Below are 57,671 nucleotides of genomic sequence, written 5' to 3'. Positions count from 1 at the left end.
AGACGATCTACGGACGAGGCCTGCATGGCTGCGGTATTCTCGGATCTCCCAGCAGCCGTCCATGAGGTCGCTGTCGCCTTCGAGGTTCGGTGAGATGAAGGCTGTCAGAAGCGTCGTCCCAGCGAGCGAAGCCGGGACGAACGGCATTACTGGTAGGTAGAATTGCCCCAGTTCGAGCATCGGTTCCCCGTGCTTGTCTGTCGGCGCCGTTTCGTCCGCCGCGTAGTGGGTTACCCGACCCAGCCATGACTCTTCGATGTCGTTCGTCGGGCGAAACCCACCCACGTCGAAGGCCGTGCAAGGGCGGCCTATCTGCCGGAGAAGCGTTGTAAGATCCATAGTCGGTGGACACATTGGACGGAGTGACTCGTCTATTTCGATCAGCAACTGGCAAGCAGTATCGTTGGCACTTGAACTACCCGCAACACTTCGCAAGTTACGACGGCCTCCTCACGGTGGGTGCATGGATCGCGAACTGCGCCGGGCCAACCGCCTCCAAGTACTCCGTCCCACTCACATCTTTTCGGTAGAAACCGGCCACCTGCTGTGGTGCAATGAGGGTTGCGCTGGGCGGTGTGCTAGGGATCAAAGACCAGCGGCTTCCGCCGATGGTTGCGGCGTGGATCGTTCTCTTGGGGAAGGAGCTTCGGATGAGTTTTGTCCCTATGGGGTCACAAGGTTGGACAAAAGTCGGGTCGTTTTGTCCCCGGTGCGGCGCCGTCGGCGCTGCTATAGCAGGGTGAAACGAAAACCGAGGGAGACAAAACCCTCCGACTTTTGTCCCTAAAACTCGATGCGCCAGAACGGGACAAAAGTCCCGCGGCGAAACTCTAGCGGCCACCGGGCCGTGGGGCCCAAAAAACATGGCGACGAAAAAAGCCCCGCAGAACGAACGGCTCGTTCCACGGGGCGGGGGGGGATGTCGCTTGGGTGGCGGCGGGCTTACAGGCCCAGGGCCAGGCGGGGCGCCTCGGGGGTGAGCTGCACCTCTTTGACCACTACCAGGCTGCCGTCGGCACGCAGGATCTTGAGCTTAGCGGGCAGGGCCAGGTCGAGGGCCATCTTGGGCATCTGCACCTCGACCGCGGCGGCGTTCCAGCTCAGCACTTCAACGTTCATCGTCAGCGGGCCGACCTTCATCATCACGCTGCCTTCGCCGCCGCCGAAGTTCTTGCCGTCGAGGTACAGGCGAGAGCCGCTCACGACCTGCGGCAGGGGAGGGGCGGGGAGCTGTTTGGGGGGCGCCGGCGGGGCGGGCTTCTTCACAATCACCTTCGGGGTCACCACCGGCCGCACCACGGGTCGGTAAATGGGGCGGGGCGTGTAGTGCCCGCCGCCGCCACCGCTGCATCCGCCGGCCTGGGCAGGAGCGGAAAGCGAAGCGGTCATCAGCAGAGCGAGCGACGAGCAGGTCAGGATCGAGCGGAACATGGTAAATCCCCCAGAATGAGATGGTTTTGATCGCCCCGGAGGCCGTTGTCGGCGTTGGGCTACACCCAGTACTGCCGGTTGCCCCGCACGACCCCGCGCGGCAGGGGAAAAACTTCCGAAAAAACCCCAAACCCCTAGAAATCCCGCTGCTGGCGAGCCGATGGGGCCCTGGGTAAGATCGGTGATTGGCCGCCCGCGGGGGTGGGCTGGCACAGGTTAGGGCGCGAGTTTGCTATCGGTTTCTGGCGGTTCGAACCAGGGGCTAACGCCCCGCGGCTAATTCAAGACACACGCCTAGGCGTTTATGGCTACCAGCGACCAGCTCTTGGAACTCGTCGACCAGTGGGCCGACGCCTACGACCGGGGCGAGGAGGTCACCCCCGAGGAGCTGTGCCGCGACTGCCCCGACCTGCTGCCCCAGCTGATCCAGCAGGTGGCGATGCTGCGGGCGATGGACGCCCGCGTCGACGGCGTGGCCGGCCCGGACCCGGACGACCCGCTGTACGGCAGCCTGAGCGCCGAGACGCAGCTCGACGAGCTGCGGTTGCTGGCCAAGGGCGGGCTGGGGATTGTGTTCGCGGCCGAGGACCAGCAGCTGGGCCGCCGCGTGGCGGTGAAGTTCCTGCAGGAGGACCACGCGCACGACCCGCTGTCGCGGCGGCAGTTCCTGCTCGAGGCCGAGGTCACCAGCAGGCTGGAGCACCCGGGCGTGGCGCCGGTGTACTGCGCCGGCGCAGTGGAAGACGGCCGGCCGTTCTACGCGATGCGGCTGATTGAGGGTCAGACGCTCGACCAGGCGATCGACGCGTTCCACCAAGCGCACCCCAACGGCATGTACGACGAGCAGAGCAGCGAGCTGCGGACGCTGCTGCAGCGGTTCATCACGGTTTGCAAGACCATCGCGTACGCGCACAACCGGGGCATCCTGCACCGCGACATCAAACCCTCGAACGTGATGCTGGGCCGCTACGGCGAGACGCTGGTCGTGGACTGGGGCCTGGCGATGGCCGTGGGGCGGGAGGCCGAGTTCAAGCTGGCCGACGAGCGGACGCTGCTGCCGCAGGTCACGAGCGACTCGGCCAGCAGCGACAGCATGGCCGGCACGCCCGCGTACATGAGCCCGGAGCAGATGTCCGGCGCCACGACGCTGCAGCCGGCGAGCGACATCTACTCGCTGGGCGCGACGCTCTACCGGCTGCTGACCGACCACCACCCGATCGAGGCCAGCGACCTGGCCGACCTGCGGCAGCGGGCGATCCGCGGCGACATCCCCAAGCCAACCAGGCACGCGCCGGCGCTTTCCAAGCCGCTCGAGGCAGTTTGTATGAAGGCGCTGGCCACCGAGCCCGCCGACCGCTACCGCACGGCGCTCCGCCTGGCCGAGGACCTGGAGCACCACCTGGCCGACGAGCCGGTGTCGGCCTACCGGGAGTCGTTCAGCTACGTGGCGGCCCGCTGGGTGAAGCGCCACCTGCGGGTGGTGCAGACCGCGGCCGCGGCATTGGTGACGCTGCTTCTGCTGACCACCCTGTTCTCGGCGTGGCAGTCGAGCACCGCGCAGCGGGCGAACGCCGCGCGGCGGGAGGGCCTGGTGTCGCGGGCGACGCTGGCCGCCGGCGCGCTGGCGTCGGAGCTAGACCGGCGGCTGCTGGTGCTGGAGGGCGCGGCGCGGGACCAGCGGCTGATCGACGCGGTCCGCGCCGCCCGCGCGGCGCCCGAGGACCGCGAGAAGTGGGCAGTGGTCAACACTTGGCTCATCAACCAGCGGGACTACTGGACCGAACAGCGGCGGCTGAAGTCGTACTGCTGGTTTGTCGCCCTGAACGACGGCCGAGGCACGCAGATCGCCCGGGCGCCGCAAATCGAAGCGTCGACCGGCGAGCCGTACAAGTCGCTGGGCCGGTCGTACGCGCGGCGCGAGTACTTCCACGGGCAGGGGCCGATCTACCAGGCCGACGAGACCGACGGCATCCAGCCGACTTCCAGACCGTTGATCACGGCCCCGTTCCAGGGAACCAACCTCGAGCCGGTGCTAGCGTTCTCCACCCCGATCCACGACCCCTCCTCGGCGGACGGAGAGCCCGCGGTGATCGGCGTACTGGGGATGGCGGTCGAGGTGTTCGACATCACCAACCTGGACGCCAAGCTTGGCGACGGCCAAGCGCTCACCATCGCGCACACCCGGCTGGACTTCTTTGACAAGGAGCAGACGCGGCGGGGTCTGGTAATGCAGCACAACTACTTCCACCGGGAAGACCACGCGTTTGCGCCGTACTGGCTCGGCGAAGAGGTTCTCGATCATATTGGGGCCACTAAAGGTGAACCGCTGCTGATGGCCGACTACCACGACTGCCTGGCCGCCGTGGACCCGGCGCTCACCGGCAGCTGGCTGGCCGCAGCAGGGCCGGTGCTGCTGCCGTCGCGCGACGACGCGACGCGGGACTCCGGCTGGTGCGTTATTGTTCAGGAGCGGCCGTAGCCGGCGCACCGCCCGCGGCGTGCTGCGCGCGGGTGAACAGCGCGTCCACGATCCCGGCCAGGCCGTGCTGCACGAGGGCGTAGCAGATGATCGGCAGAAAAACGGCCGACTCGCGCGGCAGCACCGTGTCGGCCAGCAGCAACGCGACCCCGTTGTTGTGCATGCCGACGCTGTACACCAGCGCGGCCGAGGTGGGCCCGGACGCCCGGGTGGACCGCGCCAGCAGCCAACCGGCCAAGAAAGCCGCCGCGCACAGCGCGCCGGCGAGCGAGAGCGCCGTGGCGAGGCGCTCGCCCGCGTGCCGGACCTCGACCAGCGACAACGCGGCCGCCGCGAACGCGTAGATCAACAGGAGCAGCAACCCGCTGCCCGCCAGCCGCAGGGCGGGGCGGACGCGGGCGATCCGGTCGGGGCCGAGCAGCACCCGCGCAGCCACGCCCAGCGCCGATGGCAGCAGCACCCACAGCAGAAAGTAACTGCCCAGCACGGCGCGGCTGATCCCGTGGGCGATGTTGGGGTCAGCGCCGGCCGCCTGGGCGAAGCCGGGCAGCCAGAACTGCGCGGCCCAGGGCCCCAGCAGCGTCGAGCCGACCACCACGCCGAGCGCAAGCGCCACATCGCCCGCGGAGGCCTGCGTCCACGCGGGGCAGCTCGCCGCGGCCGGCATCGCGGCGACGATCGCCAGGCCGAGCAGCATCTCGGCCGGCAGCCAGCCCGCCCAGAACGAAGCCAACCACGCGATCACCGACACCACAATGATCGGCAGCACCAGCTTGACCACCAGCGCGCCGCCCAGCGTCAGCGGGCGGAGCAGCGACTCGCGGACCCGCGTTGGGTCGATCCCGACGCCGGCGATCGCCAGCAGCCCAGCCAGCAGCACCTGCGACAACGACACCCCGCCCGCGGCGCCGCGGGCGCCAAGCTCCACGCTGCGGAGCCACGCGCCCGGGCCGGGCGCGAGCAGCGCCAGCGCGTAGCACGCGGCCAGCAGGCCGAGGAAGTAGTCGTGGACGACCTCGGCGGTGCGGGCCAGGGGGCCGGCGGCTGCGGGAGGAGCTTCGGTGGGCGGCACGTCACTCGCCGCGGGAGCGGAAGTAGGTTTCGCGTTCCATCCAGACCTGCTTGATCTTCGACACGCGGCGCTCGATGTGGCCGGTGGAGTAGTCGAGCATCTCGGCGATCTCGGCGTGCGTGTGGCCCTCGAACTTCAGCACAGCGATTTTGCGGTCGAGCTCGTCGAGCGATTTGAGCAGGTCCTCGCACTGGGCGAGCACCGCGTTCATCGACTCGCCCGACGCCTGCGGCGCGCCGCCCTCGAACCCGTCGAGCCCGGGCCCGCCGGCGTCGCGTTGCTGGGCGAACATCGACTCGCCGCGGAGCCCCGCGCCGCCGCGCTTCTGGGCCATCTGCTGACGCACGTGCCCCTGGGCGGTGCGGAACGCGATGCCGCAGAGGATCTTGCGGAGATCGTCGCGGGTTTCGACGTCGGTGAAACGCCCCTCGCGGATCCCCTGCCAGAAGATGTAGATCGCCTGGGCCGCGATGTCCTCCTCGTCGGCCACCTTGCGGAACTTGCCGATCTTGCGGCGGCTGTAGGCCTCGACGGAGGGGAGGAAGTTCTCGCAGAGCCAGGCGAGGGACTCCTCGTCGCCGTCGTAGAGGCCGCCGATGTGATTGACCGTGACGTCGCCCATGGGGCATTTTTCCCGGGGAAAAGAGGTAGGTCTGGCGTCCAAGCCTAGCCTAGCCCGGCCGCGGGGGCGTCGAAAGTCCGGGCGATCCGGAAAAACTCAAGATTCTTGGCGAAAAAGCAGCGGCGGGCGCGGGGATGCGGGCGGGGATGGGCAGTCAGGGGTGTAACCGACCCACGCCGAGCCCACTCGGCCCTCCCGCAAAACGAAGGACTAGAACGATGAAGACCTCCCTCACCGCAGCATTGTTGTTAGCACTCGCCCCCGCCCTGGCGTTGGCCCAATCGGCCGACTCCGGCGTCGACGTCGGCCCGGGCGGATCGGGCGCCTCGGCCGGCTACGTCGGCGACTGGGGCATCGCCAAGACCGAGAGCCGCGACGGCTTCGGCCGGGCGCTGGGCGTCGGCGTCACGAAGGACGGCGTCGCGATCTCCCACAGCATCGGCGCCTCGAACGGCTCGTCGGGCGTCGGGCACAACTTCAACATGGCCATTGGCCGCGACGGCGCCCATGTCAGCCAGGGCGGCGTGGTCACCGGCGGCGGCAACGGCCGCGTGGAGGCCGGCGGCAGCGCCTCGCAGCAGGGCGGCGGCAGCGAGGTCGTTGGCTGGGGCGACAACACCAAGGCCTGGACCGAGAGCCGCACCCGCCGGTGGGGATCAGGCTCGGGCTCGCAGTACGTGCCGTTCGGCGGCAAAAACAACAGCAATGGATCCCCCGTGCTGTTCAACAACGGCAACTCCGGATCCAGCAACAACTACCAGCCGGCCGTGATGCCCCGCAACTCGGGCGGCAACCGCGGCTTCAGCCTGCCCAGCGGCCGCAAGTTCCGTTTCGGCCGGTAACGCTCCCCGGCCAGCGACCCAGCGTCGCTGGCCGGTTTTCTTGAGTTCTTTTTGAGATTCCGCGCTGGGACCGGTCGGCCATTCGCCAGTCAGTCTTAGCGACTCCCCAATCCAACCGTTTACATTCAAGGAGACCCAGTCATGTCCCGTTCCGTGCTGCTGATTGTCGCCCTCGCCGCCACCCCCGTCCTGGCCCAGGGCCCCCGCATCACCACCTACGGCCCCGAGAGCCTCGAGCACCTGAAACGTTCGACCCTCAGCCAGCTGCTGCCGCCCTCGCTGCACGCCGCGGCGGGGATCGCCACGCCGGTCAACCGGGTTGAATTGAACTGGGGGCTCAAATTCGACGCGATGCCGGAGCTCTACCAGCGGCTGCCCGAGCTGCAGGACGGCGCCGGCCTGTACGTCAGCGAGGTCCGGGCCGGCAGCCCCGCCGAGGCGGCCGGCATCCGCGCCGGGCACGTGGTGCTGCAGGTAAACGGCCAGATTGCGACCGACCCGGCCAAGGTCGGGCCGCTCGACCGGCCCGCTGACCTGATCCTGCTGACCGGGGCCGGCCCGCACAAGGTCACGCTCCAGCCGCGGGTCGCGCTGCCGACCAGCAGCCGCGTCGGCGGCATGTGGCAGACGACCGGCCCGCGATCGGCCAGCGCTTCGTCGTCGGTGGGCCGCTCGCCTGTGACCGCCTTCGCGTCGAGCATGACGAACGGGCTGTACAAGATCGAAGCCGTGGTGCAGACGGCCGACGGCCCGCAGAAGGTGAACCTGGCGGGCGCCGCCGGCGAGGTGCAGAAGCAGCTCGACGCCCTGTCTCCCGAAGTCGCCGCCGCCCTCCGGGCCCAGATGTAGCCTAGCGTCTGAACTCCCTAGTATCCGAACCGGGCCGCTCCCTCGATGGGTGCGGCCCGGTTTGTTGCTGCGCATTCTCCAGAGTAGGTGTTGAAAACTTTTCAAGAATCGTGAGCCCATTGCGCGGGCTCAGCGGACTCAACCGGCAGGTAGGGGTGTCACCCTAACCCGCGAGCCAACAACCACTCGCAACCTACCAAGAAGGAGAACCAGTCATGTCCCGTTCACTCGCACTCGCCGCCATGATCGCCCTGACGCTGATGGTCGCCGACCAGGCCGCCGCCCAGGTCCGGGCCAGCAGCTTCTCGAACGGCGGCGTCGCCCGCGCGTCGGCCAGCGGCCGCGGCAACACCAACATCAGCGCCCACGCGGTGGCGACCAATGGCGGCTACGCCAACGCCCGCATGACCGGCGACGGCCGGTACGGCGGCTACGCGACCGGCACGGCGATCGCCGCCGCCGACGGCGGGACCGCGATCGCCCGCGGGAACAGTTCGGCCCGCGGCTGGGGCGCCCGCAGCGACTCGAACGCCATCGCCGCGACGCAGGGCGGCTACGCCGCCGCTTACGACAACGCCCGCGCCCGGGGCAACGCCTTCGCCGGCAGCACCAGCGCCGCGTTCTCGACCGGCGGCGTGGCGATCGCCCGCGGCGGCGCCAACGCGTCAGGCTACTTCGGCGGCTACGGCGAGGCGATCAACAGCTCCACGGCGGTTTCCAACGGCGGCTTCGCCGTGAGCCGCAGCCAGGCCAACGCGACCGGCGTGTTCGGCGGTCAGGCCTACAGCACCAGTGCCGGCGTGGCGATCGCCAACGGCAACTTTCGCTCGGCCGACGTGCAGTCCGACGCGGTCGCGATCTGGGGAGTCAGCGAGAGCGACGCTTCGCAGATCTCCTGGTGAGTTCTGAGGACTGCTGACAAGAACGCGCAACCCCGGTGGGCGTCCCCACCGGGGTTGTCTGCGTAGGGCGGCTGAGTTCAGCGGCGGCGCCGCAGGCAGGCCAGGCCGCCGGACGCCAGCAGCAGGACCGCCGCTGGCTCTGGGGCGTTCTCGGCAAGCCCGACCGTGGCCGCCGACTCCCCAAAGTTGGATCGCCAGAGGCCGTAGTCGGCTGAATCGACGAGCAGGTCGCCGTTGCCGTCCGCCGCCAGGCTCTGGCCCGACTGCCCGAGTGAGTCCCGCCACACGGTGTAGTCGGCGGCGTCGACCACCCCATCGCCGTTGTAGTCGCCGGCGAGCACCAGCAGCGGCGCCGCGGCCGACAGCCTCAGCTCGTAGAACTGCACGTTGTCGTCCCCCCCCATCACACGGGCGTAGTACTGGCCGGGCGAGTCGAGGGCGAAGCCGCTGAGCGACTCGACGCCGCCGGCGTCGGCCGCGTCGACAACGGCGATCGGCGTCATGCCGTTGGGCGCGAAGATCGCCAGCCGCAGGTCGTTTCGGGCGTTGGCGTCAAACGTGCTCTGCACGCCACCTTGGGCAGCCTGGTTGAACACCCCGCCCAGCGGCGTGAGCGTGGCGTCGAGCGTGGCGGGCGCGTCGACCGTGAACGAGAAGAAGTCTCGGTCGGAGTTGTTCGCGATGCTGACGAAGTCGGTCTCCAGCGGGTCAACCGACTGGTTGCCTGCCGCGTCGGATCCAACCGCCAGCTCGCCGCCGGGTACTAGTTTGCCGAGCGGCGTCGCCCGGGTGTAGGCGCCGTTGCCTTGGCCGTTGTAGGTCTTCTCGTAGGCGTCGCCGTACAGGGCGTGCAGCCCGCGGATGTCGTCTAGCTGCGGGCCGTCGAAGGTGGTGGTGATGTACGGCTCGAGGAGCAGGCGTGAGTCGTCGGATTCGACGTGCAGCAACCCCAACGCGTGCCCGACCTCGTGCATCACGGTGTTGCGGAACTGCCGGTAGTCGTTCGAGGGATTGGAGTAGAAGGCGGTCTCGCCGGTGTCGATCACCATGTCGCCGTTGTTTGGCAGCCACGTGTAGGCCAGCGTCCCGTTGGGCCCGTCGACGTGCTTGCCGCCGATGCGGATGTCGCCCCGCACGCCCAGGGCGCCGCTGCCCGAGCCCAGCTGCTGGCCGTCGTCGTGGGCTTCGTACTGAAAGGTCACGCCGCCCAACTCCGACCAGCGGTCAAACGACCGCTCGAAGAGCGTAAACCACGGCCGATCAGTGAGGTCGTCGGTCGGCGACTGAACGTTGAACTGGTCGTCGAGGTACGAGATCAGGTTCGACGACTCGCCATCGGAGATGCTGGCGCCGTCGTCGACGAAGCTCCAGGTGAGCGTGACCGGGTCGCCCTCGACGCCGGCCGGGCCCGACGCGGCGAACGACCACCGCTCGTCAGGCACGTACGCCCAGCCGTGCGTTGCCTGCAGCGCCGCGGCAGCCGCGATCAGCAGACGAGGTAGGTAGGAGGGAGGCGGCATCAACTCGGTTCCGGCAATCAATCGAAGCCCGTTCAGTATAGACGGGCGGCGAACATCCTGCGTCGGATTGGCCGCGGATGACCGCGACGCCACCGGCGAGCCGCAGTCGTTGCGGTGCTGCAAGCCGCCACGATCTCGAGTGGCGCCCGCAACGGCAGCGCGTACTAACTACGGCATGGGCCGCAGGCCCTCGTGACGCACGCGCCAGGCGCCGTCGTCTGGGAAGCCGGGCGCGGCGCGGAGCGGGGTCGGGCTGTCCCAACCGGCCGCCATCATGCCAACCGCGGTCAGCAGGCCGCCGTTGGCCGGCAGGTAGATGGGCAGCCGGTCCGTCTGGCGGCAGTGCCCGTTCTGCAGGTAGTTGTTCTTGGGGGCGTCCATCAGCAGGCAGTCGACCGCGTCGGCGCCGCGGTCGAGCCGCGCGGCGGTCATGGCCATCATCGGGTAGTCCCATCCCCAGGTCTCGGCCCAGTCCCAATCGCCGCGGACGTCGTCGAGCGTGTGGGACATGGTCCCACGGTCGACGAGGCCGACCTCCGGCATCACCCCCAGCGCGCCCAGCATCGACGGGTGGTCGCGGCGGCGGGTGAACGGCGCGTTCTCGATTGCCGTGTACACGCCGTCGCGCACCGGCAGCGGCGCGATCTTCTCGGCGACCGCCGCCCACTCCTCGTTGGCGGGGCGCCCCTGCCGCTCGCGCCACTCGTTGGCCGTACGCAACGCCCACCGCCAGTAGGCCAGCTCGAAGGTGGGGTTCAGCACGCCCGGCTTGCCGCGGCCGTCGTAGCACTCTTGGGCAGGGATCAGCACGGGCCCCAAGACGTACCGCCCTTCGCCGGCGTTCGACTCGCTCGAATCCCACTCGGCGTAGTCGGCCATGAACTCGGCCGTCTGCTCCACGATCTCATGGAACCGATCGAGCGTTGCGGCGCTCGGGTCAGAACGGTAGGCCAGCTCGGCGAAGTAGATCGGGTGGGGCTGTTGCCAGATGAGCAGCTCGCCCACTTCGCTGGGGCTGCTGACGCCGTGCGGACCGGTCATCTTTGGCCACCGCACGCCGGCGTAGCCCTGCCGCTCGGCGATGCGGCGGGCGGCGGGCAGGATCTGCTCGTACCAACCGAGGCTGCGTTCGAGCAGCTCGTCGCGGCCCCAAAGCGGGAAGTGCGCCGCGTGCCACCAGTGCATCTCGAGGTGGCTCTTGCCGTACCAGCTGTTGCACAACAAGCCGGTCTCCTGCGGCGGCAGCGACCCCGCGCAGTTGATGGCGGTCAGGTACTGCGAGAGCACGACCCGCCGCTCCAGCTCCTTCCAGCGGGGGTCGGAGCTGTCCGACAGATCGACGACTCCCCCGTTCGACCAGAACCGGCGCCAATGGCCGGCGCTGGCCTCCAGCACCTCCGCGGCTGAGTCGGCAGCCGCCGGCTCTGCATTTTCTTTCCTGAAGCTGACCACCAGTTGGAGTGTGTCCGCGCCTAGATGCTTCAGCGTCAGCTGGTGCGGGCCCGCCTGGTCCAGATTGGCGTCGGTCGACAGCAGCACGTCGTAGCGGACGCCGTCCATCTCGCGACTAATGCGGTACCCGCCGGGCGCCTGTTGTTGGGTCGTGGTGTGCTTGGAGTCCGCGTCCCACCGCTGCAGCCCGGGGCCCCAGGCGCCGCTCGGGTACGAGAACCGCAGCTCGGCGCCGACCCGCCCCTCGCTCACCAGCGGCGAGGTGATCTGGAACGCCACGGCGTCCTGTTCCGGGTGCGACGCGGTGCGGACCCGCACCGGCTGGCCGTCGAACTCAAAGCTGCTTTCCGCGACGCCGGTCCAGAGGTCGAGTGTCTGTTGTGGGTTTGATAGATCACCAACTTTGGCCCGCGCGCCGTCCTTCCCCTCGAGCAGGAGTCCAACTCGTCCCAGTGAGAAGCGGTGCGGGTTGGAACGGATCGCGGTGGCGGTTTCGCTCCGCATGTCGGTCGCGTAGCTGACTCGCCGGCCGTGGGCGTCGTAGTCGCTGAGGGTGTCCTCGTAGGCGTACGCTTCGCTGCCCGGGAACCGGTGCCACGCCCACTGGGCCATGGTGGCGAGCGGCAGATGCCCCGGCTGCGCGCTGGGGAACGTCTGCATGCCGGTGATGTCGAAGGTGTACGCGAACTCGCCGTTGCCGACCGAGGCGGGAGCTTCGGGGCTGTACCGCGAGTAGTTGATCGCGTGTCGACCCACCAATGCACGGCGGTCGATCGCCTGCGAGAACGCCGCGGGCGTCAGCGAGAGAGTGAGCAGCAAGAAGACGCCCCGGCGTAATGCCCGGGGCGTGTGGGCAAGCATCGTGCGTTGCATTGGTGCACCAAGCGGGGTTTCGCATCGCGGCGGGGCGCCCCGCCGCTGGTTACCGCCCCCGGCCTCGGCGGGCTAGCGGCAGGCCGAGCGCCGCCAGGCAGAGCAGGGCGGCCGCGGGCTCCGGGGCGGCCGTCGTTGGGGCGGCGCCCGATTGGCCGTAGGCGTTGCGCCAGACATCGTAATCGGCGAGCGTCACGACCTTGTCGCCATCGCCGTCGGCGGCCGGGGCGCTGCCCGCCTGGCCGAGCGTGTCCCGCCACAGGGTGTAGTCCGCCGCGTCAACGACGCCGTCGCGGTTGTAGTCGCCCGCCATTGACGCCGACGTCAGCTGCCGCACCCAGCCGTCCTGCTTGGTGGTCAGGTAGAACTCGCCGTCGGAGGTCTGACCGAAGCGAAGGTCAACCCGGTTGTTCGGCAGCTCTCCGCCCCGCTCCTCGGTGACCAGGCTGGCGATCGAGACCGACTCGCCGTCCTGGGTGAGGAAGAGCTCGTAAACGTCAGCGGAGGTCGAGAAGCTGCCATCGGCGTCGGCGGCCAGCATCTCGTCCAGGTCGCTGTAGTAGATGCGGCCGTTGACGATGTCGCCGTAGATGAACTTTCCCGTTAACTCTGGGACCAGGGTTCCCCGGTAGACGAATCCGCCCGCGATGGCGAACCCGTCGCCGTGGTCGTACTTGGCGACCGGCCATTCGAACTCGGAGGTGTCGTCGTCCCGCGTAATCGGGGAGCCGTCCCGATGCAAGACTCCCTCGTACTCGCTCCAGCCGTAGTTGCCGCCAATCTTGGGGAAGTTGACCTCTTCGGTGCGGCTCTCGCCGATGTCGGTCCCGATCATAACGCCAGTCTGCAGGTCCCAGCTGATGCGGTGCTGATTTCGGAATCCGTAGGCGTAGATCTCGGCCAGGGTGTCAGAATCGCCGTCGTTGGCGAACGGGTTGTCCGACGGGACGCCGTACTGCCCGTTGGAGCTGTTGTCGCCGTCCGGGTCGATCCGCAGCAGCTTTCCGAAGACCGAGTCGAGCCGCTGCGCCTGGCGGCTGCCCTTGCCAGCCGCGTCGTAGCCGCCGTCGCCGCCGGCCAGGTACATCAGCCCATAGCCTTCGTCGCCCGGCGACAGCAGCGGGTCGAAGCCGATATCGCCAAGGTTGTGCAGGTTGCCGGCGGGCTGAGCCACCCTGATCAGCTCGCGGTGCGTGCCGCTAAAGACGCTGGCCGTCGGGTCGGAGGCGGTCCACTCGGTAACCACGCCATGCTGCCCGTTGTTCAGGTTCCCTGCGTTGGCCGCCGCCTGGAAGTCCGGCGTGGCCGGGTTCCCGGAGGCCGACTCCTCGTGGATCGTGTAGAACTTGCCGTTGGAGGCGAACTCCGGGTGCGGTGTGATCGCGATCAGCCCGGTCGAGAGCCCGCCCGGCCCGATGATAAACCGCGAGAACTCGTCGCCCACATCCAGGTACTCGGTGATCGACCCGGTCGACGGCTCGACCCGGTAGACCTGGCCGCGCAGGTCGTTGATGAACCAGTCGTTGGGGTTGTCGTCGATCTCCTGCAGGAAGTTGATCCGGGCGTAGTTGTTTCCGGAACGGCCGTCCTCGGGGCCCATGCCCCTGGTGTCTGGCAGACGCAGAACGTTGGCGATCTCGACCGTGATGCCGGGCAGGATTGGATCGTCCACCTGGGCCTGGGCCAGGGCGGGGGACAAGGCGAGGGCGGTGATAACCGCGGACAGGCGTTTCAAGGCGTTCTGTTCCAGGAGGAGGAGCGTCCCCGATCTGGCCGAGGAACGATGAGCCAACAACAACGACGCGGCGCCAGCGGCGGATCACCTCCGTTGCCTCCGCCCGGCGTTCAGGACCTGCGGGTCAATCGACCCGCCGATCCCCAACTGCCTCAATGCCAACGCCGCAGACAATCACGAAGCACGACCACGGCAGCCGCCGATCGACGCGGCGGCAGCGGCCAACATCAGCACGACAGCGGCGGGCTCCGGCGCGCTGGCCGCGGCGGACGGTCCCGACTGGGTCGAACCGTACTGCGACCGCCACAGCTCGTAGTGGGCCTGACCGACTACGCCGAGACCGTTGTCGTTCGGCAGGCTGGCCGCACCGACGTTGTCACGCCAGACCGTGTAGTCGGCGGCGTCCACGACGTTGTCCTCGTTGAAGTCGCCCGCCAAACCGACGCCCGGCACGTACTGCTCGTAGACGACCAGGCCCGCCGTGCCGACTTCTTCGCCCTGCATCAGGAAGTTGAACGAGAGGTCCTGCGCACCGCCGGTGAACAGCGGCCCCAGGTTCCAGCTCTGCCCCGGGCTGATGGTGGTGAAGCCCTCGGAGTCGAACTCCGAGATCAGGTTGGCCGTGTTGTTCAGGCCCTCGAGCCAAACGTTACCCGGCCCGTCCTGGTCGTCCAGGCTGTCCCACGCGGACGGGCTGATCGCCCCGCTGGCGGACAGCACCTCGTAGGCGTCGAACTGGACGCTCGTGCTAGACGTATTGCGGAGGTAGGCGTCGCCCGTGCCGTTGGGGTCGACCTGCAGCACCAGCGTGTTGGCCTTGGCGCCGCTGTAACGCACAACGCCCGTGTACTTCGAGCCGTCCGCGCTGCGGTAGCCGAACTCGAGGTCCTCGGCGGCGGTCCCGAACTCACCGGCCAACGGGTCGTAGATGGCGCCCAGGTTGAAATCGGCGCCAAAGGTGGCTTCGCCACCAATCTTCAGCTCGCCGATGTTGTTAACGGTCTGGGCGGTTTCCACCCAGTCGTTGCCCAGCGCGCCGCTCTCGTTGAAGCTGTTCCAGCTGGCGGGGTCCGCACGGAGGAGCCCCGAGTCTGAGCCAACAAAGTAGCCGTCGAGCTGGATCGAGGTGCTGCCCGGGTGCGTGATAGTCGCGACGCCGGTGTCCCGGTTGACGTCCAGCACGAGCACCTCGGCGACCGAAGCGTTGAGCGCCCGACGCCCGCCGGCCACGTCGGCCTGGCTTACGTGGATGGTCTCGTTGAACTGCAGGCCCGAAGCGCTAACGGAGCTGAAGCCGCCGCTGATCGACGCGGCCTCCAGCACGGTCCACGAGTCGCCCGCTGACGGGCTGTACCCGCTGAACTGCAGCGACAACGACCCGCCAACCGACGCGGAGGCGTCGGTGTTGATCCGGCCATTGCTGCCGATGCCGGTCACCCCGACGTTGTAGGCCGCTCCGCCGGCCATCGTCACGGCGCCGCCGGCATTCAGCACACCGCCGGAAGCGATCGTCAGCACGCCCGATCCGCCGATCGAGACCGTCCCGGGCGTGAAGTCGTTGGCGGTCACAAACAGCGCGCCCGTGCTGCGGATGTCCAGGCCGCCATTGCTGACCTGCAGCGCGCCCGGCGTGACGACCGAGCTCTCGCCCGACGACGGGCTGCTGACGTTGAGGATCGCCGTGGCCCCGTTGTCGATGACGGCGCGCTCGTCGAACATCGCGTTCGGCACAAACATGTTGTTGTTGTCGGGATTCAGCCAGTTTCCCGGCGTGCTCCACTGACGAGCAGACTCGGCCGCGCCGGGCGCCGCCTGAAAGAGGTAGTTCACCTGTGCGTGGGCCGGCTTGCTAGCCAGGCCACAGCAGGCCGCCACGGCGAACGCCGAGAGGCTGAGAATTCGAAGTTGCATATTGTTGATGGCCATCGCGCCGTGCTGGGGGTTGAGTCTCGGGAAGTCGATTAGGTCGCCGCGGTGGTTACTTGCAGGGGTGGGCCGAACGGCGCCGCCCGATGCAGCTCACGAGAAGCGTCGCAACGAGCATGCTGGCCGAGGGCTCCGGCGCCGGCGATGAGAGGAACGACAAGTCAACGCCTTCGAGTGAACCGGTGTAGTTGTCCTTCCACTCTCCAAAGTCGTCGAAGTCAACGAAGCCGTCACCGGTGAGGTCGCCGAACTCCCGGAAGTTGCTGGTGCGGAAGTTGGCCGCGATGATCGCCAGGTCGTCTAGCGTCACGCCGCCCATGCAGTCGACGTCGCCCGGATCGCAGTTCAGCTCAAAGTTGAGCGTCGTGGGCCCGTGCCCGTCCTCCATGTTCCCTTCCTTGCTGTCGATCCGATACTCGGCGCCGGTCTGCGACGAGTCCATGAACAAGAAGGTGACGAGCCCGTCGGTGTCGGCGTTGAGGAAGGTCTCGAGGCTCAGATCTGTGGGGTTGGACGAGAACGGCAGAGGCTGTTCGTCAACTCCATCCAGGGTGATCGTCCCCAGAAATGAAGAGTCGGTAAACGCAAAGGTTCCTTCCGCCGCGGAATTGTCCACGCCGCCCGCGTTCGCGTAGTTGATCGTGGACTCATCCCAGTCGTTGCCCTGCCGACCGGTCCCCGCGTTCGCCACCACGTCGTCATTCAACCCGTAGACGTCCCACGTGCCCGGGCCGTTGTAGGAGCTGGCGGTGAATGTTCCGCTAAGGGTGGCGTCGGCGAACAGCGAAGGGCTAACCCCCGTAATGTCGTACCGGACGTATCCAATCCGTACCCGGGGCGCCTCGTGCCAGCGGACTTCCCACAGACCGCTCGAACCCACGTTGCTGGTCGGACCGCGGTTGCTGTCGTTGGCCAGGCGTGCGTCGGCGTCGGGGATGAGTGAGATTGCAGATGCGGACTGGATTGCTGGGCCCGCGACGAGGGCCAGCACAAACAGGCATAGGTGAGTTGATTTCATGTGATCCAACACTCCAGAGTGCGAATAAGCATTTCAGCGTCTACCGACGACAAGCGTGCGAGCGCGTCGACACAGCCAGTCCCAGCAGGCCACGTATAAGAAGGGGCGATGCTAGCGACGGCCGCGCCGGACCAGCATGGCGGACCCCATGAACAGCAGCAGGGCAGACGCCGGCTCGGGAACCTGCCCCAGGAACGCCAGGTCAACACCCTCCAGCGAGCCACCGGCCTCAAGCAGGGCCGTCTTCCACTGGCGGAAGTCGGCGAAGTTCACAAAGGTGTCGCCGTTGAGGTCGCCGTCCGTGCGGACGGCGTCGCCGTTTCGGTAGTTCATCCGGATCGGGGTGAGGTCGTTGACGTCGACCGTGCCGTTGCCGTCGACATCGCCCGGGACAATCACCGAGTTGCCGAGCACGTCCTCCAGCAGGGTGCCGATGCGGATCTCGTCCACCTCGTACGCCGCGTAGGGGTTGTCCCCCGATGTGCCGCCGGCCCAAAGCCGCAGGGTGTCGAACAGGTAGTCGAAGTTCAGCCCGCTGCCCACCGCCAGCTCGGCGCTAGGCGTGCCGAGGGTTCCGCTCAGGTCGGGGTTCACCCACAGCTTGGCGGAGTCGCTCAGGTTGCCGTCGGTCGCGTCGGCGATAGTGATCTCCACCACGTTGAACGACAGATCGAACATCGACTCCGCCGCCTCGGTATAAAGCGATGCGGACCCATCAGAGAATAGGCCCCAGCCAACCGAAGGAACCGGCGCGTTGATCGTCACACGCCCGACGCCCAGCCGCTCGTCGCCGCCACCACTGCTGTGCAATTGGAGACCAAACGAGCGGGCGGCGTTCTCGTCCTGGGTGATATGGGGCTGCAGCCGCTGACCAAGAAAGCTAAGCCAGTACGTGCCCGGCCCGTAGCTAGGGTCGTCGCCGTAACCGCGGCCGAGCTGACGGTAAGCGGAAACGCTACCGCTCTCGGCGCTCACCAGCGCCCGGTTGCCGCTAGTCGGCAGCGAGTTGCTCCCGCCATCGGTGTAAGACAGGCTGCCAGCAACGACCGAGCCGCCGCCCCACGAGCTGCCGGGTGCGAAGCCGAAGCCGCCGTCGGCCTGGCCGCTCAGGGCGCCCTCGGAGTAGTCAAACCCCTCGTAGACCAGCAGCACGCCGCTGGCGTAGTGGGGCGAAAGGACTGCCAAGCAGGCAGCTACCGCGGCGGTTGCCACAAATCTCATGATGTCCGTCCTGGTTTAAAGAAGCGGCCCCGAGAACGCCAGCGCAAGCCGGCGGACAGGGATTGACGACAAGTGAAGGAAACGAGAGGGAGGCAGGAGGTCGCTGGGGACGCGTATCGAACGCGTTGCGGTCCATCCTAAGCGGCTGCAACACAGGGGTCCAAACCGATTGCGTTATTCAACCACGGGATTGCACCGGCGTGGCGAACGCGGCCGACCTGTATTGAGACAGCCCCTGACGCACCGGCCCACGCAAAGTCTATGCCAAGGCGAACACAAATCCGGATGCTGTCTGCTGCTCGCCGCCTTGAGACGACGAAAACAGGTGCGTGGGGCGGCCGTCGCGCATCAGCAACTGGGGACGCTCCAGCCGCCCGTAGCGTCGCAGTCCGCGGGGGGCGGGGGGCTGGTCGACGTAGTGCTTCAGAGGGTAGTACCCAACCTTTGGCGGGGACCACTGCACGCCGTCGTCCGACTCCATGTACAGGCCGACCTCGTGATCGAACACGCCCATGTCGCGGGCGATCATCTTGTAGCGCCCGTCCTCGAGCCAGACGTACGCGTCCTCGCACTGTTGGTTCTCGCCCAGGCCTGAGAAATCGACCAGGGGGTTGCCCGGGTGCTTGCGGTACGGGCCCTCGACGCTGTCGGCGACCGCCAGCCCGTACATACGATTCCCGCGGATCGGCGGCTTGCCCGTGACGTAGTCCTTGTCGTTCCACCCCTTGTAGTAAAGCAGGCAGCGGCCGTCGGCCGCGCGGATGAACGAGGGGTTGGTCGTGCAGTGGTCGTCCCAGGCGCCCTCGTCGCCGGGCAGCAGCAGCGGCTCGTCCGCGCGACGCCACGGGCCGTCGAGCGAGTCGGCAATCGCCAGCCCCACCCGCTTGGTGTTGGTGCGACCGTTTCGATTGCCCATGTAGAACAGGCAGTACTTGTCGTCGACCTGCTGGATGTGGGGGTTGTGGCAGGTGGTCGCGTCCCAGTTGCCGGGGCGCGGGGCGACGGCCACGTCGAGCGTCTCGTACGGGCCCTCCGGCTGGTCCGCGACCGCATGGGCGATCTCGCACGCGTTGAGCCAACCACCCATCCCGCGGCCTTTCGGCCAGCGCGAGTAGAAGACGTGCACCCTGCCGTCCGGGCCGTAGATGGGCGTATTGCACCAGACGAAGTAGCCCTCCAGCTCGAGGATCCGACCCAACGGCTGCAAACGCTTGCAAAAATCGGACTCGATACGCGGGGGCTGCTCGGTCGTCGTGCGGGCGAGAGCCTGGCTCCCTGATGAAGTGATGGCGGCGATGGTCGCCGCCTGAAGAAACTGCCTACGCTGCATACGCCGCCGCCTGATGAGTTGGAGTGCCGAGTCGGTTGCTACTCCATCAATCCTGCGCGGCGCGGCAGCGGGCGTCAACCTGAATGAGTTGCGCTATCAACTCTCCGCTGCGATGACGAACTCGTAGCTGCCGCTGCCGATCTCGACCGCGGTCGAATCGTTGGTCGAGTCGCCGACGCGCAGGCCGCATTCCGACAGCGGCTTGCCATCCACGCTGATCGCGTCCCGATCGCCGCTTGGCAGTCGGATGGTGGCCGTGGTGTTGACCGGCGCCGTGACCTGCACCGTCACGCCACGGTCCGTCCGCCGCCAGGCGCTCTCGATCGGGCCGTGCACCGAATCGTACCCGACCTTCACCCACTCCAGGTCCTCAGGCAGGTAGGGCGCGATTACGAACTGGTCGTACCCAGGGCTGGTTGGCTTGACGCCCCCCAGGCACTCGACCATCCAGCGGTACACCGCGCCGAACGAGTAGTGGGCGAACGAGTTCATGCCGGGGTCCTGGAACCCGCGGTCGGGCGTCCAGCCGTCCCACCGCTCCCAGATCGAGGTAGCGCCGTGCTTGATGGAGAACAGCCAACCGGGGTACTCCTCGTGGGTCAACAAGCCGCACGCCACGTCCAGGCGGCCGATCTTGTCTAGCGCGTGCATCAGGTCCTTCGTGCCGACAAACCCGGTCGAGAGCCGGCCGCCGCGGGACTCTATGTCCGCCACCAACCGCCGCGAGGCCTCGTTGAGCTTGTCGCCCTCGACCAGGTCGAACACGATCGCCAGCGTGTAGCAGCACTGCGTGTCGCCGTGGATCGAGCCGTCGTCCTTGACGTAGGCCTCGTTGAAGGCGTTGCGCACCTTGTGGAACAGCTCGCGGTATTCGCGGGCGTCGTTCTCGATGCCCAGCACCTCGGCCGCCTGCGAGAGCAGGTCGGCCGCGTGCGCGTAGTAGGCCGTGTAGATCACCTCGTTGGGCGTGCTGGCGTTGATGCTGAGCCAGTCGCCGTAGCAGTGGAAGCGGTCGGGCGGCAGCACGCCGTCCTTGCTGCGGTCGCGGCAGAAGTCGACAAACTTCTTCATCGACGCGTACTGCCGGGCCAGGATCTCACGGTCGCCGTAGGTCTCGTAGAGTTGCAGCGGGCAGATGACGCCCGCGTCGGCCCAGGCGGGGCCGCCGTCGTTGCCGGCCACCTTCTCCGGCGCGACCTTGGGGTACTGCCCGTCGGCGCGCTGGGAGTCGGTCATGTCCTGCAGCCACTTGTGGAAGAACGCCTGGACGTCGCAGTTGAGGGTCGCCGCGCCGATGTAGACCTGCGCGTCGCCGGTCCAGCCGAGCCGCTCATCGCGCTGGGGGCAGTCGGTCGGGATGTCGATGAAGTTGGACCGCTGCGTCCAGTAGATGTTGTTGACCAGCTGGTTGACCCGCTCGTCCGAACACTCGAACGAGCCGACCCGCGGCGTCGCGCTGCTGAGCGCCACCCCAACCACCTCGCCCGACTCCGGGCTGGCGTCCAGTCCGCGGACCTCCACGTACTGGAAGCCGTGGAACGTGTGCCGTGGCTGCCACGTCTCGGTCCCCTGGCCGCTGCAGACGTAGGTGTCGGTCACCCGGGCGCAACGCATGTTGGTGAGGTAGAGCGAGCCGTCCGGGTTCAACCGCTCGCCGAAGCGGAGATGGATCGCCTGGCCTTTCCGCCCCTTCACCTTCAGCCGCGGCACGCCGGCGAAGTTCTGGCCGAGGTTGAGCACGTACACCCCCGGCAGCGGTTCGGTGATCTCCTGCGGCGAGAACTCGCCGATCGCCTCGACCGGCTGCGCCGGGTGCCACTGAACCAGCGGGTCGACCGCCGCGCCGCGATCGACCTCCGCCCAGCCGCTGGAGTCAAACCCGGGCGCGTCCCAGCCGGTGGGCTCCCGGGTGGCGTCGAATACCTCGCCGCCGAGGAAGTCGGCCTCGCGGGTCCCCCCCTCCCCCGCCCGCCAGGCCTCGCCGGTGGCCAGCACCTGCTGCGTGCCGTCCTGGTACTGCACGACCAGCTGGCCGGCGAAGCGGGGCTTGTCGCCGTAGTGGTCGCGTTGCTCGCCCCAGCCCACGTGGCCGCTGAACCAGCCATCGGCCAGCACCACGCCGGCCGCGTTGTCGCCCTGGCGGAGCAGGTGGGTCACGTCGTAGGCGCGGTAGTAGACCCGCTTGTTGTAGTCGGTCCACCCCGACGGGAAGTAGTCGTCGGTGACCCGCTGGCCGTTGATCCGCGCGTCGCAATCACCGAGCGCCGCCATGTACGCCAGCGCGCGCTTGACCGGCTTGGTGATCTCGAAACCGACGCGCAGGTAGGCCGGCGGCGGCAGGTACTGGGCCGAGGGGCCAACCTCGCCCCACGGACCCTCGCCGTTGGCCGCCACCACCAGCGCGTGATCGCCCTCGTCGGCCGGGCGTTGGGCGGCCCGCCACTCGTTCGACGGGCTCTTCACGCTCGACCAGTCGCCGCTCGTGACGAGCGTCCGTTCGCCCTGGTCCGTCTTCACGACCAGCTTCATGATCACTCCGGCAGACTCGGGCGAGCCGTTGTGGCAGGCGAGGCGGATGTCGTTCTCGCCCTGTTCGATCACATGCAGCAGGTCTAGTTCAAACGGGCGGTTGCGCCGCACGCCGACGTTCGCCCGCTTGCCGTTCACGTAGACGATCACCTGGTCGTCGCCGTAGAGCGTCGCCACCGCGGACTCGAGCTTCGCGTCCTGTGGGATCTCCAGCGTGCTGGCGAAACCGAAGTCGCCCCGCTCGGCCGCCTTGCCCTCCTCGTCGGCGGCCCAGATCCAGGACGCGCCGTCGAGGTCCGCCGGCGGTCGCCGGTCGGCCCGACTGGCGTCGTAGCCGATCCACTCCGCCTGCCACTGGTCCTGCTTCAGGATGCCCACGGTCCACTCCGCGGGTTCGCTGTACTCGCCCGGCTGCCCATCGGCGTCCCACGACCGCACGCGCCAGACGCAGCGTTGGTGAGCGGACAGGGCCTTGCCGTCGTAGGGGATGTCCCGCGTGCTGCTGGAAGCGACCTTGCCGCTGTCCCACAGGTCCGCCTCGCCGGCGGCAAGCTTGTCGGCGTCGGTCGCGACCTGGATCTGGTAGGCCGACTGCGACTGGTTGCGGGCGGTCGACGTCAGCTTCCACGACAGGCGGGGCTGTTCGGCGTCAACGCCCACCGGGTTCTCCCGGTACTGGCAGCGGAGGTCGCCGACCTCCAGAGCCGCGGCCCCGGCGTTCAGGCAGCAGGCAGTGGCAAGAAGTAGAATTGAGGAGGAGCCGCGCAGCAGGGCAGGCATCGATGGTTCTCACAAGAGACTAGCAATCTGTGAACCGCTAACACGGGCGTCCCGCCGCCGCGTGCCCCAGGACCGGTAAGTCTAATGCAACCGGACGGCGGATTCACCCAGTTTCGGCTCGGATCGCCCCACGCGGTTGCCCGGAAGTTTGTTGAGATCAGGTCCCCAGCGGGCTAGGCTTGTGGTTCCTGCCCCGCCCACACCCCACCGAACTGCCGCCATGCGATACCTCCCCGGTGTGTTGACGCTGCTGCTGTGCTGCCACAGCGCCTTTGGCGTCGTGCCGCTCAAGCCGGTCGCCGGCCTGCGAGACCACAAGCCGAAGCTCTACGCGCTGACCGGCGCCCGCATCGTCACCGCGCCCGGCGAGGTGATCGAGCAGGGCGTTGTGGTGCTGGACGACGGAGTCATCCAGGCGATTGGCGCCGGGGTGGAGCCGCCGCCCGGAGCGGAGACAATCGACCTCGCCGGCAAGACCATCTACCCGGGCCTGATCGACGCCTTCACCGAGCAGTCGATCGACGGCGCGGCGCCGGGCCCCGGCTACTGGAACGACAACGTCACGCCGCAGCGCCGCGTGGCCGCCGGGTACAAGGCGTCGGAATCCGTCCAGAAAGAGCTGCGAGGGCAGGGCATCACCGCCCGGCTTGTCGCGCCCGACGACGGCATCATCAAGGGGATAAGCTGCGTCGCACTCACGGGCGACGACGCCGACTCGGGCGCCCTGCTCGCCGACGAGGCGGCCCTGCACGCCGAGCTGACGATCCGCCGGCGTGGCCGCTCGGGCTTCCCCAACAGCCCGATGGGCGCGGTTGCGCTCGCGCGGCAGGCGATGCTCGACGCGCAGTGGCACGCCAAGGCGACCGCGGCCGCCAAGGCCAGCGGCGGCGCCTCGGAAGTGGCGCCCAGCGCGGCCCTCGAAGCGCTCGCCGGCTGCCTGGACGGCCGCCAGCTCCTGATCGCAGACGCCGCGAACGAGCTGTTCGTGCTGCGGGCCGACCGCTTCGCCCGCGAGTTCTCGCTGCGGCTGGCGGTGCGGGGATCGGGCAACGAGTACCGCCGGCTGGCGGCGATCGCCAAGTCCGGCCGGACGATCATCGTGCCGGTCGACTTCCCCAAGCCGCCCCCGGTTTCCTCCCCCGACGCCGCGGCCGACGCAAGCCTGGAAGAGCTGATGCACTGGCGGCTGGCCCTAGAAAACCCGGCCCGCCTGCACCAGGCGGGCGTGACGATCGCCCTCACCACACACGGCCTGAAGAAGCGGGGCGACTTCCTCAAACAGGTCCGCCAGGCGGTCGAGCGGGGCCTGCCGGCCGACGCCGCGTTGGCGGCGTTGACAACCGCGCCCGCGCAGCTGCTCGGCGTGTCGGACTCGGTCGGCACGCTGGCATCGGGTAAGTACGCCAACCTGGTAGTCACCGATGGCGACCTGTTCGACAAGAAGACCAAGGTGCTCTCGACCTGGGTGGCCGGCAAAGAGTTCAAGATCACCCAAACGGCGGAGGTCGACCTCACCGGCGAGTGGCACATCGCCTTGAAACGCGAAACCGACCTCGGCGATTTAATGCTTTCGATCACCGGCAAGCCGACGAAACCGAGCGGCAAGCTGACGCTCGCCAGCGATCCGGCGGAACAGGACGAACCCGCCGAGGATCAGTCCGACACCGATGAAGAGGAGCAGTCTGCCAAGCTGAAGGACCTGCGGCTCGATCACTCGCGGCTCACCGCGAGGCTCGACGGCAAGCCGCTGGGCCTGGCGGGGGGCGTGGTGCTGTCGGCCAACGCCATCGGAACCGGCGACGACCTGACGCTGTCCGGCGTCCTCCAACCGCTCGGCAAACCCTCAATCCGCTTTACCGCCGCCAAGACCGACGAAGCGGGCGAGCACTCAGAGGAGGAGGATGAACGAGAGGAAGACGCCGATGAGGATGAACACGAACACGACGGGGAAGATGACGAACAAGCGCCCTCGCCTGTAGAAGTCGAAGTGGCCGTCAACTACCCGCTCGGCGCCTACGGCCGGGCCTCCCCGCCGGAGCCGCCCAAGCACTTGCTGTTCCGCGGCGCCACGGTCTGGACCTGCGACGAGGCGGGCACGCTCGAGCAGGCCGACGTGCTCGTGACCGACGGACTCATCGCCGAGGTCGGCAAACGGCTCGCCCAGCCCGACGGCGCCGTAGTGGTCGACGCCCGCGGCAAGCACCTCACGCCCGGCGTGATCGACTGCCACTCCCACATGGCGACCGACGGCGGCATCAACGAGTCGTCGCAGGCGATCACCGCCGAGGTCCGCATCGGCGACATGATCGACCCGGACGACATCACCATCTACCGCCAGCTGGCCGGCGGCGTCACGACGTCGAACATCCTGCACGGCTCGGCCAACCCGATCGGCGGCCAGAACCAGGTCATCAAGCTCCGCTGGGGCGCCGGACCGGAGGAGATGAAGTTCGCCGGCGCGCCGGCCGGCATCAAGTGGGCCCTCGGCGAGAACGTGAAGCAGAGCAACTGGGGATCCGACCACACCACCCGCTACCCGCAGACCCGCATGGGCGTGGACGAGCTGCACATCGACGCGCTAAGCGCCGCCCGCGCCTACCAGGCCGAGCACGACGCCTGGGCCGCCGATCCGGTCGGCCCGCCGCCGCGACGCGACCTGGAGCTCGACGCGCTGGCCGAGATCCTCGCCGGCGAGCGGTGGATCCACTGCCACAGCTACCGCCAGAGCGAGATCCTCGCGCTGCTGCGGACGCTCGACAGCTTCGACGTGACGATCGGCTCGCTGCAGCACATCCTGGAGGGCTACAAGGTCGCCCCGGAGATGGTCGCCCACGGCGCGACGGGCAGCAGCTTCGCGGACTGGTGGGCCTACAAGTACGAGGTCTTCGACGCCATCCCGCACAACGGCGCGCTGATGCACCGGGCGGGCGTGGTGGTTTCCTTCAACTCGGACGACGCGGAGATGGGCCGCCGCCTCAACCAGGAGGCCGCCAAGGCGGTCAAGTACGGCGGCGTCAGCCCCGACGAGGCGCTCAAGTTCGTCACGCTCAACCCGGCCAAGCAGCTGCGGATCGAGGACCGCGTCGGCTCGATCACCGTTGGCAAGGACGCCGACCTCGCCTTGTGGGACGCCCCGCCGTTGTCGGTCTTCGCCAGGTGCGAGCAGACCTGGGTCGACGGGCGCAAGTACTTCGACCGGCAGGAGGACCGCCGCCGCGTCGAGCAGGACCACCAGCTGCACGCTCGACTCGTCCAGGCGGTGTTCGACTCCAGAGAGCCGGCGGCGAAGCCCGGCGAGAACCGTGAGGACCCGTCCAAGCTGTGGCCCCGCCACGACGAGTTCTGCCACGGCCACGGCCACACCCACTGACGCCCGCCGGCGACCGCCCTCCGCTTACACCGCTCCGCGCACCACTGCCCGCCAGACGCCATGAAGCCGCTCCTTTCTATCGCCTGCCTGAGCCTCCTGCTGCTGCCGCTTTCGGACCTCCGCGCCGCGGAAGCGTCCGTGGCGTTGGTTGGCGCGACGATCCACCCGGTGACCGGCCCGCCGATTGAGGACGGCGTGCTGGTCATCCACGACGGCCGGATCGAAGCGGTTGGCGACGCGTCTACCCGGCCGGCGGACGCGGAAGTCGTTGACCTGGCGGGCAAGCACGTCTACCCGGGGATGATCGCACCGTACACGCAGCTCGGCCTGGTGGAGATCGACTCCGTGCGGGCCACGCGGGACTTCGACGAGGCGGGCGCCATCAACCCCAACGCGCACGCCCACAAGTCGTTCAATCCGGACAGCGAGCTGATCCCGGTCACCCGTTCCAACGGCGTGTTGCTGGCGCTCTCGGCGCCCGAGGGGGGCCGGATGCCGGGCTGCTCGAGCGTGATGCAGCTGGCCGGTTGGACCTGGGAGGACATGCTCGTGAAACCGGACGCGGGCCTGCACATCCGCTGGCCGCGGTCCCGCCGCCCGACCGGCGAGCACAATCACGACGAGGAGCCCGACAACGCCGACGACGCGGTCGGCAAGCTTGGCCTGCTGTTCGATCAGGCCGAGGCCTACCACCGACAACGCCAGCCGGACGCCGCCGACAGCCAGCCGGTCGACCTGCGGCTCGAGGCGCTGGGCCCGGTGCTCGCCGGTGAGCGCCCGGTGATCATCACCGCCAACGACCTGGCCGAGATCGAGGCCGCCGTGGCGTTTTGTGCACGACGCGGGCTGCGGATGATCCTGCACGGGGGCTACGACGCGCCGCGTTGCGCCGACCTGCTGATCGAGCACGACGTCCCGGTCATCGTGGGCGGCGTGCTCCGCGTCCCCCAGCGCCGCAGCGACCCCTACGACCACGCCTACTCGCTGCCGGCCCGGCTGCACGAGGCGGGCGTGCGGTTCTGCATCGCCGGCGACCGGCAGGACACGGCCTCGAACGTACGCAACCTGCCCTACCACGCCGGCGTGGCCGCCGGGTTTGGCCTGCCGCGCGACGCGGCGCTGCGTTCGGTCACGATCGCGCCGGCCGAGATCCTCGGCGTGGCCGACAAGGTCGGCTCACTCGAGCCGGGCAAGCACGCCACGCTGTTCGTCGCGGACGGCGACCCGCTGGAGATCGCCACCCAGATCGAGCGGGCGTGGGTGCAGGGCGAGGAGATCGACCTGACCGACCGACACAAGCGGCTGTACGAGAAGTTCAAGCAGCGGATCGAAGAGTAGCGCCCACCCGAGGGAACGCCGCTACAACTCCTTGATCATCAGGTTCCGCCAGCGGACCTGCGTGCCCTCTTTATCCTTGTCGCCGCCGATACCGTGCACCTGCAGGGCGATCAGTCCCTCGGGGGTGGCGCCGTCGCGCAGGTCGGCCACGGGCACCCCGTTCACCCAGGTCTGGATGTGGTCGCCCTGGCAGCGGATGCGGTACTTGTTCCACTCGTCGCGTTTGAAGGCGGCGCGGGCCTCCTTGCGGTCTTCGCCCTCGAGGTTGTACAGCCAGCCGCGGCGGGCCTCGTCGTAGATGCCGCCGGACCAGGAGCGGTCCGAGGGGTCGATCTCCACCTGGTAGCCGTGCACCCGGCCGGCCGGGATCCGGCCCTTCCACTCCTTGCCGTTGGCCCACTTGGCGGTCGCCTCGTACGGCTCGTCCTTGCACAGGCTGCGGATCTGCACGCCGGAGTTGAGCTTGTTGTCGACCTTCAGCTCGAGCGTGAGCTCGAAGTCGCCGTACTTGCGTGGGGTGCAGAGGAACGTGTTGGGCGTGTGGAGCACGCTGGTTCCCACGATGACGCCGTCCTCGACCTTGTAGGTCGCGTCGCCGCCCTGCTTCACCCAGCCCTCGATTGACTTGCCGTCGAACAGCGGAACGAACCCGTCCGATTCGGCGGCCGCGAGCGGCGAGACAATTAGCAGGCAGACAACAGCGGCGGCGATTCGGTGGATGAGCATAGGGTGGGCGTCGGCGGGGATTGAGAAGGGACCAGCTACAGCCCCCGCATCTTAACACACCGCGGCGCCGCGTGCCCGGCACCAACCGCCTAGTACATCCGCCAGCGGGACCAGCGGATGACGTCGTTGTAGTAGGTGCGGTGGGCCTCGCTCGTGGGCGAGTAGCTCTGGGCGCCGAACCAGCCGTAGCGGAACGGCCGGACCTGGGTCGCGTAGTTGTGCGGCCCGGCGTACGGCGCGACCTCCGGGTGGATGCTGGCCGTGTGCTGCCCCGCGTACCCCGCGGGCGCCTGGCCCATGGCGGACGGGCAGAGCGTCAGGGCGAAGAGGGCCGTCGCGGCCGAGTGCTTGACGACCTGTTTGGCGTTGAAACCGGGCATCGAGAGCGTCCTTGCTGTTCGAAAGTCGTGGTTCACTCGCCCGCGTCGGGGGGAGCGGCGAGGTAGATCGGTTGTTGGCAGTGCGGGCAGACGATGGCTTGGGTCGCGGCCGGCGCTGCCGGGTAGTCGGCGGCCACTGGGTAGCCGTACGGCGGCGCGTACACCGGCGCCCCGTAGCCGCCGTAAACCCCTCCCAGCACCACGTTTGGCGGCCCGTAGAGGTTGCCGAAGTAGGGCTCGTAGCTCCCGCCGTACCGCTGCTTGTAGTAGTCCAGGTGATAAGGGTAGGGTCGCTGGAACGTCCCCGCCGACACGTTCGCCTCCGGCACGGGACGGCGCCCGTAGTCCGGCCGCCCATAGTATTTGGCTGGGTACGGCCCGTGGCTGGGCCCGTAGCCCGGGTGGCCGCCGCCACGACGCTGGTAGGCCGGGGCGCCGCCTGGCGTCTGGCCCATCGCGGGGTGCTCCCCCACGCCCATCGCAAGCAACACAAGCATCAACCACCGCGTCATGGCAAACTCTACCGGTTATGTCGTCAGGGGAAGCCTCTCTGTATTAGCGTAATCAGCGAGAGCGCGGCCCACGCCCGCGGGGCCGACGCGGGGGCCGAACGCCCGCGAAGCGGGGCTGGATCTGCCGGTTCTGCCGATTCGCACGCCAGTGGCAGGGCCCGATCGGCCGATCCTGGAGGGGCGGGAACGCGCCGCGGCCGGGGGAAACCCGGCCCGGTCCGGCTTTCCCCCGCTTCCGCAGTCTGCTAGATTGGCGGATTCTCCCAGTCCCGATGGATCGGTCCGCGTGGTGCGGGCCAGGGCCGAGGAGCCGATACCAGCCGCTGCCGCCCGTTCTTTGGCCCCTTCTCGGGCCCTGCCAGGGCGCGTAAGACGCGGCGCAACCCTCTCTATCTATCCCTCAATGGTTAACCGCAACCTGCTGCGTGAGTTTGACGTCACCGATGACGACCTAGAAGCCGCGATGGGCGTCGGCCTGCTCGAGGCCCCGGACGAGGCCGACTGGCTGGCCGGCGAGGACGTCTCGATCAACCAGATCGTCGAGGGCAAGATCGTCCGCGTCGACGCCGAGTACGTCATCGTCGACGTCGGTTACAAGAGCGAGGGCATGGTGCCCCGCAGCGAGTGGGAGGAGGACGAGGAGAACGCCGCCGACCCCGACCCGCAGGTCGGCGACACGGTGCGCGTGCTGGTCGAGGACGTCGAGGACGTGGTCGGCCGCCACGACGAGCGTGGCATGATCGTGCTCAGCAAGCGCAAGGCTGAGAAGATCGAGAAGTGGATGTCCGTCATGGAGTCCGTCCACGAGGGCGACGTCGTGACCGGCGTGGTGGAGCGGAAGATCAAGGGCGGCCTGCTGGTCAACATCGGCGTGAACGTGTTCCTGCCCGCCAGCCAGGTCGACATCCGCCGCCCGCACGACATCGGCGAGTACATCGACAAAGAGATCCAGTGCATCGTGCTCAAGATCGACGAGCAGCGGCGCAACATCGTGGTCAGCCGCCGCAGCCTGATCGAGCAGGAGCGGGCGAAGAAGAAGGCCGAGCTGCTCAAGGAGCTGAACGTCGGCGACCGTCGCCAGGGCGTGGTGAAGAACATCGCCGACTTCGGCGCGTTCGTCGACCTGGGCGGCATCGACGGCCTGCTGCACATCACCGACATGAGCTGGGGCCGCATCAGCCACCCGTCGGAGATGGTCAAGATCGACGACGAGCTGGAGGTCGTGGTCCTGCACATCGACTACGAGAAGGAGAAGATCGCGCTGGGCCTGAAGCAGAAGCAGCCCAGCCCGTGGGACGACGTCTCGACCAAGTACCCGGTCGGCTCGCGCGTCGCCGGCACGGTGGTCAACGTCATGAGCTACGGCGCCTTCGTCAAGCTCGAGGACGGCATCGAGGGCCTGGTCCACATCAGCGAGATGTCCTGGACCCGCCGCATCAGCCACCCCTCGGAGCTGGTCAACATCGACGACCAGGTCGAGGTCGTGGTGCTCGGCATCAACGAGGAGAAGCAGGAGATCTCGCTCGGAATGAAGCAGACCCAGGACAACCCCTGGGACAAGGTCGCCGAGAAGTACCCGCCCGGGCAGCTGGTCACCGGCAAGGTCCGCAACCTCACCAACTACGGCGCCTTCATCGAGATTGAGGAGGGCATCGACGGCCTGCTGCACGTGTCGGACATGTCCTGGACCCGCAAGGTCAGCCACCCGAGCGAGGTGGTCGAGAAGGGCCAGGAGGTCGAGTGCCAGGTCATCTCGGTCGACACCGACCGCCGCCGCATCGCGCTGGGCCTCAAGCAGATGGAGGACGACCCGTGGGCGACCGACATCCCCAGCCGCTACCAGCCGGGCCAGCTGGTGCAGGGCAAGGTCACGAAGATCACCAACTTCGGCGTGTTCGTCGGGCTGGAAGACGGCCTGGAAGGCCTGCTGCACATCTCGGAGCTGGCTGACGAGAAGGTCGAGAACCCCGAGGACGTCTGCAACGTCGGCGACGAGATCGAGGTCAAGATCCTCCGCGTCGACACCGACGACCGCAAGATCGGCCTGTCCCGCAAGCGGGTCGAGTGGGCCGAAGAGGACCTCGCCACCGACGAGGGCGGCTCGGAAGACGCGGTCGCCGCGTCCAGGCCCGCGGCCGACCTCAAGGGCGGCCTCGGCGACGGCGGCCCGCTGTTCAAGGCCCCCGGCGCCGAGCAGTCCGAGGAAGCCGAAGGCGAGAGCAAGGAGGACTAGCTCCCCCGACGGGCCCCACGGCCCGCTTAACCGCTACGACTACACGACGCGACGGGTCGCATCCCGTCGCGTCGTTTTTTTTGGCGCGGCCGGAGCTTTGCGCGCATCCCGCGCACGGCCACCATCTTACGCCGCCGCAAAGGTCGACCGGCCCGGGCGACGATACCCACTGCTAGCTAGCACTATCCGTGCGCCCGCCCCCACGGCGCCCCGCCGACAGCCCCACCGCCCCTGCCCGCCATGCCCGCCGCCCCCAAGAAACGATCCAGCTCGAGTGTGCAGAGCCCGCTGGAGACCTACCTCCGCGAGATCAACGAGACCGCCCTCCTCACCGCCGCCGAGGAGAAGGAGCTGGCGGTCCGCATCGGCGAGGGCGACACCCAGGCCCGCGACCGCATGGTCCGCGCCAACCTGCGGCTGGTGGTCAACATCGCCCGCGGCTACTCCGGCAAGGGCCTGGGCCTGCAGGACCTGATCGAGGAGGGCAACCTCGGGCTGCTCCGTGCCGTGGAGGGCTTCGACCCCGCGATGGGCACGCGGTTCAGCACCTACGCGAGCTACTGGATCAAGCAGTCCATCAAGCGGGCGCTGATCAACACCGGCAAGACCATCCGCATCCCCGCGTACATGGTTGAGCTGCTGTCCAAGTGGCGCCGCGCGACCAGCCGCCTCACCGAGGAGCTGGGCCGCAGCCCCACGCCCGAGGAAGTCGCCCGTGTGCTCGGCCTGCCGAAGAAGAAGCTGCCGATCATCAAGAAGGCGATCAAGATCTACAACGCCACGCCGCAGACCGACCAGACCGAGGCCGGCTGGACGCTGGGCGACATGGTGATGGACGAGGACCAGCTCAGCCCGGACGAGGCGCTGGTCGAGAACGACAGCCTGCGGCACGTGCTGGAGATGCTCAAGACGATGGACGAGCGCGAGGCGACCGTGCTCAAGCTCCGCTTCGGCCTGGGCGGCGTCGAGCCCCGCACGCTCAAGGAGATCGGCCTGCAGCTCGGCCTGACCCGCGAGCGGGTCCGCCAGATCGAGACCGAGGCCCTCGGCAAACTGGCCGCCAGCCTCGACGACCCCCGCGAAGCCCACATGCTGCTGAAGCGGTAGGCCCGCGCCGCGTCGACAGCGGGGCGTCGTGCGTGGTTGAAGTCTGAACCGAGTCGGACGCCATCGCGGGCAGCGGTCGCACCCGCCAGCCCCCGCGCGGGTCGAACGGGCGGGGCTCGGAGGGCGGCGCTCTTCTCTTGTTTGGTTGCCGGTTCTTAGCTGAAAACGGCCACCCAGCGCGGTCTAATGAAGGGACCGCATGTACGCCAGTGGGCAGCGGCGCCCGCTGCGCGCTGAGATCTTATCCGAGCACAGAAAGGAACGTCCGTTCCGCGTCCCCCAAATCGGACAAAACCCCGCCGCGCCTCGTTGGGGATAGGAACGGAATCAACCAGCACGAAAGCACTTACGACAATTCAAGGCCGGAGTAGGCCCCGAGTTTTGTCCCCGCCACCAAAATTCTACCAAAATCTATCAGCGGCTGACTTCCTGACTCGAATTCTTCGGGGATCATGGCCGCTCAAGGTGCACAAAACGGGGAACCTGCACGCGGTGCCCAGTTCCTGGCCTTACGAGACGCTGCAGCTCTAGCGGGCTGCCATGGGTCAACTGTTCGAAGAGCAGCCGATTCGGGCGAGCTGAAAGTCTATAAGCTGCCTTCTGGCCACCGCCGCTTTCTGCGCAGCGACCTTCTGGCCTGGATCAACTCTGAGAAAAGCCAGCCCAAATCAGCGGGCGTGGTTGCGATCTACGCGCGCGTTTCGACTAACGATCAGGCGAAGGGCTTCGCGAAAGGGGGCAAGGATAATGATCTAGCAAGACAGATTGAGAGGTTAAAAGCCTCAGCTTTAGATCTTTATCAGTGCAAGGATCCACTGGTCTATAAGGATGTACTGAGTGGTCTTAATTATCAGCGGCGTGGATTAACCACACTGCTGGGTGATGCGATCAATGGAAAGCTCAATGGGGCCACCCTCTTAATTACTCAGAAGGACAGACTAGCTCGCTTTGGAACTGAACTCATCCTGTACCTATTAACCCAGTACGAGGTACGTGTTGTATTCACAGAGAAGCAAGACCTTGAAGAGAAAGAAGAGTTGGCCGAGGACCTACTGGCGGTCATTCATCACTTCAGCAGCAAGCTCTACGGAAGCCGAAGCAGCGGCGTCAGGCGGCGAACGCTAGAAGCTCCAACGATCAAGCGGGCCAAAGAACTTCTTGACGAGGGCTACCCGCTGACGATTACTCTCCAGCGGATGATCGATGAAGGCTACAAGACCAAAGAGGGAAAAGCTCTCTCATATCACATTCTTTATAAAAATGTAGCCAACAATAACATACTAAAGGCCTACCTGCCTTCTCAAGAACTAAGCCTGTCAGCTCAATACGCCAGCGAGAAGATCGAAAAGGCCTCTGAAAGCACCTGCCTGCCCTTGGCGGGTCTCTACCAGCACTTCTCTAGATGGTGCCATGAGCAAGGCCACAAGCCGCTCTCCAAACACAAGCTCTGCATCGACCTGAAGGGCTTCAAGCGGCAGAAGGTTCGGCGAGAGACGGTCTTCAGGGGCGTCCGCATTAAAGGGGAGCAGCTCCACTATGAATTCAAGGACCGGCGTAGAAAAACAGAGCATTTAGCGAGCCTCCGCGCGTGTTTTTGGACAAAACGAATGGGACTCAACCCGGTCCCGCGTCGTACCGCGAGAGCACCCACTGGTCAGACAGCCGCGTGTCGCGGCGGAGCCGGTAGTGGGTTTCTAGGCCGCCGACGTAGGTCTCCGGGGACGAGCCGTCGGGGCGCCACTCGAGCCACGCGTCGGATTCGTCGCCGGCCAGCTCGAAACGCAGCACGCCGCCGGGCCCCCGCTCGACCAGGGTGAACCACAGGCCCGTGCCGGGGATCTCCGCCGTGCCGATCAGCAGCATCACGGTCGGCGCCCCCTTGGGGTAGGCCAGGAACATCCCCACGCCGGGCAGCTCGCCGTCGTTGGTTGGCCAGTCGGTGCTGAGTTGCCGGGCGAACTCGGTCGCCGCGGCCAGCTCCGACGCAACCCGCCGCTGCTGGCCCGCCCAGTACAGATCGGGCCACAGGATGCCCAGGCCGAGCCACCCGCACACCACGCCGGTGAACAGCAGCCAGGCCTTGGTTGAGCGGCACCAGGGGGGACCGATGAACAACATCAGGAGCATCACGACCGCGGTGGCGGCCGCCGCCACGACGGCGCTCGCGAGAGCGGTGGTCTGGTCGCTCCAGGTCGAACCTGCCCGCAGCTCCGCAATGGCCTCAACGCTGTGGGGAGCGCCGCCGTCCAAGTAGACCCACGCCGCGGCAGCGGCGAGCAAACCCACGTTGACCGCCCACACCGTAGCCGACACCCACCCGCTCAACCTCGCCAACCGCGGACCGATCATTGCTGACAGTACGACAGGGCCAGCAACGCGAAGGCGGTGCAGAGGTTCGGGTCGTTCTCGAACCACTGCTGGTTGGAGTTGGCCCACGAGCCGTCGTCGCGCTGCTTCTTGGCGAGCTCGGCGATCAGGTCCTGCCGCCAGTCGCGCTCGCCCTCGCTGGCGGTGTCGATCTTCGCCTTGCCAGAAGCCTCAAGCGCCTTGCCGAACGTGTTGTAGTAGTAGAACAGGCCCGCGGTCCCCTGGCCCGGGTTCTTCTCGACGCTGTAGTGCTTGCCGATCCACTCCAGGGCGGCCTTCACGCGGGGGTCGTTCTCGTTCAGGCCGGCGTAGACCATGCTCTTGAAGCCGGCGTAGGTCATCGAGCCGTAGCTCCGCAGCCCGCCGTCGGCCGTGTAGCGTTCGGAGGTCGACGGGTCGACGTTCTCGGTGGGGATCACGTAGTAGAAGCCGCCGTCGTTCACCTTGCCGGCGAACGGGGTGTCGTTGCCGGCGCCCTGGAGGTTCTGGCAACGGGTCACGAACGCCAGCGCGCGCTGGATGGCCGGGTCGTCGTCCTGGGCGCCCATGGCGATCAGCGTCTCGACCAGGTAGCTGGTGTTGGACAGGTCGGGCCGCTCGCGGCCGCTGTAGCCGACGCCGCCGAACTGCGGGTCGTCCTTACCGACCTCGCCCTCGGCTCCGATCTGCAAGCCGCGCACGTAGGCGTTGGCTCGTTTGAGGGTCTCGTCGTAGCGGCCGTCGCCGGCCCGCTTGTTGGCCTCGACCAGGCAGACGATGCCGACGCAGGTCTCGTAGTTCTTCAGCCGGGGGCTGCCGTAGATGCCGCCGTCCGGCTGCACGTAGCCCTCTACCGCCTTGAGCCCCTTCGCCACGAGCGGGTCGTCCAGGCCGGCGCCGTTCAGCAGAGCCGCTGTAACGCACAACGATGTGATGCCCGACCCCGCCCGCGGAGAAAACGCCCCGTTGGCGTCCTGGCCTTTCTCACGCAGGAACGACAGCCCCTTCGCGACCACCGCCTTGGCATCGGCCTCGGCGGCCGCGGCCGGGCGCAGGCCGGCGGCCGGCGTTAGCAGCAAGCAGGTAACTAGCAATCCAGTCGCGATTCGGGTTGGCATAGGTTTCTACGGTTGATTGGTGCGGAACTGGGCCGTCGGACGGCCCGGGGGCTGCTAAATACTACTACGGGGAGAACCCCGCGGTGGCTAGAAGCGAATCGGGCGCCGGACGACATTGCCTCAATCCGACCGAAAACCGCCCCGGATGGTGGGGTCACACATTCGCCGTGCTGTTTGGACCGACGCGCGCTGTCGCGCCGTGCGACACGGCGGCCGCACCGCGGCGTCAGCAGTCATGCAGCTCACCGACGTCGGCCGCCGCCAGCCGCTTCACCTCGTCGGGCGAGAGCTCCCGCAGGAGCCCGCTCTGCAGCAGCTCGTCAAACCGCTGACGGGCGCGAGCGTCGACCAGCGCCTCGACGTTCTCTTCGCCCACCGCGATGACGTCCTTGCCGGCGCAGCGTTCGCGGTGCTGAGCGTACAGCTCACCGAGCGGGCGGCGGTTGTCGAAGCTGACGATCTCGGCCGACTCGATCTGCACCAGGTCGGCCATCGCAATGTCCTGACGCCGGACGACGCCGGTGACGATGTCGGGGCCGCCGTCGATGTAGGCGTTTAGCTCCAGCGGCGTGTTCTCCTCGAAACCACCCGCCCCCGCCATCCGGGTCCATTCCAGGATGGCCACGGCGTTCCCCGTGGGATTGTAGAGGGTTGTGCCGTAGTGCAGCTTAGCGCCGACCGTCTGGTCCTGGCAGGTGCGCAGCGGCTCGAAGCCCAGGTCGCGGAGCTGCTCCAGGATCGGCGCCCACTTCGCCACAGCGGCCGACGGCAGCTCGGCCGGGTCGATCGTCCGCTCCGACCCTGGGAAACCATCCCCGTGCGCCGCCGGCAGCCGCACGCCGGCCATGAGCGCCAGCCGCAGCCCGCCCGCCATCAGCCCCGCGAGCGGGCCTGCCGTTGGCGCAAGCGCCTGCTTGAGGTGCTTGTAGCGGATCTTTGCCAGGTTCTCGGTGTAGTAGCGGGTCGACATCCGGAGGCTCACTGTTCTGCCAGCAGTTCAAGACCGGTCGCGTTGGGGAAGAGCGGCTGCACCTCCGCCAGCGGCGGCAGGCCGGCCAACGCCAGCAGCCGGTCGATCCGCACCTTGCGTTCCTGCTCGTCCTGCGGCCCCGCCACGACGGTCGGCGCGCCGCCGTCGCCCTGCAGGGGCTGCATCTTCTTGGCGAACGACCTCCGCACCCGACGCACGATCAGCATGTACAGCCCAGAAACCACTACCACGGTAGCGACGACAGCGTAGAGCACCGACATCCACGCGCCGGAGAACACACCGAACAGCAGCAGCGGCAGGCAGAGCACAACGATCAGACACCCGGTCGCCTTGCGGGCGAACTTCTGCACCCCACCGCCGATGGCGCCGATGACGGTCCCCAGGTTGAACTGCTCGGTGGAGAGCACCAGCGGCAGGATCCTTGCCAGCGCATCGGCGTCGGTCATGGGTTGCCCGGCGACGCCCGACGCAGCGCATTGCTGCGCGTAGCCCTGCTTGCTCCAGCGGAGCGTCCAACCGCGCCAGCGGCGGCCCAACTCCTTCATCCGCTCGCGAAGCTCGGGCGAGCCCCACACGAACGCGATGCGCTCTTTCGTATTCAGGAACAGACCCTCGGAGACCACCGCCTCCGGCGGTATCTGCGCCGGCTTGAGTTTGGCGACCGCCTCCAGCGCCTCGGGTTCGCCTTGCAGGAGGTCGAGCGGGAGTTCGTCGAGCTGACGGTGGCGCGAAGAACCTTCAGCATCGACAATGGTCACCCACGCCCGGGGAACATCATCATCGTCCTCGTCGGGGTCGTCATCCTCGTCCGGCTCGTAGCGGCGGGATTCCTCGACCGTTTGCAGCCGAGGTTCGTAGTCGTCGTCTTCCTCGTCCTCGTCGTCGGGGAGTTCGCCGTCGGCGTGGTCGCGGGGCTCGTCGATTATGCCGACGTGCTTCGCCAGCCTGTCGCTGCCGGCGGGGGCAAGCTCTACCTTGAACTCCTGCCACGCGGCGGCCAGCAGGCGGTTGTAGAGCCGGCGGACACGGGGCACGCGGTACTCCGACGCGGCGCCCTCCCACAGCAAGAGCCGGTTGTCGTAGTCCACCACGGCGCCGCCATCGCAGTCGAGCGCCCACTCGTCAAGTTCCTCGAACTGCTCGACCCAGGCGGCGAAGTCCTGAGGACCCCACATCACCTCCCGGCGCAGCAGGGCGCTCGCCCAGCGGTCCGCGAAGTAGCGAGTCTTGCCGTCCCTGATCAGCGCAAAGGCAGCGGGTTCGCTCATGGCGACTCGGCGTTGGCGGCGGATAGAGAAGAGGAACGCGGGTGGCGAGCGCCCGCGTCAGGATAGGGCGCCGGCCAGCGTCGAAGCAAGCAGTTTCCTGCCGCCGTTCACATATCCATCATTACCCGTTGCGGACGTCGATGCCGCGAATCGCGAGGCAGACGCACCGGCTGAGCGGCGAGGATTCTCCACGGTGAGTGGCCCCAGGATAACCCGCGGGACACCGCCAGTTGCACGCAGAACCGGCTACGCAAATGGGGCGAAGCGAATTGGCGAGCCTTCGAGTGCTAGCCCCCGAGCAATGCAACATTGGGGCGCGTCGATGCGGATACCGACAGCCAAACACTTCCAGCTTTGCGACCGTTCTCACAGTTTATCCGGCTGGCGTTTCGTCCCCTGGATGAATCGAGTTGGGGCAAAGTTAGAAGGCTCACGCTTCTGCCGCAGCGCGGTTGAGCCTGCAATAGAAGATTCTGACAAAGATCCGACCGGACGAAACCGACCGAGTAGAGTCGCAAAATTCGAAGCGGCAGGAGTGTTAAATGCTCAGTCAGGGAAAGACGGGGAAAGATCACGGAAAACCTGCACATTACTGGTGGGTTTCATTCCCTTTCGAGCTCGACGTCCTAACACACTAAAGTGGCCGGTCCGCGGCCACCCCTTCGGTCCGGCCCTCACACCATGGAGCACGTGATATGAAGCCTCGACTGACGGCCTTTGCCTTGGCCGCCCTCACCGCCCTGCCCGCCTTCGCTACGGATTGGCCCCAGTTCCGCGGCCCCAACGGCAACAACGTCGTCGACGGCGACAGCCACCCGCTCAGCTGGAGCGAATCGGAAAACGTCGCGTGGAAGGCCGATATCCCGGGTCGCGGCTGGGCGGCGCCGGTGATCACCGGGGGCAAGGTGCTGATCGCCACCGCGGTCCCCGATGAGGAGGCCGAGGGGGGCGACGACCGCCGTCGGCCGCAGCGGTGGGAGCTTATCTGTCTGGACCTGGAATCCGGAGACGAGCTGTGGAGCAAGGTGGCCAAGGCTGGCGTGCCGACGGTCGGCACGCACCGCGACAACACTTACGCCTCGGAGACACCGGTTACCGACGGCGAGCGGGTGTACGTCTACTTCGGCATGACCGGCCTGTACTGCTACGACCTCGACGGCAACGAGGTGTGGCAGAAGGACCTGGGCACCTACCGCATGCAAGCCGACTGGGGCACCTCCAGCTCACCGGTGCTGCACGACGGTCGGCTGTTCGTGCAGGTTGACAGCGAGGACCAGTCGTTCTTAGTTGCGCTGGACGCCGACAACGGTGAGGAGCTGTGGCGCGAGGACCGCGACGAGGGCTCCAACTGGAGCACGCCGATTATCTGGAAGAACAGCCTGAGGACCGAGCTGGTCACCGGCGGCGGGAAGTTCCGCTCGTACGACCCGGCCTCCGGCGAGCTGCTCTGGACCCTCGACGTCGGCGGCAGCCGCAGCTCGGCCTCGCCGGCGGCGACCGAGGAGCTGCTGATTGTAGGCGCCGAGGACCGCTCGCGGCGCGGCGGCGGGCGCGGCGGCATTTTCGCGGTGAAGCCCGGAGGCGAGGGCGACATCTCAAGCGGCGAGGACGGGCAGAGCCCCTTCCTGCTGTGGGGCTCAACCGAGACGCCGCTCGGCATGTCGTCGCCGTTGATCTACGACGGCATGGTCTACGTGCTGACCCGCCGCGGCGGGATCGTGCACGCGCTGGACGCCAAGACGGGCGAGCAGGCGTACCGTGAACGCGTCCGCGGTGCGTCGGCGTTTTGGGCGTCGCCCTGGGCCGTGGGCGGTAAGGTGTTGCTGCCCGACGATCGTGGCGGCGTGCACGTGCTTGAGCCCGGCGCCGAGTTCACGCTGGTCCGCACCAACACCATCCCCGGCCGGCTGTGGGCCAGCACCGCCGTAGGCGACGGCTCGCTGCTGCTGCGGTACGAGGACCGACTAATCTGCGTACGCGAGCCACTCCAGCAGGCTAAAGCGGCTCCACGCGGAAGCGGCCAAACAACGCGTTGACGCCATCGGCCAGCAATCCAACCCGCCCGGTCGTGTGAGCGTCGTCGGTGGCGGTGAGGATTGGCTGGTCGGCGTCACCAATGTAGACCGAAATCTCCGGCCCCCGGGCCACGACGCGGAGCCGGCGCGGACCGCGCCCGGAGTCGGGCAGTTCGGCCTCGGCCAGGATGGTTAGCGAGCGTCCATCGCTGCGGCCGAGTTCGACAACGCCGTCTGCGGTGATCTGGGCAACGTAGCCGGAGTAGCGGTGGCGGCCGACCGCGCAGTTGCTCGCCCGGAAAAGCAGCCCCGCGGGGCCATCGCCCCGGCGACGGGCGACCTCGACCGTGATGTCGAGATCGTCGTAGCCGCGGTCGCGGAGGACGAGCTTGTCGCTGTAGCGGGGGTCGAGCGCGCCGCGGATGGCCACCCGCCCGTCACGTGCCGAGACCGAGTGCTCCCGGAAGAACGTGATCGGCTCCCACGCGTCGACAGAAGTAAAGTCATCGGCATACGCGTCGCCGGCCGGCGGCGGCGCTTCGCCCGACGGGGCGGGAAGCACCTTTCCCCACGGCGCCGGCTCGCCAAAGTCGGGCGTGCCGTCGGGCTTCCAGCCGTAGCGTTTGATGCTGATCGCGCGGTTCCACGAGCCCTCGGGGTCGATCGAGCTGTGGTAGACCAACCAGTCCTCCGTGCCGTCGGGGCTCTTGGTCAGGCAGCCGTGCCCCGGGCCGTACACGCCGTCGGTGCGGCTGAGCACGGGCTCGGGCCGCTTGACCCAGGACCTTGGGTTCATCACATCGCCGTCGGTGCACTCCATCAGGCCAAGGGCGTAGTCGGCGGTCCAGCTGCCGCTGCACGCGTACACGATAAACAGCCGCCCGTTGCGCTGCAGCGGCTGCGAGCCTTCGTTGAGTCCCGCGGGGCGGCCGCGGGTTTCCCACTCGTACATCTTGCCGGAGATATCCACCGCTGGGCCAACCAGCTCGGTGGGGCTTTTCATCCGCGAGATGAACAGGTGCTGGGTCGAGTCGGGCACGGTGTCGGTCGGCCAGCCGGACCAGACGCAATACAGCGTCCCGTCGGCGGTGCGGAACACGCTCTCGTCGATCGCCCAGCCGGGGGTCTGCAGCTCGGCGGCCATGCTGTACGGGCCCTGCGGGTCGTCGGTGTCGGCTTTCAGCACAATCAGCCGGTGGTTGGCGTTGTCGCCGTCGTCGGCGCAGGTGTAGATGTACCACTGGCCGTCGATGCGGTGGATCTCCGGCGCCCACAGCTGCTTGCTGTAGGGGCCGGTCGGTGGCGGGCGGTACACGGTGCGGCTGACTCCCGGGTCGGTCAGCGACCGCGACTTGAAAACGACAATCGCCGTGTCGCCCGGCGCGCTGGCCGCGATGTAGTACCAGCCGTCCGCCTGGAACACGTACGGGTCCTGCCCGCCGTAGATCGGGTTGGCGTAGGTCAGCGGCGGCGCGGCCGCCAGTGCGGGCGCAGCGCCTGCAACGGCGGCGCAGCACGCCGCGAGGATACGGAGGGTGATCACTTGAACCGATGCTCCCGGGTTGGGGTCAGGGCGCTGGCCAGGATCAGCCGCCACGAAGCGAATAGGAATCAGATCTTCTTGCCGAGCACGACCACGTCGCCGCGATTCTCGTCGAGCTTCGTGACGCCCGGCAGCAGGCCCCACCGCTCGAAGCCGAGCCGCTCGTGCACCTTGAGGCTCGGCTTGTTGTGCGCGAACACCAGCGAGATGACATTCTCCACGCCCAGCTGGGGGCACTCGTCAATAAGCTGCTGCATCATCCACGGGCCCAGGCCGCGGCCCTGCAGGCTCGGGTCAACGTACAGGCTCGCCTCGGCCGTGATGTGGTACGCGTACCGCGGCAGGAAGTCCGACAGGCCGACCCAGGCCACCACCCGCCCCTCGTGGACCGCAACCCACAGCGGGCGGCGCTCGGCCGAGTGGGCGTGGAACCAGTCTAGGCGGCTCTCGACGGTGATCAGCCGCAGGTCGGCGTTCGACGTCCGCGACGGGATCGCGGCGTTGTAGATCTCGACGATCGCGGGCAGGTCGGACTCGGCCGCCTCACGGAGGGAGATGGTCGGGTCGGAGGGGAAGTCAGCAGCTTCCATAGCAGCAGCGGGCCGGGCGGCGGTGGGGCGGGAAAGGCCCCATTTTAGCTTGGCCGGGCCGGGGTGCGTCAGCCCTTGGCCGTCGAATTACGCGAGAGTCTGCGTTGGGACCGCCGCACCGCTGCCGATGAGACGGTAAGACGACTTTGCTGCGTCCATCGCTTGACGGGGACCCGTTGGGCGGTGCGAAGGTGGGCGTTTGGCGGCCAGAGCCTAGAACTTGGCTACAGACCTGGCACCGACCGCGCGAGCCCCAGCCCGCTTGACGCACGCCCGCAATCGACCATGCTGGGTTGGCCAGGCCATCCCTCCCCTCACCCCCGCCTGTACACCATGGCCGTTGAAGAGAAGCTGCGCAAAGAAATCACGATGCTGGGCCAGGTGTTCGGCGAGGTCATTTTGCAGCACGCCGGGCAGCCGGCGTTCGAGCTGGTTGAGAAGGTGCGCGCCGAGGCCCGCGACTTCCGCGACGGCGACGCCAGCCAGGGGGACGCCCTGGCTGCCCTGCTCGCGGGTCTGGACGCCGAGCAGCTGCGAATCGTCATCCAGGCGTTCAGCGGGTTCCTGGAGCTGGCCAACCTGGCCGAGGACCGTCAGCGGGTGCGGGCCCTCCGCGAGCGCGAGCTGAAGATCCACCCGGAGCCCCGCCGCGAGTCGGCCTTCGCGGCTGTGCAGGAGCTGGCCGCCAGGGGCCTGACCGCCGAGCAGACCGCCCAAGCGCTGGCGAAGATCGATATCGAGCTAGTGTTCACCGCCCACCCGACCGAGGCCAAGCGGAAGAGCCTGCGCAGCAAACTGCGCAAGATGCGGGGGATGCTGGCCGAGCTCGACAACAGCGACCTGCTGCCGGTCGAGAAGGAGCAGGTCCTGCTCGCCTTGCGGAGCGAGATCGTCAAGCTCTGGCAGACCGACCTGGTGCGGCCCACCAAGCCGACCGTCATGGAAGAGGTGCAGCGGGGGCTGTCGTTTCAGGGCGTGCTGTGGGATACGGTTCCCCGGGTCATGGACCAGGTGCGGCGGGCCCTGCGGCAGAGCTACCCAGACGCCGACGTCGAGCCGCCGCGGATGATCCGCTTCGGCTCCTGGATGGGCGGCGACCGCGACGGCAACCCATTCGTCACCCCTGAGCTCACCGAGCAGACGTGCCTGTGGCTCCGTCGGGCGGCGATCGAGGACCATCTGCAGGCCTGCGAGACGCTGCTCGATTCGATCAGCATCTCCTGCGGCGCCACTCCTGCTTGCGACGCCCTCCGCGACTCAGTCGCGGCCGCGTGCGAGCGGTGGCCCGAGGTGGCCGAGGGCCTCGAGCGGATTGCCGCCGACGAGCTCTACCGCCGGCAGCTGAAGGTGGTGGCCTGGCGGCTGTCGCAGACCGCCCAGATGACGCTCAGCGGGCCGATCCCCGACGGCGCCTACCGGACCGTAGGTGAGCTCCGCGACGAGGTGCTGCTCGCCAAGCGGTCGCTGCTGGCCACCGACAACGAGGAGATCGTCCACACCGACCTGCAGCCGTGGCTCGATCAGATCGACGCCTTCGGATTTCAGACCGCAAGGCTCGACATCCGCCAGCACTCCGGCGTGTACGCGCAGGTCATGGAGGAGATTTGGAAGTCGGCCAAGCTGATCTCCGACGACGATCTGCCGCTGAGCGAGGAACGCCGGGTCGAGCTGCTGCTGCAAACCCTTCCGGTGGCGCCCAACCTGTCGCCAGTTAACCGCAGCGAGACCACCCGCGAGACGCTGGACCTGTTCCGTCTGCTGAGGCGGATCGCCCGTCGGTTCGGCATGGGGGCGCTGGGCGGGCACGTCATCAGCATGACCACCAGCCCCAGCGACCTGCTGACCGTGCTGTGGCTGTGGCGGTGGTCCGAGCGGGCCGACGCCCGTAACCGAGAGTACGACGCCCAGATCGACGTCAACCTGCGGCTGCCGGTCGTGCCGCTGTTCGAGACCATCGACGACCTGCAGAACGGCGCCCAGATCCTGACCGACGCGCTGGCCATCCCCGAGTACCGCGAGCACGTCCGCGGCCTGGGCGAAGAGCAGATGGTGATGGTCGGCTACTCCGACAGCACCAAGGACGGCGGCTACCTGGCCGCGCAGTGGGCCCTGCACCGCGGTCAGCTCAACATCTTCGAGGCGGCCAAGCAGCAGGGCGTGCACGTGACGTTCTTCCACGGCCGCGGCGGCTCGTTGGGCCGCGGCGGCGGGCCCGCCGCCCGGGCCATCCTCTCCCTGCCCAGCGAGACCTTCGACGGGTCCGTCCGGCTGACCGAGCAGGGCGAGGTGCTGGCCGAGCGGTACGACGACCCCCACATCGCCCACCGCCACCTGGAGCAGATGCTGTGGAGCGTGCTGACCGCCGCCACCCACAACACCTCCGCCGAGATGGGCGATTGGCGGGACCTGATGGACCGCCTGGCGGCGTCTTCGCTCCGCGCGTACCGCTCGCTGGTCGACCACGACGGCTTCGTCGCGTTCTTCCGTAGCGCCACGCCGATCGCCGGCATCGAGCGGCTGCCAATCGGCTCCCGCCCCTCCCGCCGCAAGGGCGGCGACCGGATCGAGGACCTGCGGGCGATCCCGTGGGTGTTCAGCTGGACGCAGTGTCGCTGCCTGCTGCCGGCGTGGTACGGGCTGGGCGCCGCGTTCAGCGAGCTCACGTCCGCCGAACCCGACAGCCTCGAGACGCTCCGCACGCTCTACGAGGACTGGCGGTTCTTCCGCGCGACGATCGACAACTCGGTGCTTGCGCTCTCCAAGGCGAACCCGCCCGTGTTCAAGCGGTACGCCGCTCTGGCCGACCACCCGAGCGCCAAGGCGATCTACACGCTGATCGAGGAAGAGTACAACCGCACCCGCGACGCGGTGCTGGCCGTGACCGGCTGTGACGCGCTACTGGACGACGTGCCCTGGCTGCAGGAATCGATCCACCTGCGTAACCGCTACGTCGACCCACTAAACTTCGTGCAGGTTGACGTGATGCGGCGCGCAAAGCAGGCCGAGGAAGGCGCCACGCACGCCGACGAGCTGGACCGCCTGACCCAGCTGGTCATTAAGGGCGTTGCGGCGGGCATGCGAACCACCGGCTGACACCGGCCGGCCCAGTCGCTACAAAAAGTGAGCAGGGGGGTAGCTACTCGGCCGCCTCACGCTCTTCACTGTGTTCGCCCTCGGCCTCTGCGCCTTCGGCGGGCGCCTCGGCGTCGGCCGCCGCGGGGGCCGGTTCGTTCATCAACTTGTCGGCGTAGGCCTGCTGCTCAACCGTGGCAGAGTAGGCCTCGACTTCCGGCGAGTACTGGCGCGAGTCCATCAGCGTAAAACCGATGAACAGCCCGCCGAACAGTATGGTCCCCAGCAGGATGATGACGTTGAACGCCTTGTCGTGGATCAGGTGCATGAAGATGGTCGCCACCAGGGCGGCCTTGAGGGTCGCGATCCCAAGCGTCACCCAAATGTCTGCGCGTCCCAGGTTCACGAATGAGAGCGCCGACGTGGCCACCGTCAGGGCGACCAACGCCACAAACGTGGCGACCAGGGTCGCGACACTGGTGACGTGGTGCTCGTGGGCGTCGTGCGAGTGATCGGACATGGCTTATCTGCTTATCTCGTCGTATCTTACTGCCCGCGGAACCGGCCGCGGGACGTGAGGCGTAGCTTGGTAAATAGCCCGGATTAGTGGATCAGGTACAGCAGCGGGAACAGGTAGATCCACACCAGGTCGACCAAGTGCCAGTACAGGCCGGTGTACTCCACGGGGCCGTACCGCTCGGGGCCGAAGTCGCCGCGGGCGATGCGGGCCACAATCCAGCTGATCGCGGCCACGCCCGCCAGGATGTGCAACGCGTGCACGCCGGTCATGGCGAAGTAGATGCTAAAGAAGTTTCCGGCGTTGGCGGGGCGGCCCTCGTTGCTGACGGGCACCGTCTCGCGGAGGGTCTCCTCGACGCCGACTGCGCCGGCCTCGGCTTCAGGAACGATGGCGGCCTCGACATCCTCGGTCTGAACCTCGCCCATCGGGTGACGCTCGTCGGCTACCGCGTGCTCGGCGTGGTCGCCGCCGGCCTGCATGTCGTCCTGGAAGGTTGGCACGGCCGCGTCGAGTTCGGCGCCGGTGGGGGTGTGGGTCTCGTCCCCGTGGTCGCCGTGGCCGTCGCCGGCGTGGCCCTCTGCCGCGTGGGCGGCGTGCTTGTCGACTTCAATCTGCTGGACGCCGTTCGCCACAACGACCCCGCCGCCCATGCCCAACACCGTCAGGCCCAGGCCGATGAAGACCCACGCCCTAACCGGCGCTGAGTAGCGACGGATCCAGCCGTAGCCGTACATCACGCCGCCGATGATGAAGCTCCACACCATGACGCCCTTCAGCTTGGTGTGCATGCCCGAGTCGGTCAGGTGGACCTTGGGCTCGGCCTCGCCGTCGGCGTTGATCGTCAGGTCCTCGTTCCAGTGGCCGTACTCGCGGTCCCAGCCCGCCCAGTACAGCCCCTCGTCGAACTTGTAGCTGTACTCAACCACCTTCACGCCCATAAAGAACCCGGCGCACGCCAGCGTGAAGATGTGCATCCACATCAGCGTCTGCTGCTGGTTCTTCTGAGCGGCCCGCACCCCCCACGCGATCGCCAGGCTGCTGGCCAGCAGCACGATCGTGTTGAGCATCCCCAGCCAAGGGTTGAGGAAGTGGTGCGCCTGGATGAACACCTCGGGGTGGTTCGCCCGGTAGACGGTGTAGGCAACGAACAGCCCGGAGAAGAACAGCACCTCCTGCGCCAGGAACAGCCACATGCCGAGCTTGCCCGCGTCGAACTGCTGCTCGGGCGACTCGAAGTGGTGGGCGAGCCACTCCGGGTGGTCGTGGTCGTGCCCGTGATCGGCGTGGGCGTCGTGCGTGGTGGCTTCGGCGGTGGCCATGGGGAGGCGTTGGTCGTTGGGCGGTAGGCGTTTGGGAAAACTGACGGTCCAGGCCGGGCGGGGCCGGAGGAGCTCTCGCTAGGTCTGGGCGGGCTGTTCGGCGGGCGCCGCTTCACGCTTGAAGTCGGGCAGCACCTCGTAGTAGCCGTCGCCGTTGGGGTCCTCGACAAAATTGTCGTAGACGTAGGGCGAACCCATCAGCGGGTTGACCTCAAAGTTGTGGTGCGTGGGGGGCGAGCAGCACTTCCACTCCAGCGTCGCGGCGCCCCACGGGTTGTCCGGCGCCTTGCGGCCGCGGAACAGCGAGTGCACCAGCACCAGGGCCGCCAGCGTCAGGCCGGCGCCCAGCAGGTACGAACCGAACGTGCTGAGCTGGTGCAGCCCCTCAAACTCTGGCTTGTAGCTGGCGTACCGGCGGGGCATGCCCTGCGTGCCGAGAATAAACTGCGGGAAGAACGTGACGTTGAACCCTACGAACACCATCAGGGCGGCAATGTTCGCCCACAGCTCGTTGTACATCTTGCCGAACATCTTGGGCCACCAGTGGTGCAGCGCCGCCAGGAAGGCCACCAGCGTGCCGCCCATCATCACGTAGTGGAAGTGCGAAACCACGAAGTACGTGTCGTGCAGGTGGATCACCGTGGCGAGCGACCCCAGGTACAGGCCGGTCAGGCCGCCGATGGTGAACAGGAACATGAACGCCAGGGCGTAGGTCATCGCGGCGTTGTAGTGGATGTTGCCCTTGTAGAGCGTGGCCAGCCAGTTGAAGACCTTGATCGCCGACGGGATGCTCACGCTAAACGTCAGGAAGCTGAAGATCACCGTGGTCAGGTTGCTCTGCCCTGAGGTGAACATGTGGTGGCCCCACACCAGGAAGCCGAGCAGCGCGATGGCGATCGAGCTGTACGCGATGAACCGGTAGCCGAAGATGTGCTTGCGGCTGTAGACCGGGATCACCTCGCTGATCACGCCCATCGCGGGCAGGATCATGATGTACACCGCCGGGTGCGAGTAGAACCAGAAGAAGTGCTGGTACAGCACCGGGTCGCCGCCCAGGGCCGGGTCGAAGATCCCGATGCCCACCGCCTTCTCGACGGTCAGCAGCAGCACCGTGATGGCCAGCACCGGGGTCGCCAGCACCTGGATGATCGCGGTGGCGTAGAGCGACCACAGCAGCAGCGGCATGCGGAACCAGGTCATCCCCTTGGGACGCATCGTGTTGACCGTCACCACAAAGTTGATGCCAGTGAAGATCGAGCTGAAGCCAAGGATGAACACCCCGAGCGTGGCTGCTATCACCGGCCCGCTGGTGGTGGTGCTGTACGGTGTGTAGAAGGTCCAACCGGTGTCGAGCCCGGTGGTTAACAGCGCGGCGAGGAAGAAACAGGCGCCGACGACCCACAGGTGGAAACTCGCCAGGTTCAGCCGCGGGAACGCCACGTCCTTGGCGCCGAGCATCATCGGCAGGCAGAAGTTCCCGATCGCCGCGGGGATGCTCGGGATGATGAACAGGAACACCATCACGGCGCCATGGAGCGTGAACGCGACGTTGTAGGCGTCCTTGGCGGCCGCGATGTTGGGCTCGTCCCCGGTGCTCTCAACGAAGTTGGTGAAGAAGTCGACCTGCGGCGTCAGCAGCTCCGTGCGGACCAGCAGCGCCAGCACGCCGCCCAGCAGGAACGCCGTGAGCACGCCCACCAGGTACATCACGCCGATCCGCTTGTGGTCCAGCGTGAACACCCACGACATGATCCCGCCGCCGGTCAGGTAGCTGGGCCCCTGCGGGTTCTCGATCCGAGTCCCCGAGGGGACGTTGAAGTTGGCGCCGTCGGTTTGGGCGATCATAGTTCGAACTGCTTGCGTGTCTATCGGGGAGCCGCCACGGCGTCGGGGCCGCAGGGGAGCGAGCGGTCAACGCCGCCTGTTCGGCGTGCATAGCGCCCGTGGCGATTCAAAAGTTAATCGTCGGATTCGGTCTCTTCGGGGTCGGCGTTGTCGGCCTCGTCCGTGGTTGCGGGTTGCTCAGCGGTCGCCGGGGCTTCGTCGTCATCTTCGGCGTCGCCGGCGGACTCTTCCTGGGGCGTCGCGGGCCCGTCAGCGCTGGCCTCTTCCGATTCGCCTTCGGCCTCCTCGCCTTCCTCACCCTCCTTGGGCGCCCAGTCGTTGACTTCCTCGTCGTTTAGGCTGCGGATGTACTGGCGGAGGGCGAAGATCTCGTCCTCGTTCAGCTGGCCCTGGAAGGTCGGCATGATCGGGTTGTAGCCCTGCCGGATCTTCGCCTGCGGGTTGAGGATCGACTCGCGGATGTAGTTATCATCCATCTTGCCGGTCGAGCCGTCCTTGAAGGTGACGGTCTCGCCGTAGTGGCCCTTGAAGCTGGGGCCGCCGGGCCCGGGGCGGTCGGTCCCGTCGATGGTGTGGCACTGGGCGCAGCCGCGGCGGTTGTAGAGCTGCTTGCCGACCTCGACCGGGGTGCCCTGGCTGCGGGGGTCCATCGCCTTCTTCATCCACTCTTGGAACCCGGCCTCGTCGTGCACGATGCACTTGGTGATCATCGACGAGTGGGATGTGCCGCAGTACTCCGTGCAGAACAGGTCGTACCCCTCGGTCGCAGCGGCCTCATCGTAGGTGGCGCTGCCGTCGGTGTACTTGAGTTCGGGGTTGTTCTGGTCATTGTCCCAGGTGGGATCCTTGACCTCGTCCGACGCGGTTGTCGCCTCGAACCACATCTCGTTGTAGCGTCCCGGCACGCAGTCCATCTTCACCCGGAAAGCGGGGATGTACAGGCTGTGGATCACGTCCCTCGACGACAGGATCAGCTTGACCGGTTGGTCCTTGGGGACGTGCAGCTCGGGCGAGATGGCGCCGGTCGGGTAGACGAACGACCAGCTCCACTTCTGGGCGATGACCTCAATCTCGTACGCGTCCTGCGGCGTGTTCCGCATCGCCACGTACCCGACAAAGCCCTGGAAGAAGATCCAGATCGCCAGGATCAGCGGGATCACCGACCACGTGATCTCCAGCGCGTTGTTGTGGTGGGCTGTGTGCTCCTCGCGGTGCCCCGGGCGGGCGCGGTACTTCCACATGAACCACGCCATCATCGCGATGATCAGCACGAAGAAGAACACGCAGATCACGGAGATGACGTAGAACAAGTTGTCCACGTAGTGCGCCGTGGTCGACGCGCCGGGGCGGAACCAATCGGCCAGCAGGGCGGGGCTTGTCATGTTGGACAACACGGGGAACGTCATGTCGCTTGGGGGTCCGGGGTATCGGTGGGAGCGAACCGCTCCTCCTGTGGTCCGTCGGTCGGGCGCGTGCCGGAACTGCGACGCACCCAGAACGGGAGCAGGCAGGCGGCCAGGGTCAGGACCGTGAACGCCGCGCCGGCGGTCATTATGTTGCGAGCCACGGGCCCGTACCGGCCCTTGGTCTCGTCGTAGTGGAAGCAGAACAGGATGATCTGGTCCATCGCCGATCCGACCTTGCCGTCAGCGGCCTCGACCAGCGAGAGCCGCACGGTCTGGGGGTCGAACATCACGCCGTACAGGTACCGCGATACCATTCCCTCGGGTGAGCAGACCATAACCGCGGCGGTGTGGGCGAATTCCTGTCGCTCGGGCACGTACTTGTAACGGAAGCCCACCACGTCGGCGAGCTTGGTGATGTTCTGCTGCGTGCCGGTCAGGAAGTGCCAACCGCCCGCCGTGCCCTGCCTTGCGTAGCTAGACAGATACAGTTCCTCGGTCTTCTTCGCCCGCTGCGGGCTCTCGCGTGGGTCGATGCTGACGCTCACCACGTCGAAGTCCTCGCCGACGGTCATCTCCATCTGCTTGAGCGCGTCTACCAGGCCGTTCAGCTGCACGCGGCACAGCATCGGGCAGTCGGAGTAGTTCAGCGACAGCAGCACCGGCCGCTCGCCGTTGCACAGGTCGCCCAGCGAGACGACGCGGTCGTTCTCGTCTCGGAACTTGAGTTGCAGCGGGATCTGAGCGCCCCGCTTCTCGTCGACCCCGACGTCCTTGATCTCGTCCGGCTTGTCCTCCAGCAGCTGCCCCTGGGCGCACACCGGTCCCAGCAACGCCAGGACAATCGCGATCAGGATGAAAGTGGGGAAGCGGGTCATGACTATTCGGCAGCGCGGGTTACTGGCCTTCCTGGCCCTGGGACTGCTCGGCCGACAGTTCCTTCACTACTAGCTTCATAGCGTCGTCGATACGCATCGAGTAGACCCCCGGCTGACCGGCGATCTCGTGCGGGGCCCCGAGGAGGGAGGAGTCCTGCTGCTGCACCAACGAATCCGCCTCGCTGGCGGTAGCCACCAACGCCTTCTTCGCCGAATCGATGTTGATGTACGCCGAGTAGAGGGCCTTCACGCCCAATGCGGACGCCAGCACCAGCGCGGTGGAGATCAGCCCCACCACGACGATGGTGGTGGTGTTCAGGTCGTCCGCCTCGACGCCGGATTCGGCGGGCGGCAGTACGGATTCGGGAGCAGTGTCGCTCATGGGTATGCTAGCGGTTAGCGGCGTGCTGGAGATCGAATGTTGTCGCCGGGGCGGCCCCCCGGCCGGGGTCGCGGCCTAGTGGTTGACGTACGTCAGGGCCTCGTGCATGCGGGGGTCCTTGATCGGCACCAGCCACTTGCGGGTCGTGCCCCGGGCGATTGCGCCGATCAGCACCAGCAGCATGCCGACCAGGCAGAGGGCCTCCAGCACGAACGGCGGCGCCGAGCCCGACGATACGCCCGTGAACGAGTAGGTCACCTTCAGGGTCGGCATCACGATGTAGTAGTGGTCGTACCAGTGGACGGCCAGCAGGTAGGCGGCCCAGCCGGCCATCGCCTGCGGGTTGCGGCGGACCCGCTTTGACATGAAGCCCAGGAACGGGATCAACAGGTGCAGGATAAACAGCCATCCGGTCATCGATGAGATGCCGAACGGGGCCGGGGCGCCGCGGTCGGCGTACCACTTGGTCTCCTCGGGCACGTTGGCGTACCAGATCAGCATGAACTGCGAGAACGTCACGTAGCCCCAGAACACCACCATCGCGAACATCAGCTTGGCGATGTCGTGCCGCTGCTCAACGCGGACCGACTGGGTGATCATGCCGCGGCTCTGCAGGAAGTGGATCATGAGCGTGAGCAGCGCCAGAAAGCCCAGCACGCAGCCGGCCCAGTAGTACACGCCAAACATCGTGCTGAACCAGACTGGGTCGAGCGACATCAGCCAGTCGAACGCGGCCACGTTCAGGCTCACCGCGAACAGCGCCATCAGCGGGCCGCTCCAGCGGGCTAGGCCACGCAGCGTTGCGACGCTGCCGGTCTTGTCCACCTTCAGTGACCCTTTTACCATGATCCGGGTGGCAAACGCCCAAACCGCGAAGATGATGGCCGCGCGGATCACAAACCACTTGGGCGAGAGGTAGTCCGCCTTCGGTTTGAGGACCGCGTCGTCCAGCGTGGCGGCGCGGTCGCCCCACGGGTAGAGGGCGCCGGTCTCGTCGTTGAGGACGAAGAGGGCGATCGGAACAAACAGCAGGATGATCACCGGCATCGCGCTGGCCACGATCTCCGCCAGTCTGCGGATGGAGGTCGCCCAGTAGGCGCCAAACAGGTGGCACGCCAGCGTGAAGAACAGCCCGCCGATCACGAAGCTGGCCACGTACACAAAGTTCATCAGGTACGCGTGCCAGAACAACGCCGCGCTGCCGGTCGAGACGCCGATCGCCGCCGCGATCAGCAGCAGCACGGCGCCGGCGATCAGGGCCGGGCCGGCCAGCGGGGAAAACGTCGTCCCGGCCGAGAGTTCCTCGGGGGCGGCATCGGTCGTGGTGGTCGCGGCGGTAGCCATGGGTCGTTGTGAAGCGCTGGGCGTTGGTTGGATTTCGGCAGCGGGCGCCGCCCGCTCTGGCTCGCGGTGCGCCGGGGCGCTACCGCACGGGGCGGTCCTCTTCGGGGATCTCGTCGAGCGAGGCGTGCTGGCTCTTCTGCAACGCCCGGACGTAGAGCACGATCGCCCAGCGGTCCTCGGCGTTGATCTGCAGTCGGTAGCCCGGCATCTTGCGGATGCCGTTGGTGATGGTGTTGTAGATGCGCCCGACCGGCTGCTCGCGCACCGCCTCGTCGTGCAGGCTTAGCGGCCTGGTCCACGTTCCCTGATTCAGGCTCATCGCCCGCTGGGTAACTAGGCCCTCGCCGTAGCCAGCCTGACCGTGGCATGTGGCGCAGTAGATGTTGAACCGCTGCTGACCACGCTCCATCAGTTCCTGCGTGACCTCCAGCGGGAAGTCCTTGGTCCAATTCGGCTCGGGTGGGACCTCGGCGGGCTGCCCCGCGGCCGCCGCGTCGCCTTCGACCTGAGCGCTCACGAAGTGGGCCGGCACGGCGGCGGACGCCACCCCGTCGGGCTCGATGCCCTCGTAGTACCGCTGGTCCTGCTTCGCCTCGATCGAACCCCACGCAATGGTCCCAACCGGCGCCTTCCGCATCGCGCGGCCATCGGCGAACAGGTCGGTTGCGGTCTGGGTCTTGAGCTTCGCCTGGTAGTCCATGTCCCACCAGAGCGAAAGCCGCGGGCTGGTGGAGGTGCCGGCGGCGGCGGCCACCCACAGCGGCGGCACCAGGGCCACCGCGGCGCCAACGGCGCCGATCGCGAGCAGGAACGCCGGTACCTGACGGCCCTCGACCTCTTCGTGGATCGTCTCGACGTGCGTGGCGCCCACCGAGTTGAGCCAGTCGCCGACAATCGCCTCATCGAACTGTTGGTCAGCGGCGTCGATCCACAGGAAGAAGCCGTCGTTTGTGACGCGGCTGAAGCGCTCGCTCTTGAACAGCGGGTTGTGCAGCTTCGGCAGGCCATTGAGCCCAAACATGCCAAAGAACGCTGTCAACGAGCTGAACAGGATTATCAGCTCGAAGGTGACCGGGATGTTCGCCGGCAGGCTGAAGATCGGCTTGGCGCTGATCGGGAACTGGTAGCCGCTGTAGATGAACGGGAACTCGACGCCGTTCATGTAGTACTGGATGGCCAACGCGACCAGGCAGCCGGTCAGGCCGCCGCAGAAGACCATCCACGGCAGAATGGTCTTGGGTGCGCGGAGCGCGTCGTCGATGCCGTGGATCGGGAACGGGCTGAACCCCTCCACCTTGCGGTAGCCCTGATCGGTGGTCTTGCGGGCGGCGGTCACCAGCTCGTCCGCGTCAGGGAACTGGGCCAGCACGCCGAGCAGCTTCGGCTCGGGGGGCGTCGTGTTGTTGGCGTCGTCGGACATTGGGAGGCGTGTTGTGCGGCTAACTCTATTGGGAAGTCGGCGGTCGGCGTCGGGCGATTAGTGCCCGTGCTTCTCCATGTGCATCACCTGCTTGACTTCGGCCATCGCGATGATGGGCAGGAAGCGGCAGAAGAGCAGGAACAGGGTGAAGAACAAACCGAAGCTGCCGATCAGCATCAGGATGTCGACCAGCGTCGGCTTGAACAGGCCCCAGCTGGACGGCAGGAAGTCGCGGTGCAGGGTCATGACGATCACGAACCGCTCAAACCACATGCCGATGTTGATAAAGATCGAGATGATGAACATCAGCATCGGGCTGGTCCGGACCGCCTTGATCCAGAACAACTGTGGCGAGATCACGTTGCAGGTCACCATGATCCAGTAGGCCCACCAGTAGGGTCCGAACGCCCGGTTCACAAACGTGAACTGCTCGTAGGGGTTGCCGGAGTACCACGCGATGAAGAACTCCGTGGCGTACGCGAAGCCGACCATCGACCCGGTGGCGATGATGATCTTGCACATGTTCTCCAGGTGCCGCGTCGTGACCAGGTCCTTGAGGCCAAACCACTCGCGGGCGGGCACCATCAGCGTGAGCACCATGCCGAAACCGCTGAACACGGCGCCCGCGACGAAGTACGGCGGGAAGATCGTGGTGTGCCAGCCCGGCAATTGGGAGACCGCGAAGTCGAAGCTAACGATCGTGTGCACCGAGAGCACCAGCGGGGTCGCTAACGCGGCGAGCAGGCCGTAGGCCTTCTCGTAAACGTGCCAGTGCCCGGCCGAGCCGGTCCAGCCCATCGACAGGATCCCGTAGGCCAGCCGCCGCACCGGGTGCTTGGCCCGGTCCCGCAGAGTGGCCAGGTCGGGGATCATGCCCATGTACCAGAACAAGAGCGACACCGTCGCGTAGGTGCCGACCGCGAACACGTCCCACAGCAGCGGGCTGCGGAACTGCGGCCACATCGACAGCTGAGCCGTCGGCAGCGGGAACAGCCAGTAGGCGAACCACGCCCGGCCCACGTGGATGCCGGGGAACGTGCCGGCGCAGACCACCGCGAAGATGGTCATCGCCTCGGCGAAGCGGTTGATGCTGGTCCGCCAGTGCTGGCGGAACAGAAACAGGATCGCCGAGATGAGCGTCCCGGCGTGGCCGATGCCGACCCAGAACACGAAGTTGACGATTGGCCAGCCCCAGAACACGGGGTTGTTGTTGCCCCACACGCCCACGCCGGTGATCAGCAGCCAGCCGATCAGCGCGCCGAACATGGCGGCCGTGTTGGCGGCCACGAAGAACGCGACGAACCACGCGATCGGGGGCCGCGAGTTCTCGGCGATCCGGCAGACGGTCTCGGTGATCGAGTCGTAGGTTTGGTCGCCCTGCACCAGGTGCGGCTCGACCCACTCCTCGGTGGGCGAGATGTCCGGGTTGCCAAAGGCGATGTCGGCTGTGGCCATAGTGAACGTGTGCTTGGTAGTAGTTTGGCACCCCCGCCCCGTGGGGCGGCCGGCGTTTGGTTTTCGCTAGGCGGTGTGATTGGCTTCGGCGTGATCTTGTTCGGCGCCGTCCTCGCCCTGGCCGGCTTCGCCGTGCCCGCCCTCGTCGTGGTGGTCGTCGCCGTGGCCGCCGTGGTGGATCTCGGGGTTGGGCGGCTGGAACTGCTTGAGGGCCGGGTGCGGGTTGCGGATGCGGGCCAGGTACTGCGTGCGGGGCCGCAGGTGCAGGCCATCAAGCATTCCATAGGCGCGGCCGCTGGCGTGCGCCTGGGCGACCTTGCTGTTCTCGTCGTTGAGGTCGCCGAAGGTGATGGCGTTCGTCGAGCACGCCTCCTGGCACGCGACCACGACATCGCCATCGGCCATCGAGCGGCCTTCGACCTTCGCCTCGATGCGGGCGGCCGAGATCCGCTGCGTGCAGTAGGTGCACTTCTCCATCACGCCGCGGTGACGCACGGTCACCTCGGGGTTCATCACCAGCCGCTGCAGCTCGCGGTTCGCGTTGACCTTCGACTCGTTGATCTTGCCGGCCGGCCAGTCCTCACGCTCCAGCTCCCAGTTGTAGTGGAAGTAGTTGAAGCGGCGGACCTTGAACGGGCAGTTGTTGGCGCAGTACCGCGTGCCGATGCAGCGGTTGTAGACCATGTCGTTGAGGCCCTCGGCGCTGTGGATCGTCGCTGCGACGGGGCACACCTGTTCGCACGGGGCGGTCTCGCACTGCTGGCAGGCGACCGGCTGGTGGACCACGGTCGGGCTCTCGGAGAACTCGCCGTCGTGGCTGCGGAAGTAGCGGTCGATGCGGATCCAGTGCATCTCGCGTCCGCGGCTGACCATGTCCTTGCCGACCACCGGTACGTTGTTCTCCGCCTGGCAGGCGACCGAGCAGGCGTTGCAGCCGACGCACTTGTTGAGGTCGATCGCCATGCCCCAGGCGTTGCCCGTGGTTGACTTGTAGCGGTCCGGCGAGATGTCGCCGGCGTCCGACTCGCGGGTAAAGCTGGGCTCCTTCCATAGGTTCTCGGTCGCGATGTGGTGGCCCATCTCCTGGGCGAACTTCGGGTGCTCCTTGTAGAAGTCCTGCGACGCCTCGCGGATGAACTCGAAGGAACGCTCGGTGATCGCCTCCAGGCCGCCGACGTCGATGGCGTGGTGGTCCTGGGTGGTGGCCAGCGTGTATTTGCCGCTGGCGCCCTTCACGCTCACGCCATCGGTCAGCACGCGGGCGCCATCGGTGGTGCGCAGCTGGTAGGCGTCAAAGCCAACCGGTGCCGCGGAGATCGGCACCCAGGTGCCGTAGATCCCGTTCGGGAACAGTCCCTGCACCGCGCCGCCCGACTCGTTCAGCAGGCCGCCCACGCGGCCGGCGGCCTTGCGGCCGTACCCCAGCGCCACGCCGATGGAGTTCTTCGCCTGGCCGGGCTGGATGAACACCGGCAGTTCGAGCGAACGCTCGCCGACCGTGACCGTGACCATCTGCCCCTGGCCAACATTGAGCGACTTGGCGGTCTCGGGGTTGATCAGGGCCGCGTTGTCCCACGTGAGCTTGGTAATGAAGTCGGGGGTTTCCTGCAGCCAGCCGTTGTTCGCCAGGCGGCCGTCGTAGGTGCTCTCGCTGACGGTCAGCACCACCTCCATCTCGCCGGCCGCGGCGGGCTCGAACTCGAAGTCCTGCACGCCTGGGCTGGCCGCCTCGGCGGCGCTGTCGGCAAGGTAGCCGTCGTGCACCAGCTGCTCCCAGCCGGCGTCGTCCAGCCCGCCGGCCTGATCGGCCACCGCAGCACGGACGAACTCGCGGGGCGACTCTTCGACGCCCGCCATCAGGCACAGCAGTTCCAGGGCCGACTTGCCGCCCAAGAGCGGCTCGATCAGCGGCTGC

At 67.4% G+C, this 57,671-nt stretch carries 42 protein-coding genes and 1 pseudogene (2 of these 43 cut by a window edge); 11 read left to right on the top strand and 32 right to left on the bottom strand.

Annotation, left to right across the window (positions count from 1 at the left end):
• A protein-coding gene (locus KOR34_RS09530; protein ID WP_146564347.1) for a DUF1963 domain-containing protein crosses the window boundary here: on the bottom strand, nt 1–339 show its beginning. It extends 354 nt beyond the left edge of the window; the window shows 339 of its 693 coding nt (coding positions 1–339); its start codon is at nt 337–339; its stop codon lies beyond the left edge, outside the window.
• A 603-nt stretch (nt 340–942) separates the two neighbouring features.
• Nucleotides 943–1,431 carry a hypothetical protein gene (locus tag KOR34_RS09525; RefSeq protein ID WP_146564345.1) on the bottom strand — a complete coding sequence of 163 codons (489 nt, stop codon included), beginning with the start codon at nt 1,429–1,431 and terminating at the stop codon, nt 943–945.
• Nucleotides 1,432–1,735: 304 nt separating this feature from the next.
• On the opposite strand from KOR34_RS09525, the gene KOR34_RS09520 reads away from it, so the two are divergent.
• Complete coding sequence (locus KOR34_RS09520; protein ID WP_146564343.1) at nt 1,736–3,910, top strand: protein kinase domain-containing protein; 2,175 nt, start codon at nt 1,736–1,738, stop codon at nt 3,908–3,910.
• Here the strand turns inward: KOR34_RS09520 and KOR34_RS09515 are convergent.
• Both KOR34_RS09515 and KOR34_RS09510 read right to left on the bottom strand, forming a co-directional pair.
• The gene (locus tag KOR34_RS09515) at nt 3,888–4,982 is read right to left on the bottom strand and encodes a bile acid:sodium symporter (protein ID WP_146564341.1); all 1,095 of its coding nucleotides are present in this window, start codon (nt 4,980–4,982) and stop codon (nt 3,888–3,890) included. The genes KOR34_RS09520 and KOR34_RS09515 overlap by 23 nt on opposite strands.
• A gap of 1 nt (nt 4,983) precedes the next feature.
• Nucleotides 4,984–5,604 (bottom strand): RNA polymerase sigma factor, encoded by a 621-nt coding sequence (locus tag KOR34_RS09510; protein ID WP_146564339.1) that lies wholly within the window; start codon nt 5,602–5,604, stop codon nt 4,984–4,986.
• Between the two features lie 218 nt (nt 5,605–5,822).
• Here KOR34_RS09510 and KOR34_RS09505 point away from each other — a divergent pair, with 218 nt between their 5' ends.
• The 3 genes from KOR34_RS09505 (at nt 5,823) to KOR34_RS09495 (ending at nt 8,197) form a co-directional block, all read left to right on the top strand.
• Entirely contained in the window at nt 5,823–6,446 is a 624-nt protein-coding gene (locus KOR34_RS09505; RefSeq protein WP_146564337.1) for a hypothetical protein, read from the top strand.
• 141 nt (nt 6,447–6,587) lie between these two features.
• Complete coding sequence (locus KOR34_RS09500) at nt 6,588–7,295, top strand: PDZ domain-containing protein (RefSeq protein WP_146564336.1); 708 nt, start codon at nt 6,588–6,590, stop codon at nt 7,293–7,295.
• Between the two features lie 215 nt (nt 7,296–7,510).
• Nucleotides 7,511–8,197, top strand: a complete 687-nt coding sequence (locus KOR34_RS09495) for a hypothetical protein (RefSeq protein ID WP_146564334.1) — start codon at nt 7,511–7,513, stop codon at nt 8,195–8,197.
• A 77-nt stretch (nt 8,198–8,274) separates the two neighbouring features.
• On the opposite strand, the gene KOR34_RS09490 is transcribed toward KOR34_RS09495, so the two are convergent.
• The 8 genes from KOR34_RS09490 to KOR34_RS09455 form a co-directional block, all read right to left on the bottom strand.
• Complete coding sequence (locus KOR34_RS09490; RefSeq protein WP_146564332.1) at nt 8,275–9,717, bottom strand: matrixin family metalloprotease; 1,443 nt, start codon at nt 9,715–9,717, stop codon at nt 8,275–8,277.
• Between the two features lie 168 nt (nt 9,718–9,885).
• Entirely contained in the window at nt 9,886–12,042 is a 2,157-nt protein-coding gene (locus tag KOR34_RS09485; RefSeq protein ID WP_197531284.1) for a hypothetical protein, read from the bottom strand.
• Between the two features lie 49 nt (nt 12,043–12,091).
• The gene (locus tag KOR34_RS09480; protein WP_146564329.1) at nt 12,092–13,777 is read right to left on the bottom strand and encodes a PQQ-dependent sugar dehydrogenase; all 1,686 of its coding nucleotides are present in this window, start codon (nt 13,775–13,777) and stop codon (nt 12,092–12,094) included.
• A 174-nt stretch (nt 13,778–13,951) separates the two neighbouring features.
• Nucleotides 13,952–15,688, bottom strand: coding sequence for a hypothetical protein (locus KOR34_RS09475; protein ID WP_197531283.1), 1,737 nt, complete (start codon nt 15,686–15,688; stop codon nt 13,952–13,954).
• Nucleotides 15,689–15,755: 67 nt separating this feature from the next.
• On the bottom strand, nt 15,756–16,721 hold the full coding sequence (locus KOR34_RS09470; RefSeq protein WP_146564325.1) for a hypothetical protein: 966 nt from the start codon (nt 16,719–16,721) through the stop codon (nt 15,756–15,758).
• Between the two features lie 111 nt (nt 16,722–16,832).
• Entirely contained in the window at nt 16,833–17,942 is a 1,110-nt protein-coding gene (locus tag KOR34_RS09465; RefSeq protein ID WP_146564323.1) for a hypothetical protein, read from the bottom strand.
• A gap of 259 nt (nt 17,943–18,201) precedes the next feature.
• Nucleotides 18,202–19,272, bottom strand: a complete 1,071-nt coding sequence (locus tag KOR34_RS09460) for a glycoside hydrolase family protein (protein WP_146564321.1) — start codon at nt 19,270–19,272, stop codon at nt 18,202–18,204.
• 96 nt (nt 19,273–19,368) lie between these two features.
• Nucleotides 19,369–22,581 carry a family 78 glycoside hydrolase catalytic domain gene (locus KOR34_RS09455; RefSeq protein WP_146564319.1) on the bottom strand — a complete coding sequence of 1,071 codons (3,213 nt, stop codon included), beginning with the start codon at nt 22,579–22,581 and terminating at the stop codon, nt 19,369–19,371.
• Between the two features lie 220 nt (nt 22,582–22,801).
• On the opposite strand from KOR34_RS09455, the gene KOR34_RS09450 reads away from it, so the two are divergent.
• Nucleotides 22,802–25,951: an amidohydrolase family protein gene (locus tag KOR34_RS09450; protein ID WP_146564317.1), complete on the top strand. Its 3,150-nt coding sequence runs from the start codon at nt 22,802–22,804 to the stop codon at nt 25,949–25,951.
• A gap of 60 nt (nt 25,952–26,011) precedes the next feature.
• Nucleotides 26,012–27,289, top strand: coding sequence for an amidohydrolase family protein (locus KOR34_RS09445; protein ID WP_146564315.1), 1,278 nt, complete (start codon nt 26,012–26,014; stop codon nt 27,287–27,289).
• A 21-nt stretch (nt 27,290–27,310) separates the two neighbouring features.
• Here KOR34_RS09445 and KOR34_RS09440 read toward each other — a convergent pair whose 3' ends face one another.
• From KOR34_RS09440 to KOR34_RS09430, 3 genes are all read right to left on the bottom strand, one after another.
• Nucleotides 27,311–28,015: a 3-keto-disaccharide hydrolase gene (locus tag KOR34_RS09440; RefSeq protein WP_146564313.1), complete on the bottom strand. Its 705-nt coding sequence runs from the start codon at nt 28,013–28,015 to the stop codon at nt 27,311–27,313.
• An 89-nt stretch (nt 28,016–28,104) separates the two neighbouring features.
• Nucleotides 28,105–28,395: a hypothetical protein gene (locus KOR34_RS09435; RefSeq protein ID WP_146564311.1), complete on the bottom strand. Its 291-nt coding sequence runs from the start codon at nt 28,393–28,395 to the stop codon at nt 28,105–28,107.
• 32 nt (nt 28,396–28,427) lie between these two features.
• Entirely contained in the window at nt 28,428–28,892 is a 465-nt protein-coding gene (locus KOR34_RS09430; protein WP_146564309.1) for a hypothetical protein, read from the bottom strand.
• A 418-nt stretch (nt 28,893–29,310) separates the two neighbouring features.
• On the opposite strand from KOR34_RS09430, the gene KOR34_RS09425 reads away from it, so the two are divergent.
• From KOR34_RS09425 to KOR34_RS27470, 3 genes and pseudogenes are all read left to right on the top strand, one after another.
• Entirely contained in the window at nt 29,311–31,140 is a 1,830-nt protein-coding gene (locus tag KOR34_RS09425) for a 30S ribosomal protein S1 (protein WP_146564308.1), read from the top strand.
• 240 nt (nt 31,141–31,380) lie between these two features.
• Nucleotides 31,381–32,247, top strand: a complete 867-nt coding sequence (locus tag KOR34_RS09420; protein WP_146564307.1) for a sigma-70 family RNA polymerase sigma factor — start codon at nt 31,381–31,383, stop codon at nt 32,245–32,247.
• Nucleotides 32,248–32,699: 452 nt separating this feature from the next.
• Nucleotides 32,700–33,341: pseudogene (locus KOR34_RS27470) on the top strand (IS607 family transposase); the annotation flags it as partial.
• A 222-nt stretch (nt 33,342–33,563) separates the two neighbouring features.
• Here KOR34_RS27470 and KOR34_RS27110 read toward each other — a convergent pair.
• The 5 genes from KOR34_RS27110 to KOR34_RS09400 all read right to left on the bottom strand — a co-directional run bounded on the left by KOR34_RS27110 (nt 33,564) and on the right by KOR34_RS09400 (nt 37,970).
• A complete protein-coding gene (locus KOR34_RS27110; RefSeq protein ID WP_228714559.1) occupies nt 33,564–33,818 on the bottom strand; it encodes a hypothetical protein in 255 nt (84 codons plus the stop codon).
• A gap of 43 nt (nt 33,819–33,861) precedes the next feature.
• A complete protein-coding gene (locus KOR34_RS27105) occupies nt 33,862–34,560 on the bottom strand; it encodes a hypothetical protein (protein WP_228714558.1) in 699 nt (232 codons plus the stop codon).
• A gap of 32 nt (nt 34,561–34,592) precedes the next feature.
• Nucleotides 34,593–35,711: a prenyltransferase/squalene oxidase repeat-containing protein gene (locus KOR34_RS09410; RefSeq protein ID WP_228714557.1), complete on the bottom strand. Its 1,119-nt coding sequence runs from the start codon at nt 35,709–35,711 to the stop codon at nt 34,593–34,595.
• A 226-nt stretch (nt 35,712–35,937) separates the two neighbouring features.
• Nucleotides 35,938–36,681, bottom strand: coding sequence for a hypothetical protein (locus tag KOR34_RS09405; protein WP_146564305.1), 744 nt, complete (start codon nt 36,679–36,681; stop codon nt 35,938–35,940).
• Between the two features lie 8 nt (nt 36,682–36,689).
• Nucleotides 36,690–37,970 carry a hypothetical protein gene (locus KOR34_RS09400; RefSeq protein ID WP_146564304.1) on the bottom strand — a complete coding sequence of 427 codons (1,281 nt, stop codon included), beginning with the start codon at nt 37,968–37,970 and terminating at the stop codon, nt 36,690–36,692.
• A 695-nt stretch (nt 37,971–38,665) separates the two neighbouring features.
• Between KOR34_RS09400 and KOR34_RS09395 the strand changes: the two genes are divergently transcribed.
• A complete protein-coding gene (locus KOR34_RS09395; protein ID WP_146564303.1) occupies nt 38,666–40,006 on the top strand; it encodes an outer membrane protein assembly factor BamB family protein in 1,341 nt (446 codons plus the stop codon).
• Here KOR34_RS09395 and KOR34_RS09390 read toward each other — a convergent pair.
• Together KOR34_RS09390 and KOR34_RS09385 are read right to left on the bottom strand one after the other, a co-directional pair.
• Nucleotides 39,966–41,528 carry a glycoside hydrolase family 43 protein gene (locus tag KOR34_RS09390; RefSeq protein ID WP_197531282.1) on the bottom strand — a complete coding sequence of 521 codons (1,563 nt, stop codon included), beginning with the start codon at nt 41,526–41,528 and terminating at the stop codon, nt 39,966–39,968. The two genes, KOR34_RS09395 and KOR34_RS09390, sit on opposite strands and share 41 nt — an antisense overlap.
• Before the next feature lie 68 nt (nt 41,529–41,596).
• Complete coding sequence (locus KOR34_RS09385; protein WP_197531281.1) at nt 41,597–42,118, bottom strand: GNAT family N-acetyltransferase; 522 nt, start codon at nt 42,116–42,118, stop codon at nt 41,597–41,599.
• Between the two features lie 333 nt (nt 42,119–42,451).
• On the opposite strand from KOR34_RS09385, the gene ppc reads away from it, so the two are divergent.
• Nucleotides 42,452–45,211 carry a phosphoenolpyruvate carboxylase gene (ppc, locus tag KOR34_RS09380; protein ID WP_197531280.1) on the top strand — a complete coding sequence of 920 codons (2,760 nt, stop codon included), beginning with the start codon at nt 42,452–42,454 and terminating at the stop codon, nt 45,209–45,211.
• Between the two features lie 43 nt (nt 45,212–45,254).
• Here the strand turns inward: ppc and KOR34_RS09375 are convergent, their stop codons facing one another.
• The 10 genes from KOR34_RS09375 to KOR34_RS09325 form a co-directional block, all read right to left on the bottom strand.
• On the bottom strand, nt 45,255–45,710 hold the full coding sequence (locus KOR34_RS09375) for a cytochrome C oxidase subunit IV family protein (protein ID WP_146564300.1): 456 nt from the start codon (nt 45,708–45,710) through the stop codon (nt 45,255–45,257).
• Between the two features lie 83 nt (nt 45,711–45,793).
• Nucleotides 45,794–47,029, bottom strand: coding sequence for a cytochrome c oxidase subunit 3 (locus KOR34_RS09370; protein WP_228714556.1), 1,236 nt, complete (start codon nt 47,027–47,029; stop codon nt 45,794–45,796).
• Between the two features lie 78 nt (nt 47,030–47,107).
• Entirely contained in the window at nt 47,108–48,874 is a 1,767-nt protein-coding gene (locus tag KOR34_RS09360; protein WP_146564299.1) for a cytochrome c oxidase subunit I, read from the bottom strand.
• Between the two features lie 113 nt (nt 48,875–48,987).
• Nucleotides 48,988–50,256: a cytochrome c oxidase subunit II gene (locus KOR34_RS09355; protein WP_197531279.1), complete on the bottom strand. Its 1,269-nt coding sequence runs from the start codon at nt 50,254–50,256 to the stop codon at nt 48,988–48,990.
• A 20-nt stretch (nt 50,257–50,276) separates the two neighbouring features.
• Nucleotides 50,277–51,155 carry an SCO family protein gene (locus tag KOR34_RS09350; RefSeq protein WP_146564298.1) on the bottom strand — a complete coding sequence of 293 codons (879 nt, stop codon included), beginning with the start codon at nt 51,153–51,155 and terminating at the stop codon, nt 50,277–50,279.
• Nucleotides 51,156–51,174: 19 nt separating this feature from the next.
• Nucleotides 51,175–51,537 (bottom strand): hypothetical protein, encoded by a 363-nt coding sequence (locus KOR34_RS09345; RefSeq protein ID WP_146564297.1) that lies wholly within the window; start codon nt 51,535–51,537, stop codon nt 51,175–51,177.
• A 75-nt stretch (nt 51,538–51,612) separates the two neighbouring features.
• Nucleotides 51,613–52,881, bottom strand: a complete 1,269-nt coding sequence (locus KOR34_RS09340; RefSeq protein ID WP_146564295.1) for a hypothetical protein — start codon at nt 52,879–52,881, stop codon at nt 51,613–51,615.
• A 79-nt stretch (nt 52,882–52,960) separates the two neighbouring features.
• Complete coding sequence (locus tag KOR34_RS09335; RefSeq protein ID WP_146564293.1) at nt 52,961–54,301, bottom strand: quinol:electron acceptor oxidoreductase subunit ActD; 1,341 nt, start codon at nt 54,299–54,301, stop codon at nt 52,961–52,963.
• A gap of 57 nt (nt 54,302–54,358) precedes the next feature.
• Nucleotides 54,359–55,756 carry an NrfD/PsrC family molybdoenzyme membrane anchor subunit gene (gene nrfD / locus KOR34_RS09330; protein WP_146564291.1) on the bottom strand — a complete coding sequence of 466 codons (1,398 nt, stop codon included), beginning with the start codon at nt 55,754–55,756 and terminating at the stop codon, nt 54,359–54,361.
• A gap of 66 nt (nt 55,757–55,822) precedes the next feature.
• A protein-coding gene (locus KOR34_RS09325) for a TAT-variant-translocated molybdopterin oxidoreductase (RefSeq protein ID WP_146564289.1) crosses the window boundary here: on the bottom strand, nt 55,823–57,671 show its 3' portion. It continues 1,463 nt past the right edge of the window; only the last 1,849 of its 3,312 coding nucleotides appear in the window; its start codon lies beyond the right edge, outside the window; its stop codon occupies nt 55,823–55,825.

The organism is Posidoniimonas corsicana, from assembly GCF_007859765.1.
Classification (GTDB): Bacteria; Planctomycetota; Planctomycetia; order Pirellulales; family Lacipirellulaceae; genus Posidoniimonas; species Posidoniimonas corsicana.
This window is presented reverse-complemented; position numbering and strand designations above follow the sequence as displayed.

Bases quoted from the DNA above. Each gene is read 5' to 3' on its own strand.
- KOR34_RS09495 (WP_146564334.1), top strand. From the start codon at position 7,511: ATGTCCCGTTCACTCGCACTCGCCGCCATGATCGCCCTGACGCTGATG.
- KOR34_RS09470 (WP_146564325.1), bottom strand. From the start codon at position 16,721: ATGAAATCAACTCACCTATGCCTGTTTGTGCTGGCCCTCGTCGCGGGC.
- KOR34_RS09475 (WP_197531283.1), bottom strand. From the start codon at position 15,688: ATGCAACTTCGAATTCTCAGCCTCTCGGCGTTCGCCGTGGCGGCCTGC.
- KOR34_RS09370 (WP_228714556.1), bottom strand. From the start codon at position 47,029: ATGGCCACCGCCGAAGCCACCACGCACGACGCCCACGCCGATCACGGG.
- KOR34_RS09450 (WP_146564317.1), top strand. From the start codon at position 22,802: ATGCGATACCTCCCCGGTGTGTTGACGCTGCTGCTGTGCTGCCACAGC.
- KOR34_RS09395 (WP_146564303.1), top strand. From the start codon at position 38,666: ATGAAGCCTCGACTGACGGCCTTTGCCTTGGCCGCCCTCACCGCCCTG.
- KOR34_RS09435 (WP_146564311.1), bottom strand. From the start codon at position 28,395: ATGCCCGGTTTCAACGCCAAACAGGTCGTCAAGCACTCGGCCGCGACG.
- KOR34_RS09350 (WP_146564298.1), bottom strand. From the start codon at position 51,155: ATGACCCGCTTCCCCACTTTCATCCTGATCGCGATTGTCCTGGCGTTG.
- KOR34_RS09455 (WP_146564319.1), bottom strand. From the start codon at position 22,581: ATGCCTGCCCTGCTGCGCGGCTCCTCCTCAATTCTACTTCTTGCCACT.
- KOR34_RS09375 (WP_146564300.1), bottom strand. From the start codon at position 45,710: ATGTCCGATCACTCGCACGACGCCCACGAGCACCACGTCACCAGTGTC.
- KOR34_RS09400 (WP_146564304.1), bottom strand. From the start codon at position 37,970: ATGAGCGAACCCGCTGCCTTTGCGCTGATCAGGGACGGCAAGACTCGC.
- KOR34_RS09440 (WP_146564313.1), bottom strand. From the start codon at position 28,015: ATGCTCATCCACCGAATCGCCGCCGCTGTTGTCTGCCTGCTAATTGTC.
- KOR34_RS09430 (WP_146564309.1), bottom strand. From the start codon at position 28,892: ATGCTTGTGTTGCTTGCGATGGGCGTGGGGGAGCACCCCGCGATGGGC.
- KOR34_RS09520 (WP_146564343.1), top strand. From the start codon at position 1,736: ATGGCTACCAGCGACCAGCTCTTGGAACTCGTCGACCAGTGGGCCGAC.
- ppc (WP_197531280.1), top strand. From the start codon at position 42,452: ATGGCCGTTGAAGAGAAGCTGCGCAAAGAAATCACGATGCTGGGCCAG.
- KOR34_RS09360 (WP_146564299.1), bottom strand. From the start codon at position 48,874: ATGATCGCCCAAACCGACGGCGCCAACTTCAACGTCCCCTCGGGGACT.
- KOR34_RS09405 (WP_146564305.1), bottom strand. From the start codon at position 36,681: ATGTCGACCCGCTACTACACCGAGAACCTGGCAAAGATCCGCTACAAG.
- KOR34_RS09335 (WP_146564293.1), bottom strand. From the start codon at position 54,301: ATGTCCGACGACGCCAACAACACGACGCCCCCCGAGCCGAAGCTGCTC.
- KOR34_RS09500 (WP_146564336.1), top strand. From the start codon at position 6,588: ATGTCCCGTTCCGTGCTGCTGATTGTCGCCCTCGCCGCCACCCCCGTC.
- KOR34_RS09340 (WP_146564295.1), bottom strand. From the start codon at position 52,881: ATGGCTACCGCCGCGACCACCACGACCGATGCCGCCCCCGAGGAACTC.
- KOR34_RS09410 (WP_228714557.1), bottom strand. From the start codon at position 35,711: ATGCCAACCCGAATCGCGACTGGATTGCTAGTTACCTGCTTGCTGCTA.
- KOR34_RS27110 (WP_228714559.1), bottom strand. From the start codon at position 33,818: ATGCTCTGTTTTTCTACGCCGGTCCTTGAATTCATAGTGGAGCTGCTC.
- KOR34_RS09490 (WP_146564332.1), bottom strand. From the start codon at position 9,717: ATGCCGCCTCCCTCCTACCTACCTCGTCTGCTGATCGCGGCTGCCGCG.
- KOR34_RS09345 (WP_146564297.1), bottom strand. From the start codon at position 51,537: ATGAGCGACACTGCTCCCGAATCCGTACTGCCGCCCGCCGAATCCGGC.
- KOR34_RS09465 (WP_146564323.1), bottom strand. From the start codon at position 17,942: ATGAGATTTGTGGCAACCGCCGCGGTAGCTGCCTGCTTGGCAGTCCTT.
- nrfD (WP_146564291.1), bottom strand. From the start codon at position 55,756: ATGGCCACAGCCGACATCGCCTTTGGCAACCCGGACATCTCGCCCACC.
- KOR34_RS09525 (WP_146564345.1), bottom strand. From the start codon at position 1,431: ATGTTCCGCTCGATCCTGACCTGCTCGTCGCTCGCTCTGCTGATGACC.
- KOR34_RS09505 (WP_146564337.1), top strand. From the start codon at position 5,823: ATGAAGACCTCCCTCACCGCAGCATTGTTGTTAGCACTCGCCCCCGCC.
- KOR34_RS09425 (WP_146564308.1), top strand. From the start codon at position 29,311: ATGGTTAACCGCAACCTGCTGCGTGAGTTTGACGTCACCGATGACGAC.
- KOR34_RS09510 (WP_146564339.1), bottom strand. From the start codon at position 5,604: ATGGGCGACGTCACGGTCAATCACATCGGCGGCCTCTACGACGGCGAC.
- KOR34_RS09460 (WP_146564321.1), bottom strand. From the start codon at position 19,272: ATGCAGCGTAGGCAGTTTCTTCAGGCGGCGACCATCGCCGCCATCACT.
- KOR34_RS09385 (WP_197531281.1), bottom strand. From the start codon at position 42,118: ATGGAAGCTGCTGACTTCCCCTCCGACCCGACCATCTCCCTCCGTGAG.
- KOR34_RS09420 (WP_146564307.1), top strand. From the start codon at position 31,381: ATGCCCGCCGCCCCCAAGAAACGATCCAGCTCGAGTGTGCAGAGCCCG.
- KOR34_RS09355 (WP_197531279.1), bottom strand. From the start codon at position 50,256: ATGACAAGCCCCGCCCTGCTGGCCGATTGGTTCCGCCCCGGCGCGTCG.
- KOR34_RS09445 (WP_146564315.1), top strand. From the start codon at position 26,012: ATGAAGCCGCTCCTTTCTATCGCCTGCCTGAGCCTCCTGCTGCTGCCG.
- KOR34_RS09485 (WP_197531284.1), bottom strand. From the start codon at position 12,042: ATGCAACGCACGATGCTTGCCCACACGCCCCGGGCATTACGCCGGGGC.